Source organism: Mangrovicoccus sp. HB161399, assembly GCF_013184745.1.
In the GTDB taxonomy this organism is placed as follows: Bacteria; Pseudomonadota; Alphaproteobacteria; order Rhodobacterales; family Rhodobacteraceae; genus Mangrovicoccus.
In genome coordinates this window covers 1-54,794 of record NZ_JAATVU010000011.1, presented here as the reverse complement: position 1 = coordinate 54,794, position 54,794 = coordinate 1, and the positions used below count along the sequence as shown (strand labels likewise).

The 54,794-nt window shown below is 69.6% G+C and carries 55 protein-coding genes, 1 tRNA gene and 1 riboswitch (1 of these 57 running past the window's edge); of the genes, 38 read left to right on the top strand and 18 right to left on the bottom strand.

The window, feature by feature from the left end:
- The 17 genes from ribB to HCC78_RS08370 form a co-directional block, all read left to right on the top strand.
- Nucleotides 1-1,095 carry the 3' portion of a 3,4-dihydroxy-2-butanone-4-phosphate synthase gene (gene ribB, locus HCC78_RS08450; RefSeq protein WP_172328321.1) on the top strand. Its footprint begins 6 nt before the window's first position, so 1,095 of the gene's 1,101 nt are visible here — the last part of the coding sequence; the start codon falls outside the window, past its left edge; its stop codon occupies nt 1,093-1,095.
- Between the two features lie 3 nt (nt 1,096-1,098).
- Complete coding sequence (locus HCC78_RS08445; protein WP_172328320.1) at nt 1,099-1,608, top strand: 6,7-dimethyl-8-ribityllumazine synthase; 510 nt, start codon at nt 1,099-1,101, stop codon at nt 1,606-1,608.
- Entirely contained in the window at nt 1,605-2,075 is a 471-nt protein-coding gene (gene nusB / locus HCC78_RS08440) for a transcription antitermination factor NusB (RefSeq protein WP_172328319.1), read from the top strand. Before HCC78_RS08445 ends, nusB begins: the two co-directional genes overlap by 4 nt.
- Before the next feature lie 77 nt (nt 2,076-2,152).
- Nucleotides 2,153-2,644 (top strand): tRNA (adenosine(37)-N6)-threonylcarbamoyltransferase complex ATPase subunit type 1 TsaE, encoded by a 492-nt coding sequence (gene tsaE, locus HCC78_RS08435; RefSeq protein WP_172328318.1) that lies wholly within the window; start codon nt 2,153-2,155, stop codon nt 2,642-2,644.
- Complete coding sequence (locus HCC78_RS08430) at nt 2,634-3,650, top strand: aminoglycoside phosphotransferase family protein (RefSeq protein ID WP_172328317.1); 1,017 nt, start codon at nt 2,634-2,636, stop codon at nt 3,648-3,650. The genes tsaE and HCC78_RS08430 overlap by 11 nt, the downstream gene beginning before the upstream one ends.
- Complete coding sequence (locus HCC78_RS08425; RefSeq protein WP_172328316.1) at nt 3,626-4,315, top strand: nucleotidyltransferase family protein; 690 nt, start codon at nt 3,626-3,628, stop codon at nt 4,313-4,315. Before HCC78_RS08430 ends, HCC78_RS08425 begins: the two co-directional genes overlap by 25 nt.
- Nucleotides 4,308-7,250 carry a double-strand break repair protein AddB gene (addB, locus tag HCC78_RS08420; RefSeq protein WP_172328315.1) on the top strand — a complete coding sequence of 981 codons (2,943 nt, stop codon included), beginning with the start codon at nt 4,308-4,310 and terminating at the stop codon, nt 7,248-7,250. The genes HCC78_RS08425 and addB overlap by 8 nt, the downstream gene beginning before the upstream one ends.
- The gene (addA, locus tag HCC78_RS08415) at nt 7,247-10,636 is read left to right on the top strand and encodes a double-strand break repair helicase AddA (RefSeq protein WP_172328314.1); all 3,390 of its coding nucleotides are present in this window, start codon (nt 7,247-7,249) and stop codon (nt 10,634-10,636) included. Before addB ends, addA begins: the two co-directional genes overlap by 4 nt.
- Before the next feature lie 61 nt (nt 10,637-10,697).
- Nucleotides 10,698-11,018, top strand: a complete 321-nt coding sequence (gene trxA / locus HCC78_RS08410; protein WP_172328313.1) for a thioredoxin — start codon at nt 10,698-10,700, stop codon at nt 11,016-11,018.
- A 4-nt stretch (nt 11,019-11,022) separates the two neighbouring features.
- Nucleotides 11,023-11,577, top strand: coding sequence for an ATP-dependent protease subunit HslV (gene hslV / locus HCC78_RS08405; RefSeq protein WP_172328312.1), 555 nt, complete (start codon nt 11,023-11,025; stop codon nt 11,575-11,577).
- An 858-nt stretch (nt 11,578-12,435) separates the two neighbouring features.
- The gene (gene hslU, locus HCC78_RS08400; RefSeq protein ID WP_172328311.1) at nt 12,436-13,749 is read left to right on the top strand and encodes an ATP-dependent protease ATPase subunit HslU; all 1,314 of its coding nucleotides are present in this window, start codon (nt 12,436-12,438) and stop codon (nt 13,747-13,749) included.
- A 566-nt stretch (nt 13,750-14,315) separates the two neighbouring features.
- Entirely contained in the window at nt 14,316-15,482 is a 1,167-nt protein-coding gene (locus tag HCC78_RS08395; protein ID WP_172328310.1) for a D-alanyl-D-alanine carboxypeptidase family protein, read from the top strand.
- Entirely contained in the window at nt 15,479-16,108 is a 630-nt protein-coding gene (gene tmk / locus HCC78_RS08390; protein WP_172328309.1) for a dTMP kinase, read from the top strand. The genes HCC78_RS08395 and tmk overlap by 4 nt, the downstream gene beginning before the upstream one ends.
- On the top strand, nt 16,105-17,244 hold the full coding sequence (locus tag HCC78_RS08385) for a DNA polymerase III subunit delta' (RefSeq protein ID WP_172328308.1): 1,140 nt from the start codon (nt 16,105-16,107) through the stop codon (nt 17,242-17,244). The genes tmk and HCC78_RS08385 overlap by 4 nt, the downstream gene beginning before the upstream one ends.
- The gene (locus HCC78_RS08380) at nt 17,244-18,053 is read left to right on the top strand and encodes a TatD family hydrolase (protein WP_172328307.1); all 810 of its coding nucleotides are present in this window, start codon (nt 17,244-17,246) and stop codon (nt 18,051-18,053) included. The genes HCC78_RS08385 and HCC78_RS08380 overlap by 1 nt, the downstream gene beginning before the upstream one ends.
- Nucleotides 18,050-18,847: an MBL fold metallo-hydrolase gene (locus HCC78_RS08375; protein ID WP_172328306.1), complete on the top strand. Its 798-nt coding sequence runs from the start codon at nt 18,050-18,052 to the stop codon at nt 18,845-18,847. The genes HCC78_RS08380 and HCC78_RS08375 overlap by 4 nt, the downstream gene beginning before the upstream one ends.
- Nucleotides 18,847-19,776, top strand: a complete 930-nt coding sequence (locus HCC78_RS08370; RefSeq protein WP_172328305.1) for an AEC family transporter — start codon at nt 18,847-18,849, stop codon at nt 19,774-19,776. The genes HCC78_RS08375 and HCC78_RS08370 overlap by 1 nt, the downstream gene beginning before the upstream one ends.
- A gap of 9 nt (nt 19,777-19,785) precedes the next feature.
- Here the strand turns inward: HCC78_RS08370 and HCC78_RS08365 are convergent, their stop codons facing one another.
- On the bottom strand, nt 19,786-20,334 hold the full coding sequence (locus tag HCC78_RS08365) for a hypothetical protein (RefSeq protein WP_172328304.1): 549 nt from the start codon (nt 20,332-20,334) through the stop codon (nt 19,786-19,788).
- A gap of 119 nt (nt 20,335-20,453) precedes the next feature.
- Nucleotides 20,454-20,825, bottom strand: a complete 372-nt coding sequence (locus tag HCC78_RS08360) for a helix-turn-helix transcriptional regulator (RefSeq protein ID WP_172328303.1) — start codon at nt 20,823-20,825, stop codon at nt 20,454-20,456.
- A 158-nt stretch (nt 20,826-20,983) separates the two neighbouring features.
- Here HCC78_RS08360 and HCC78_RS08355 point away from each other — a divergent pair, with 158 nt between their 5' ends.
- Genes HCC78_RS08355 through HCC78_RS08345 form a run of 3 tightly spaced genes read left to right on the top strand, consistent with a single transcriptional unit; the run spans nt 20,984 to nt 22,943 of the window.
- On the top strand, nt 20,984-21,766 hold the full coding sequence (locus tag HCC78_RS08355) for an ABC transporter permease (protein WP_172328302.1): 783 nt from the start codon (nt 20,984-20,986) through the stop codon (nt 21,764-21,766).
- A complete protein-coding gene (locus HCC78_RS08350) occupies nt 21,763-22,509 on the top strand; it encodes an ABC transporter ATP-binding protein (protein ID WP_172328301.1) in 747 nt (248 codons plus the stop codon). Before HCC78_RS08355 ends, HCC78_RS08350 begins: the two co-directional genes overlap by 4 nt.
- A 5-nt stretch (nt 22,510-22,514) precedes the next feature.
- Nucleotides 22,515-22,943 carry a paraquat-inducible protein A gene (locus HCC78_RS08345; RefSeq protein WP_172328300.1) on the top strand — a complete coding sequence of 143 codons (429 nt, stop codon included), beginning with the start codon at nt 22,515-22,517 and terminating at the stop codon, nt 22,941-22,943.
- Nucleotides 22,944-23,212: 269 nt separating this feature from the next.
- Here the strand turns inward: HCC78_RS08345 and HCC78_RS08340 are convergent, their stop codons facing one another.
- Entirely contained in the window at nt 23,213-23,413 is a 201-nt protein-coding gene (locus tag HCC78_RS08340) for a hypothetical protein (protein WP_172328299.1), read from the bottom strand.
- Nucleotides 23,414-23,599: 186 nt separating this feature from the next.
- Between HCC78_RS08340 and radA the strand changes: the two genes are divergently transcribed.
- From radA to purF, 3 genes are all read left to right on the top strand, one after another.
- The gene (radA, locus tag HCC78_RS08335) at nt 23,600-24,964 is read left to right on the top strand and encodes a DNA repair protein RadA (protein WP_172328298.1); all 1,365 of its coding nucleotides are present in this window, start codon (nt 23,600-23,602) and stop codon (nt 24,962-24,964) included.
- An 18-nt stretch (nt 24,965-24,982) separates the two neighbouring features.
- Nucleotides 24,983-25,537 carry a CvpA family protein gene (locus HCC78_RS08330; RefSeq protein ID WP_172328297.1) on the top strand — a complete coding sequence of 185 codons (555 nt, stop codon included), beginning with the start codon at nt 24,983-24,985 and terminating at the stop codon, nt 25,535-25,537.
- A 145-nt stretch (nt 25,538-25,682) separates the two neighbouring features.
- The gene (gene purF / locus HCC78_RS08325) at nt 25,683-27,209 is read left to right on the top strand and encodes an amidophosphoribosyltransferase (RefSeq protein WP_172328296.1); all 1,527 of its coding nucleotides are present in this window, start codon (nt 25,683-25,685) and stop codon (nt 27,207-27,209) included.
- A gap of 811 nt (nt 27,210-28,020) precedes the next feature.
- Here purF and HCC78_RS08320 read toward each other — a convergent pair.
- From HCC78_RS08320 to HCC78_RS08305, 4 genes are all read right to left on the bottom strand, one after another.
- Nucleotides 28,021-28,698: a Crp/Fnr family transcriptional regulator gene (locus HCC78_RS08320; protein WP_172328295.1), complete on the bottom strand. Its 678-nt coding sequence runs from the start codon at nt 28,696-28,698 to the stop codon at nt 28,021-28,023.
- A 161-nt stretch (nt 28,699-28,859) separates the two neighbouring features.
- A complete protein-coding gene (locus HCC78_RS08315) occupies nt 28,860-29,726 on the bottom strand; it encodes a hypothetical protein (protein WP_172328294.1) in 867 nt (288 codons plus the stop codon).
- Between the two features lie 332 nt (nt 29,727-30,058).
- Entirely contained in the window at nt 30,059-31,123 is a 1,065-nt protein-coding gene (locus HCC78_RS08310) for a hypothetical protein (protein ID WP_172328293.1), read from the bottom strand.
- A 320-nt stretch (nt 31,124-31,443) separates the two neighbouring features.
- Entirely contained in the window at nt 31,444-31,833 is a 390-nt protein-coding gene (locus HCC78_RS08305; RefSeq protein ID WP_172328292.1) for an H-NS family nucleoid-associated regulatory protein, read from the bottom strand.
- A gap of 423 nt (nt 31,834-32,256) precedes the next feature.
- Between HCC78_RS08305 and HCC78_RS08300 the strand changes: the two genes are divergently transcribed.
- On the top strand, nt 32,257-32,946 hold the full coding sequence (locus HCC78_RS08300) for a hypothetical protein (protein ID WP_172328291.1): 690 nt from the start codon (nt 32,257-32,259) through the stop codon (nt 32,944-32,946).
- Between the two features lie 60 nt (nt 32,947-33,006).
- On the opposite strand, the gene HCC78_RS08295 is transcribed toward HCC78_RS08300, so the two are convergent.
- Nucleotides 33,007-34,209, bottom strand: a complete 1,203-nt coding sequence (locus tag HCC78_RS08295) for a glycosyltransferase (protein WP_172328290.1) — start codon at nt 34,207-34,209, stop codon at nt 33,007-33,009.
- Between the two features lie 58 nt (nt 34,210-34,267).
- A complete protein-coding gene (locus HCC78_RS08290) occupies nt 34,268-34,912 on the bottom strand; it encodes a GntR family transcriptional regulator (RefSeq protein ID WP_172328289.1) in 645 nt (214 codons plus the stop codon).
- 174 nt (nt 34,913-35,086) lie between these two features.
- Between HCC78_RS08290 and HCC78_RS08285 the strand changes: the two genes are divergently transcribed.
- Both HCC78_RS08285 and HCC78_RS08280 read left to right on the top strand, forming a co-directional pair.
- Nucleotides 35,087-35,338, top strand: coding sequence for a hypothetical protein (locus tag HCC78_RS08285; protein WP_172328288.1), 252 nt, complete (start codon nt 35,087-35,089; stop codon nt 35,336-35,338).
- A 90-nt stretch (nt 35,339-35,428) separates the two neighbouring features.
- Entirely contained in the window at nt 35,429-36,640 is a 1,212-nt protein-coding gene (locus HCC78_RS08280) for a UbiH/UbiF family hydroxylase (RefSeq protein ID WP_172328287.1), read from the top strand.
- A gap of 30 nt (nt 36,641-36,670) precedes the next feature.
- On the opposite strand, the gene HCC78_RS08275 is transcribed toward HCC78_RS08280, so the two are convergent.
- The 4 genes from HCC78_RS08275 to HCC78_RS08260 all read right to left on the bottom strand — a co-directional run bounded on the left by HCC78_RS08275 (nt 36,671) and on the right by HCC78_RS08260 (nt 38,403).
- Nucleotides 36,671-37,015 carry a hypothetical protein gene (locus tag HCC78_RS08275; protein WP_172328286.1) on the bottom strand — a complete coding sequence of 115 codons (345 nt, stop codon included), beginning with the start codon at nt 37,013-37,015 and terminating at the stop codon, nt 36,671-36,673.
- Nucleotides 37,012-37,416, bottom strand: coding sequence for a hypothetical protein (locus HCC78_RS08270; RefSeq protein ID WP_172328285.1), 405 nt, complete (start codon nt 37,414-37,416; stop codon nt 37,012-37,014). Before HCC78_RS08270 ends, HCC78_RS08275 begins: the two co-directional genes overlap by 4 nt.
- 76 nt (nt 37,417-37,492) lie before the next feature.
- Entirely contained in the window at nt 37,493-37,948 is a 456-nt protein-coding gene (locus HCC78_RS08265) for an Lrp/AsnC ligand binding domain-containing protein (RefSeq protein WP_172328284.1), read from the bottom strand.
- Nucleotides 37,945-38,403: an Lrp/AsnC family transcriptional regulator gene (locus HCC78_RS08260; RefSeq protein WP_172328283.1), complete on the bottom strand. Its 459-nt coding sequence runs from the start codon at nt 38,401-38,403 to the stop codon at nt 37,945-37,947. The genes HCC78_RS08265 and HCC78_RS08260 overlap by 4 nt, the downstream gene beginning before the upstream one ends.
- A gap of 136 nt (nt 38,404-38,539) precedes the next feature.
- Between HCC78_RS08260 and ilvC the strand changes: the two genes are divergently transcribed.
- Complete coding sequence (gene ilvC / locus HCC78_RS08255; RefSeq protein ID WP_172328282.1) at nt 38,540-39,562, top strand: ketol-acid reductoisomerase; 1,023 nt, start codon at nt 38,540-38,542, stop codon at nt 39,560-39,562.
- A gap of 782 nt (nt 39,563-40,344) precedes the next feature.
- On the opposite strand, the gene HCC78_RS08250 is transcribed toward ilvC, so the two are convergent.
- From HCC78_RS08250 to xylF, 4 genes are all read right to left on the bottom strand, one after another.
- Nucleotides 40,345-40,803, bottom strand: coding sequence for a YaiI/YqxD family protein (locus HCC78_RS08250; RefSeq protein ID WP_172328281.1), 459 nt, complete (start codon nt 40,801-40,803; stop codon nt 40,345-40,347).
- Between the two features lie 110 nt (nt 40,804-40,913).
- Nucleotides 40,914-41,684 (bottom strand): ATP-binding cassette domain-containing protein, encoded by a 771-nt coding sequence (locus tag HCC78_RS08245; RefSeq protein ID WP_172328280.1) that lies wholly within the window; start codon nt 41,682-41,684, stop codon nt 40,914-40,916.
- Nucleotides 41,684-42,976: a sugar ABC transporter permease gene (locus tag HCC78_RS08240; RefSeq protein ID WP_172328279.1), complete on the bottom strand. Its 1,293-nt coding sequence runs from the start codon at nt 42,974-42,976 to the stop codon at nt 41,684-41,686. Before HCC78_RS08240 ends, HCC78_RS08245 begins: the two co-directional genes overlap by 1 nt.
- A gap of 102 nt (nt 42,977-43,078) precedes the next feature.
- On the bottom strand, nt 43,079-44,107 hold the full coding sequence (gene xylF, locus HCC78_RS08235; RefSeq protein WP_172328278.1) for a D-xylose ABC transporter substrate-binding protein: 1,029 nt from the start codon (nt 44,105-44,107) through the stop codon (nt 43,079-43,081).
- Nucleotides 44,108-44,250: 143 nt separating this feature from the next.
- On the opposite strand from xylF, the gene HCC78_RS08230 reads away from it, so the two are divergent.
- The 9 genes from HCC78_RS08230 to HCC78_RS08190 all read left to right on the top strand — a co-directional run bounded on the left by HCC78_RS08230 (nt 44,251) and on the right by HCC78_RS08190 (nt 52,456).
- Complete coding sequence (locus HCC78_RS08230) at nt 44,251-45,453, top strand: ROK family transcriptional regulator (protein ID WP_172328277.1); 1,203 nt, start codon at nt 44,251-44,253, stop codon at nt 45,451-45,453.
- Entirely contained in the window at nt 45,443-46,990 is a 1,548-nt protein-coding gene (locus tag HCC78_RS08225; protein WP_172328276.1) for a CRTAC1 family protein, read from the top strand. Before HCC78_RS08230 ends, HCC78_RS08225 begins: the two co-directional genes overlap by 11 nt.
- A gap of 5 nt (nt 46,991-46,995) precedes the next feature.
- A riboswitch (TPP riboswitch) is annotated at nt 46,996-47,091 on the top strand.
- Between the two features lie 52 nt (nt 47,092-47,143).
- Entirely contained in the window at nt 47,144-47,953 is an 810-nt protein-coding gene (gene thiM, locus HCC78_RS08220) for a hydroxyethylthiazole kinase (protein ID WP_172328275.1), read from the top strand.
- Nucleotides 47,954-47,958: 5 nt separating this feature from the next.
- Nucleotides 47,959-48,588, top strand: coding sequence for a thiamine phosphate synthase (thiE, locus tag HCC78_RS08215; RefSeq protein WP_371743798.1), 630 nt, complete (start codon nt 47,959-47,961; stop codon nt 48,586-48,588).
- Nucleotides 48,585-49,403, top strand: a complete 819-nt coding sequence (thiD, locus tag HCC78_RS08210; RefSeq protein ID WP_172328273.1) for a bifunctional hydroxymethylpyrimidine kinase/phosphomethylpyrimidine kinase — start codon at nt 48,585-48,587, stop codon at nt 49,401-49,403. The genes thiE and thiD overlap by 4 nt, the downstream gene beginning before the upstream one ends.
- Nucleotides 49,400-50,335, top strand: a complete 936-nt coding sequence (locus HCC78_RS08205; RefSeq protein ID WP_172328272.1) for an ABC transporter substrate-binding protein — start codon at nt 49,400-49,402, stop codon at nt 50,333-50,335. The genes thiD and HCC78_RS08205 overlap by 4 nt, the downstream gene beginning before the upstream one ends.
- Nucleotides 50,332-51,015 (top strand): thiaminase II, encoded by a 684-nt coding sequence (tenA, locus tag HCC78_RS08200; RefSeq protein WP_172328271.1) that lies wholly within the window; start codon nt 50,332-50,334, stop codon nt 51,013-51,015. Before HCC78_RS08205 ends, tenA begins: the two co-directional genes overlap by 4 nt.
- Nucleotides 51,012-51,734: an ABC transporter ATP-binding protein gene (locus HCC78_RS08195; RefSeq protein ID WP_172328270.1), complete on the top strand. Its 723-nt coding sequence runs from the start codon at nt 51,012-51,014 to the stop codon at nt 51,732-51,734. Before tenA ends, HCC78_RS08195 begins: the two co-directional genes overlap by 4 nt.
- Nucleotides 51,731-52,456, top strand: coding sequence for an ABC transporter permease (locus tag HCC78_RS08190; RefSeq protein WP_172328269.1), 726 nt, complete (start codon nt 51,731-51,733; stop codon nt 52,454-52,456). The genes HCC78_RS08195 and HCC78_RS08190 overlap by 4 nt, the downstream gene beginning before the upstream one ends.
- A 9-nt stretch (nt 52,457-52,465) precedes the next feature.
- Here the strand turns inward: HCC78_RS08190 and HCC78_RS08185 are convergent, their stop codons facing one another.
- Nucleotides 52,466-53,614, bottom strand: coding sequence for an alpha-D-ribose 1-methylphosphonate 5-triphosphate diphosphatase (locus HCC78_RS08185; RefSeq protein ID WP_172328268.1), 1,149 nt, complete (start codon nt 53,612-53,614; stop codon nt 52,466-52,468).
- A gap of 198 nt (nt 53,615-53,812) precedes the next feature.
- Between HCC78_RS08185 and HCC78_RS08180 the strand changes: the two genes are divergently transcribed.
- Both HCC78_RS08180 and HCC78_RS08175 read left to right on the top strand, forming a co-directional pair.
- Nucleotides 53,813-54,571: a GntR family transcriptional regulator gene (locus HCC78_RS08180; RefSeq protein ID WP_172328267.1), complete on the top strand. Its 759-nt coding sequence runs from the start codon at nt 53,813-53,815 to the stop codon at nt 54,569-54,571.
- A gap of 71 nt (nt 54,572-54,642) precedes the next feature.
- Nucleotides 54,643-54,719: transfer RNA gene (locus HCC78_RS08175), tRNA-Arg, on the top strand.
- The last annotated feature ends 75 nt before the right edge of the window (nt 54,720-54,794 follow it).

Below are 54,794 nucleotides of genomic sequence, written 5' to 3'. Positions count from 1 at the left end.
GAACCGGACGGGTACGAGAGCGCCATCTCTCCGATCGAGGAAATCATCGATGACGCGCGCAACGGGCGGATGTTCATCCTGGTCGACCACGAGGACCGCGAAAACGAGGGCGACCTCGTCATTCCCGCGCAGATGGCCACGCCCGAAGCGATCAACTTCATGGCCACCCATGGCCGCGGCCTGATCTGCCTGAGCCTGCCGGGCCACCGCATCGACTCGCTCGGCCTGCCGCTGATGGCCTCGCAGAACTCCTCGCGCCACGAGACCGCCTTCACCGTCTCGATCGAGGCCCGCGAAGGCGTCACCACCGGCATCTCGGCCTATGACCGCGCCCGCACCGTGGCCGTCGCCATCGACCCGTCGAAGACCGGCGCCGACATCGCCACCCCCGGCCACATCTTCCCGCTGCGCGCCCGCGACGGCGGCGTGCTGGTCCGCGCCGGCCATACCGAGGCCGCAGTGGACGTTTCGCGCCTGGCCGGACTCAACGCCTCCGGCGTGATCTGCGAGATCATGAAGGAAGACGGCTCGATGGCCCGCCTGCCCGACCTCGTCTCCTTCGCGCAGCTCCACAACCTCAAGATCGGCACCATCGCCGACCTGATCGCCTACCGCCGCCGCCACGACAACCTGGTGAAATGCACCGAGGAACGCGTGATCACGTCGGAATTCGGCGGCGACTGGGCGCTGAAGATCTACACCGACCAGTCGCATGGCGACGAGCATATCGCGCTGGTCAAGGGCGACGTGACCGACGGCGCCCCGGTGCTGACGCGGATGCACACGCTCGACCCGATGCTCGACATCGTCGGCATCGGCGAAGCGGGCCGCGCCTCCGAGTTCCAGCGCGCCATGTCCCAGATCGCCGAGGAAGGCCGCGGCGTCGTCGTGCTGATCCGCGACACCACGCTGAAGCTCGCCACCGAGGATGCCGCAAGCCCGGCCACGCTGCGCCGCTACGGCCTCGGCGCGCAGATCCTCAGCTCGCTGGGCCTGCACGAGCTGGTGCTGCTGACCAATTCCCCCAAGCCGAAGATCGTCGGCCTCGACGCCTACGGCCTGTCCATCGTCGACACGCGCAAGATCGAGGACTGATCCATGGCGTCGATTTCGCATTACATCATGCCGCGCCCGGAATTCTCCGAGCCGGTCAAGGTGCTGATCGTGGTCTCCCCCTACTACAAGGAGATCTCCGAGGACCAGCTGGCCGGCGCCCGTGCCGAGCTTGACGCGGCAGGCGCGGAGCACGAGACCGTGGAGGTCCCCGGCGCGCTTGAGATCCCGACCGCGATCGGCTTCGCCTACCGCCAGGCCGATTTCGACGGCTTCGTGGCGCTCGGCTGCGTGATCCGCGGCGAGACCACCCATTACGACACCGTCTGCAACGACAGCTCGCGCGCGATCCAGCTTCTGGGTCTGGACGGCGCCTGCATCGGCAACGGCATCCTGACGGTCGAGAACACCGAGCAGGCCGTCGTGCGCGCCGATCCCGCGGGCCAGAACAAGGGCGGCGGCGCCGCCGCGGCCGCGCTGCACCTGATCGCGCTGAAGCGCCAGTTCAAGCCCGCGCCGAAAGGCATCGGCTTCAAGACCGGGGCGGACGCATGAGCGGGCTTTCCGGCAACCAGAAGCGCGCCCTGCGCTCGGCCGCGCGGTTCTTCGCCGTGCAGGCTCTGTTCCAGATGGAGCAGTCCGACGCGCCGATCGGCCAGATCATCACGGAATTCGCGGATCACCGCTTCGGCGAGGAATTCGAGGACTATTCCATGCAGGAGGCCGATCTGAAGGTCTTCCGCACGCTGGTCAACGGCGCCGTCGACAACCAGGGCTCGGTCGACAAGATGACCGACCGCGCGCTGGTGGCGAAATGGCCGATCGACCGGATCGACCCGACCCTGCGCGCGCTGTTCCGCGTCGCGGGCGCCGAACTGATCGTCGCCGACACCCCGCCGCGCGTGGTGATCGTCGAATACGTGCAGATCGCCCAGGCCTTCTTCCCAGACGGGAAGGAATCGCGCTTCGTCAATGCCGTGCTCGACCACATGGCGCGCGAGGCCAAGCCCGAGGCGTTCTGAGCCCGCCCGCTCCGGCGCGCCCCGCGCGCGCCGATCTGGCCCTTGAGCCCGGTCCCTCCGCCGCCCATAGTCGCGCCATGCCGAGCCTCCGCCTCCGACTTTCCACGCCGGGCGATACCGAAGCCCTCGCCCGCCGCCTTGCGCCCCTCTTGGGCGCGGGCGACGTGCTGGCGCTGTCCGGGCCGATCGGCGCCGGCAAGAGCGTCTTCGCCCGGGCGCTGGTCAAGCACCTGCTGGCCGCCGAAGGGCTGGACGAGGACGTGCCGTCGCCGACCTTCACCCTGGTGCAGAGCTACCAGGCGGGCGCGCTGGAAATCTGGCATTGCGACCTCTACCGGCTGACCCATGCCGACGAGGTGCTGGAGCTCGGCCTCGACGCCGCCTTCGACGAGGCGCTGTGCCTCGTGGAATGGCCCGACCGGCTGGGCGACGACCTGCCCGCTTCGGCCCTGTCGCTGGAGCTGGCGCCCGACGCCTCGGGCGACGCCCGCAGCCTGACCCTGGCCTGGAGCGACCCGCGATGGGACGCCAGGTTGAGTTTCCTTTCCGGGAGCCCCGATGCTGACTGATCCCTTCCGCGATTTCCTCGGCGCCGCCGGCTGGGGCGATGCCGCCTGCCGCAGCCTGGCCGGTGATGCCTCGAACCGGCGCTATTCGCGCGTCACGGCCCCGGACGGCACCACCGCCGTGCTGATGGACGCCCCGCCCGAGCGCGGCGAGGACGTGCGGCCCTTCCTGGCCATCGCGCGCCACCTGACCGGCCTGGGCCTCTCGGCTCCCGCGATCCTGGCAGAGGACGAGGCGCGCGGGCTCCTGCTGATCGAGGATCTGGGCGACGACCTTTTCGCGCGGCTGGCCAAGGCCGATCCGGCCTGCGAGGAACCGCTCTATCTCGCCGCCATCGAGGTTCTGGCCGAGCTGTCCCGCCACGAGGCGCCAGAGGGGCTGATGCCCTATGACAGCACGACCATGCCGAACCTGGGCGCGCTGGCGCTCGACTGGTACGCGCATCTGGGCGACAAGGCGGCGGAACCCGCGGCCCGCGCGGCGCTGTCGGAGGCGCTGCGCGCCGCGCTCGCCCCGCATGACGGTCCCCGCGTGCTGGTGCAGCGCGACTACCATGCGGAAAACCTGCTCTGGCTGCCTGAGCGGGAAGGCGCGGCCCGGGTCGGCCTGCTGGATTTCCAGGACGCGGCGGCGGGCCATCCGGCCTATGACCTCGTCTCGCTGCTGGAGGATGCGCGGCGCGACGTGACGCCTGCCACCGTGGCGGCGGCGAAGGCGCATTACCTCGCGCTCACCGGCGTCGACCCGGCGGAATTCGACCTCGCCTATGCCGCGATGGGGGCGCAGCGCAACCTGCGCATCCTCGGCGTCTTCGCCCGGCTGTCGCTGCATTTCGGCAAGCCCGGCTATGTCGACCTGATCCCGCGGGTCTGGGACCATCTTCTGTCCGACCTCGCCCATCCCTCTCTGGCGGGCCTCCGGGACATCGCGCTGGCCGCGCTGCCCGCCCCCACCCCGGCCAAGCTGCAGGAGCTGAAGGACCGATGCGGAACCGTCCCGACTCTGTGATGCTCTTCGCGGCCGGCTTCGGCACGCGGATGCGCCCGCTGACCGACACGCGGCCGAAACCGCTGATCGAGGTGGCGGGCCGGAGCCTGCTCGACCATGCGCTGGCGCAATGCGCGATCCCTCAGATCGTCCGGCGCGCGGTCAACGCGCATTACCTGGGCGACCAGATCGAGGCAGCCGCAGCGGTCCGCAGGCTGCTGCTGTCGCGGGAGCGGGACAGGATCCTCGATACCGGCGGCGGGCTGAAGGCCGCGCTGCCGCTGCTGGGCGATCCTGAGGCAGTTTTTGCCATGAACACGGACGCGGTCTGGACCGGCCCGCTGGCCATGGCGACGCTGGCTGCCGCCTGGGACCCGGAGCGGATGGACGGCCTGCTGCTGCTCTGCCCGCCGGAGCGCGCGGTGGGCCATGCGCTGAAATCGGGCTTCGCCATGGGGGAGGACGGACAGCTGAGCTGGGCGCCGGAGCTGGCCTATACCGGCGCGCAGGTCCTCGCGACGCGCGCGGTGGCCGATTGCGCCGAGACGGTGTTCTCGGTGAAGACGGCCTGGGATGCCGCGATGGCCGCAGGGCGGCTTTTCGGCGTGATGCATCCCGGGCACTGGTGCGATGTCGGCCATCCCGGCGGCATCGCCGAAGCCGAGGCGATGCTGGCCGATGTTTGAGCCCTCCGCCGCCCCCCGCGTCTTCTCGCTGGCGCCCGGACAGGACTTCCCGGCCGCGCTGGCAGCGGGTCTGCGCCACCGTCTCGCCGGACAGCCGCCCGAGGCCATCGCCCGCGTCACCGTCTACGTGAACACGCAGCGGATGAAGCGCCGGATCGAGGACCTGTTCCACGAGACCGGCCCCGGCTTCCTGCCGAGATTGAAGCTCGTCACCGAGGCCGGACAGGGCCTCATGACGCATGACGCGCCGCCGCAATCGCCGCTGGCGCGCCAGCTGCAGCTGACCCAGCTGACCGCCGCGCTGATCGCCGCGCAGCCCGACCTGGCCCCGCCCTCCGCCGCCTTCGACCTGGCCGGCGGGCTGGCCAACCTGATGGACGAGGCGCAGGTCGAGGGCGTGCCGATCGGGGACATCCTGAACCTCGACGTCACCGACGCCTCCGGCCACTGGCAGCGGGCCATGGCCTTCCTGAAGATCGTGCTGGATCTGGGCCTGTCGGACCCGCTGGCCGATCCCGCCGCCCGCTCGCGCGCCGAGATCGAGGCGCTGGTGCGGCTGTGGGAAACCGCGCCGCCCGCGGATCCGGTGCTGGTCGCGGGTTCGACCGGCTCGCGCGGCACGACGCATCTGCTGATGCAGGCGGTGGCGCGCCTGCCGCAGGGCGGGCTGATCCTGCCGGGCTTCGACCATGACATGCCGGACGGCATCTGGCGGACCCTTACCTCGCCCGAGCGGCAGGAGGACCATCCGCAATACCGCTTCGCCCATATCCTGCGCGACCTGGAGCTGGCCCCCGCGGAGGTCGCGCCCTGGCTGCCGGGGCAAGGGGCGCCCGATCCGGCGCGCAACCGGCTGATTTCGATGGCCCTGCGCCCCGCCCCGGTCACCGATGGCTGGATGCGCGATGGGCCGTCGCTCGGCGACCTGCACGCGGCCACGCAGCACCTGACCCTGCTGGAGGCGGCCGATCCGCGCGCCGAGGCCGAGGCGATCGCGGTGGTGCTGCGCAAGGCGGCCGAGGACGGCACGCCCGCCGCGCTGATCTCGCCCGACCGGATGCTGACCCGCCGCGTCGCCGCTGCGCTCGACCGCTGGGGGATCGAGCCGGACGACAGCGCGGGCGAGCCGCTGGGCCAGACCGCTACGGGCCGCCTGATCCGCACCGTTGCCGGGCTTATGGGGCAGAAGCTGACCGCCGAGGACCTGGTAGTGATCCTCAAGAACCCGCATGTCGGCATCGGCTCGCGCCGCGGTCCGCATCTGCGCATGACCCGCGAGCTGGAGCTGCGCCTGCGCCGGAGCGGCCCGGCCTTCCCCGACCGCGCGTCGCTGGCCGATTGGGCGGCACGGTTCGAGAGCGAGGAGGCCACCGCCTGGGCTGCCTGGGTCGCCGACAGCCTCGACGGGCTGGAGCCGGTGGGCACCCGGCCGCTGGGCGAGCACCTGGCCGACCTGCGCGCCCGTGTGGAGCTTCTGGCGCGCGGCGCCTGGGCCGACAGCGGCGTGCCGATCTGGGACGGGCGCGACGGCGAGGCGGCCGAGAAGGCGCTGAACGCGCTCGCGGAGGATGCCGGCCATGGCGGCGAGCTGGACGTGGTGACCTTCAACGCGGTGCTGCGCGGGTCGATGTCCGAAGAGGTCCGCGACCCCGCCCTGCCGCATCCCGGCGTGATGATCTGGGGCACGCTGGAGGCGCGCGTGCAGGGCGCGGAACTGGTGATCCTTGCCGGGCTGAATGACGGCGTCTGGCCGGAACAGCCCGAGCCCGATCCCTGGCTGAACCGGATGATGAGGAAGGCCGCAGGCCTCCTGCTGCCGGAACGGCGGATCGGACTGGCCGCGCATGACTTCCAGCAGGCGGCCGGCGCGCCGCAGGTGGTGCTGGCCCGCGCGGTCCGCTCGGCCGAGGCCGATGCCGTGCCGTCGCGCTGGCTGAACCGGCTGACGAACCTGCTGGACGGTCTTCCCGGCCAGGGCGGGCCGCAGGCACTGGCGGCGATGCGCGCGCGCGGGGATCACTGGTGCGATCTGGCCGCGGCCCTGGACGTGCCGGAGATCACCGAACCGCCAGCCCCGCGCCCCTCGCCCGCGCCGCCGCGTGCCGCGCGGCCGCGCAGGCTCAGCGTGACGGAGGTGGAGACGCTGCTGCGCGATCCCTACCAGATCTACGCCAAGCACGTGCTGCGGCTGCGCGCCCTCGATCCGCTGCGCCACCGTCCCGAGGCAAGCCTGCGCGGCACCGTCCTGCACGAGGTGCTGGAACAGGTGGTGCCGCAGTTCCCCGGGCTCGACCGCGCCGGGCAGAAGGCGCTGCTGCTGTCCACCGGCGCCGAGGTGCTGGAGCGGATCGTGCCCTGGCCCACCGCGCGCCGCTTCTGGCTGGCGCGGCTCATGCGCATCGCCGACCATTTCATCGCCGAGGAGGAAATCCGCCGGACCCGCGGCGCGCTGATGGCGACCGAACAGGGCGGCGGACATACCCTGCCGACGACCGGGGTGGAGCTGGTGGTCAAGACCGACAGGATCGACCGCACGCCAGAGGGGGCCGTCTGGCTCTATGACTACAAGACCGGCAAGCCGCCGACCGAGAAGCAGCAGGCGCGCTACAACAAGCAGCTGCACATCACCGCCTACCTCGCCGAGGCCGGCGCCTTCGGCGAGCTCGGCCCGATGCATGTGGTCGGCGCCGAGTATATCGGCCTGGCCGCGCGTCCCGAGACCGTGCCCGCCGACCTGGAGAAGATCCCGGTGGAGCTGGTGCCGGAAAGCCTGCACCGGCTCTTCACCCGCTTCCTCGACCCGGCCACCGGCTTCACCGCGCAGGTCGCGCGCGAAAGCCAGGGCGAGTGGTCGGACTACGACCATCTCAGCCGCGGCGGCGAATGGGACCTGACCCAGCATGCCGAGACGCTGAAAGTGGGGGACCACGAATGACCGCCCCGACCGCTGCCCCCGTGAACCTGGCGACGCAGCGCCAGATCGAGGCCGCGCGACCGCATGAATCGACCTGGCTCGCCGCCAATGCCGGATCGGGCAAGACCCGCGTCCTGACCAACCGGGTGGCGCGGCTGCTGCTTTCCGGCGTCGCGCCGCAGAACATCCTCTGCCTGACCTATACCAAGGCGGCGGCGAGCGAGATGCAGAACCGGCTGTTCCAGACCTTGGGCGAATGGGCGATGCGCCCCGACGCCGAGCTGCGCGCCGATCTGGAGCGGCTGGGCGAGACCGGGCTCGACGAGGACCGCCTGCTGCGCGCCCGCCGCCTGTTTGCCCGGGCAATCGAGACGCCGGGCGGGCTGAAGATCCAGACGATCCACTCGTTCTGCGCCGCGCTGCTGCGCCGCTTCCCGCTGGAGGCCGGGGTCAGCCCGCAATTCACCGAAATCGACGAGCGCACCCAGGCGGCGATGATCGAGCGCGTGGTCGAGGAGATGGCCGACGGGCCGGAGGCGCCTCTGATCGACGCGCTGGCCTTCCAGATGGGCGGCGAGGACATTGCCGGGCTCTCGGCGCAGATCCTGCATGCCCGCGCCGATTTCGCGGATCTGCCGGACGAGGAGGCGCTGTGGGAGACCATGGGCCTGCTGCCCGGACAGACCGAGGCCGACCTCGTCGATTGCGCCTTTGCCCCGGGCGACCGGCGCCTGCTGGAAACGCTGGTGCCGGTGCTGCAGTCGAAGGGCGGCAATGACGGCAAGGCAGGGGCCGCGCTGGCCCGCCTGGCGCCGTTCGAGCCGTCGATGGGGCTGCTGAAGGCGCTGGAGGGCCCGTTCCTCTTCGGCGCCTCGGCCAAGACGCCCTTCGGGCCGAAGGTGGACAGCTTCCCGACCAAGCCGACGCGCCAGGCGCTCGGCCCGGACGTGGTGGAGGCGCTGAACGGGCTGATGTCCCGCGTCGCCGATGCCCGCACCGTGCGGCTGGCGCTGACCGCGGCGAAGCGGACGCGCGTGCTGCACCGCTATGCCGCCGCGCTGCTGCCGCGGATCGAGGCGGCGAAACAGGCGCGCGGCTGGCTAGATTTCGACGACCTGATCCTGCGGACGCGGGCGCTGCTGATGGACCCGGCGGTGGCGCAATGGGTGCTCTACAAGCTCGACGGCGGCATCGACCACATCCTCGTCGACGAGGCGCAGGACACCAGCCCCGAGCAATGGGACGTGGTGCGGCTGCTGGCGCAGGAATTCACCGCCGGCGAAGGCACGCGGGGCGAGGTGCCGCGCACGATCTTCGTGGTCGGCGACAAGAAGCAGTCGATCTATTCCTTCCAGGGCGCCGATCCGCGCGAATTCGACCGGATGCGCGGGCATTTCGGCAAGGGGCTGGAGGCGATCGGCGCCACGCTGCATTCGCGCGAGCTGGCGCATTCCTTCCGCTCCGCCAAAGCCGTTCTGGAAGCCGTCGACCGCACCTTTCCCGAAGTTTCCGGCCTCGGCGATCCGCCCGAGCATGTCGCCTTCCGCACGACCTATCCCGGCCGGGTCGATCTCTGGCCCGCGATCCTGCCCGACAAGGACAGCGGCGACGAGGAAAATGCCGATGGCTGGGACCCGGTCGACCGGCTCGATCCCGAAAGCCCGGTCGCCCAGCTGGCGCAGGCCGTGGCCAAGGAGGTCCGGCTGCTCGTCGACACGGCGCATCTGCCGGACGGAGACGGCAGCGGGCGGCGCATCCATGAAGGCGACATCCTGATCCTGTTCCGCCGCCGCGGCGACCTGTTCTTCGAGACCATGCGCGCGCTGAAGGCCGAGGGACTGGAAGTCGCGGGCGCCGACCGGATCAAGCTGGGCGAGGAACTGGCGGTGCGCGACCTGCTGGCGCTGCTGGCCTTCCTGGCGCTGCCCGAAGACGACCTGTCGCTGGCCGCCGCCTTGCGCTCGCCGATCTTCGGCTGGACCGAGGACGACCTCTTCCGCCTTGCCCATCCGCGCCCCGCAGGCAGCTATCTCTGGACCGCGCTGCGCCAGGCAGAGGCCCATCCCGACAGCTACGCGATCCTCGACGACCTGCGCCGCTTGGCGGATCTGCGCCGCCCCTATGACCTTCTCGACCGCATCCTGACACGGCATCGCGGCCGCTGCCGGCTGATCGCGCGGCTGGGCCCGGAATGCGAGGAGGCGATCGACGGGCTGCTGCAGCAGGCGCTCGACTACGAGCAGGCCGAGATCCCGTCGCTGACCGGCTTCCTCGAATGGATGGCCGCCGAGGATGTCGAGATCAAGCGCCAGGCCGAGGGCGCGGGCCGCGCGGTTCGGCTGATGACGGTGCACGGCTCGAAGGGCCTGGAGGCGCCGGTGGTGATCCTGCCCGACTGCGCCGCCTTCCACAATTCCGGGCAGGACGTGCTGCTGCCGCGCGAAGGCTCCTGGCCCGCCTGGCGGTTCTCGCGCGACGAGCTGCCGCCCGCTCTGGCCGATGCCGCGGAGGCCGTCGCCCATGCCGAGGCAGAGGAGCGCGACCGGCTGCTCTATGTCGCCATGACCCGCGCCGAGCAGTGGCTGATCGTGGCCGCGGCCGGCAAGCTCGGCAACCAGACGACCTGGCACGGCCAGGTCAGCGAGGGGCTGAAGCTGTCGGGCGCGCGCGCGCTCGACACGCCCTGCGGACAGGGGCTGCGGCTGGAAAGCGGCGCTTGGGACGTGGCCGAGCCGCGCGCCGCGGAGACGGAGGACGAGGCAAGACGCGCCGCCCTGCCGGGCTGGCTGCGCCGCAATGCGAGCGTGCCGGAAAACGCGCTGCCCACGCTGGCGCCCTCCGGACTGGGCGGGGCCAAGGCGCTGCCGGGCGAAGGCGCGGACGAGGAAACCGCCCTGCGCGTCGGGAGGCAGATCCACCTGCTGCTGGAACATCTGGCGGGACATCCGCCCGCCGGGCGGGCGGAGCTGGCGTCGCGGCTGCTGTCGCAAGGGCCGGACGCGGCGGAGGCGGCCGCGCTGGCGCCGCTGATCGACGAGGCGGCAGCCGTGCTCGATCACCCGGCACTGGCCCCGTTCTTCGCGGCCGAGACCCTGGCCGAGGTGTCGCTGTCGGCACATGTCCCGGCGCTCGGCCGCGTGCTCTACGGCACGATCGACCGGCTGCAGGTGACCGGCGATGCCGTGCTGGCGGTCGATTTCAAGACCAACCGCACCGTGCCCGCCGCCCCGGAAGAGGTGCCCGAGGGACTCCTGCGCCAGATGGGCGCCTACCAGGCGATGCTGGAGGCGGTTTACCCCGGAAAGCAGGTTTCGACCGCCCTGCTCTGGACCCGGAGCGCAAGCCTCATGCCAATGCCGCACGATCTCGTGATGGCGGCGCTGATGCGCGCGACCCCAACATCTTGATTGATGCTCTGGCCTCGCCTAGGTAGGGGGCCAGCCTGAGTTACACGCCAAGGAGGCACCCATGGCAACCGTTGCAGTCACCGACAACACTTTCGATTCCGAAGTCGTCAAGGCCGACGTCCCCGTCGTCGTCGATTTCTGGGCGGAATGGTGCGGCCCCTGCCGCCAGATCGGCCCGGCCCTCGAAGAGCTGGCCAAGGAATACGGCGACAAGGTCAAGATCGTGAAGGTCAATGTCGACGAGAACCCGGTCTCCCCGGCCAAGCTCGGCGTCCGCGGCATCCCGGCCCTGTTCCTGTTCAAGGACGGACAGGTCGTGTCGAACAAGACCGGCGCGGCCCCGAAAGCCACGCTGCAGAGCTGGATCGACAGCGCGCTCTGATCCGATGAGCGAGGACTTCCCCGGCTGGCACGGCACGACGATCATCGGCGTGCGCAAGGGGAACCAGGTCGTCGTCGCAGGCGATGGCCAGGTTTCGCTCGGCAACACGGTGATCAAAGGCACGGCCCGCAAGGTGCGCCGCCTGTCGCCCGGAGGCCATGACGTGGTCGCGGGGTTCGCGGGCTCCACGGCCGATGCCTTCACGCTGCTCGAGCGGCTGGAGGCGAAGCTCGAAGCCACGCCCGGGCAGCTCGCCCGCGCGGCTGTGGAGCTGGCCAAGGACTGGCGCACGGACAAGTACCTGCAGAAGCTGGAGGCGATGCTGATCGTCACCGACGGCAGGGATCTCTACGTAATCACCGGCGCGGGCGACGTGCTGGAGCCGGAACACGACATCGCGGCGATCGGTTCGGGCGGCATGTACGCCCTGGCCGCCGCCCGCGGCCTGATGGAGACCGATCACGATGCCGAGACGGTGGCCCGCAAGGCCATGGCGATCGCATCCGACATCTGCGTCTTCACCAACGGCAATCTCACGGTCGAGGCGATCTCCGCCTGACCTGCGGGGAGAGGGATGCCCTCTCCCCGGCCCCTCTCCCGTGAAGACTTCCAGCCGCAGCGCCCGGCAGGCGCGCCAGGCTTGCAGCGCCATCCCCCGCAGGATGCGCGTGGCCGTGCTGCCGAAGCCGTGGAGCTTGGATCCGGCGGATGCGTTCGCCGCCCCGGCCTGCCGGTCCGGGCCCGATCCGGGCCCCCGCGGCCGGAGCGCCGCGGAACTCGCCGCAATGGCTCAGACCTGATGGCCGCCCGGCATGGCAGCGGGCCTTTCCCCGTGCCTGCCTGCCGCGCACTGCTCCGGACCGCGGAATTCGGGACCGGCAGTGCCGTGCACGGTCGCGCCGCGACGGCACGGCACCATCGCACTGGCGCCGTACCTGCGCTCCGCCGGGGACAATGACCGCAGCGCTGCCGGCGTCCTCTGCACCCCTTGTCCGCAACGCTCCGGCCAATCGGGTCCGGCGTCTTGCACCTGCGCAAGCTCCACGGCCTGCCGCCGCGCCGCGCGGCACGGCGGATCACGCTCCGTGACGGCAGCCGGACCTTGTCGGCGCTCTCCTTCGATGCCGGTCCGGGCAGAACCGCCCATGGCGGGATGCTGCCGCTGGAGCAAGGTGCCCGCACCACCGAGCGCGCCGCAGGACGCTTGGGCTCCTGAGCGATCTGCCCGCGGCGCAACGTGTCCGATCCCATGCGGCACGGCATCCGCGGTCCCACCCCTTGGCGCCTGCCGGTGTCGGCCGCGCGGGAAATCCCGGCGCCGCGCTGAACCGGCGGCGCCGTGCCGGAAGCGGCCCCCGCCCCTTGGCACCGGCCGCCCTGCGGCATACATGGCCCTCCAACAGAGGAAAGAGGCCCCATGACCACGCTCACGCCCCGCGAAATCGTTTCCGAACTCGACCGCTTCATCATCGGCCAGAAAGAGGCCAAGCGGGCCGTGGCCGTGGCGCTGCGCAACCGCTGGCGGCGCAAGCAGCTCGACCCGGCAATGCGCGAGGAGGTCTATCCGAAGAACATCCTGATGATCGGCCCGACCGGCGTGGGCAAGACCGAGATCAGCCGCCGCCTGGCCAAGCTGGCGAAAGCGCCGTTCCTGAAGGTCGAAGCGACGAAGTTCACCGAGGTCGGCTATGTCGGCCGCGACGTGGAGCAGATCATCCGCGACCTCGTGGAAAGCTCCATCTCGATGACCCGCGAGCAGATGCGCGAGGACGTCAAGGCGCGGGCCCAGCAGGCGGCCGAGGACCGCGTGATCGAGGCGATCGCCGGCAAGGACGCGCGCGAGGGCACGCGCGAGCGGTTCCGCGAGAAGCTGCGCTCGGGCGAGCTGGACGGGCACGAGATCGAGCTGGAGATCTCGGACACCTCCTCGCCGTTCCCGATGATGGACATCCCCGGCCAGCCCGGCGGCATGGGGGGAATGGGCGGCATGAACCTGGGCGACATCTTCGGCAAGGCCTTCGGCGGCCGCAAGGTGACCCGCAAGATGACCGTGGCCGACAGCCACGACGTCCTGCTGAGCGAGGAAGCGGACAAGCTGCTGGACGACGAGACGGTGAACCGCGCCGCCGTCCACGCGGTGGAACAGAACGGCATCGTCTTCCTCGACGAGATCGACAAGGTCTGCGCCCGCCAGGAAGCGCGCGGCGCCGATGTCAGCCGCGAGGGCGTGCAGCGCGACCTGCTGCCGCTGATCGAGGGCACGGTGGTCAACACCAAGTACGGCGCGGTGAAGACCGACCACATCCTGTTCATCGCCTCGGGCGCCTTCCACATCGCCAAGCCCTCGGACCTGCTGCCGGAGCTCCAGGGCCGCCTGCCGATCCGGGTCGAGCTGCGCGCGCTGACCGAAGGCGACTTCACCCGCATCCTGACCGAGACCGACAACGCGCTGACCCGGCAGTATGCCGCGCTGATGGCGACCGAGGAGGTCGACGTGACCTTCACCGAAGACGGGATCGCCGCGCTGGCGCGGATCGCGGCCGAGGTGAACCGGTCAGTGGAGAATATCGGCGCGCGGCGCCTGCATACCGTGCTGGAGCGGGTCTTCGAGGAACTGAGCTTCACCGCGCCCGACCAGCCCGGTTCCGCCGTGACCGTGGACGGCGCCTTCGTCGAGGACCGCCTGGGCGAGTTGGCGGGCTCGGCCGATCTCAGCCGCTACGTGCTCTGACGCCGGTTCCGGGCGCGGCCGCTTCCCGGCGGCGGCGCCCCATTTTGGCCGCGAAATGATCCCGGAGCCGCCGCAGCGGCTCCCCGGTGCCGCCATGCAGCGGGGCTAGAACAGCCCCATCGCAAGCAAGCGACCAGGTCCCGGGGCCGAGCCTCATTGCCCCCACGCCGCGGAGCCCCGGGACCTCAAGCCTCTCCCCCGAAACTGCAGTCACCGGTTCCTGCTCCCCGCAAGGGACAGCGCCAGTGGCGCAGCCGGCCTTCCGCCGGTCTTCCGGTGCGCATCCGCGGGCTGCCCCATTTCCGCCGCGAAATGACCCGCGGCCCGCCCCTCCGCCTCCCCGGGGCCGCCACGCTGCGGGACTAGAACGTCCCCATCGCAAGCAAGCGACCAGGTCCCGGGGCCGAGCCTCATTGCCCCCACACCGCGGAGCCCCGGGACCTCAAGCCTCTCCCCCGAAAATCCGCTCCGCGGCCCGCCGCAATGTCAGCGAAATGCCGCGCGCGGGTTTGAAGCTGCGCCGCAGCGCGCTATAGAGGGGCAGCACGACCCATAAGGGAGTTCCCATGATCCGTCTGCTGCTCACCCTGGTCTTCCTTCTCCCCGCCTGCACCGCTGCGGTTCCGGCGCGCGCCGAATTCGAGACCCAGGCGACATCCGCCTATGTCGTCGACCTGACGACAGGCACCGTTCTGCTGAACAAGAACGCCGACATTCCGCTGCCGCCCGCATCGATGTCGAAGCTGATGACGGTCTACATGCTGTTCGAAGCGCTGCGCGACAATCCGAACGTCTCCCTCGACACCCGCTTCGGCGTCTCGACCAAGGCGCGCGAGATGGGCGGCTCCACCATGTTCCTCAACGAGCGCGACCGCCCCACCGTGGACGAGCTGCTGCACGGGATCATCGTCCAGTCCGGCAATGACGCGACCGTGGTCGTGGCCGAGGGGCTGGCCGGAACCGAGGACGCCTTTGCGCGGCTGATGAACCAGCGGGCGCAGGATCTGGGCATGACCCAGTCGACCTTCGCAAATGCCAGCGGCTGGCCGAACCCGATCCACCGGATGAGCACGCATGACCTGGCGGTCCTCGCCACGCACATCATCGAGGACTTCCCGGAATACTACGGCTATTTCTCCATCCCCGAATGGGATTTCGACGGCCGCGCGCCGCAGAACCGGTTCAACCGCAACCCGCTGCTCGGGCTCGGCATCGGCGCCGACGGGCTGAAGACCGGCCACACCTCCGAGGCGGGCTACGGCCTGGTCGGCTCCGCCATGCAGGGCGACCGCCGCATCGTCTTCGTGATGTCCGGCCTGCCCTCCGCCGAATCCCGTGCCGAGGAAGGCGAGCGGATCGTCAGCTGGGCCTTCCGCCAGTTCGTCAAGACCGACCTGCTGGAGAAGGGCCAGAAGGTCGCCGCCGCGCCGGTCTGGATGGGCGACGTGCAGGAAATCGGCCTGGTCGCGCCCGAGGATGCCTCGGTCCTGGTGCCGGCGATCAATCTCGGCGAGATGACCGCGACGGTCGAGTTCACCGGCCCGCTCGAGGCGCCGATTGCCGCCGGCGAGCCGGTCGCCGACCTGGTGGTGCGCCGCGAGGGGCTGCCGGATGCGCATATCCCGCTGGTCTCCGACCGCGACGTGATCCGCGGCGGCTTCGTGCCGCGCGTGCGCACCGCGACCAACGTGCTGGCGCAGAAGCTGATCGGCCAGGTGCAGGGGCTGTTTTGAGCCGCGGCCGCTTCATCAGCTTCGAAGGCATCGACGGCTCGGGCAAGTCCACCCAGGCCGGGCGGCTGGCTGCGACCCTGCGGGAGCGCGGCCTGCCGGTGGTGCTGACGCGGGAACCGGGCGGTTCGCCCGGCGCCGAGGAGATCCGCCAGCTGGTGCTGACCGGGGAGCCCGGCCGCTGGTCGGCGGAGACCGAGCTCCTGCTGTTCACCGCCGCGCGGCGCGACCACCTCGAGCGGCTGATCGACCCGGCGCTGGACCGCGGCGAGACGGTGATCACCGACCGTTTCGCCGACTCGACACGGGTCTACCAGGGCAGCACGCGGGGCGACCTGCGCGCTCTGGTCGACCGGCTGCATGAGATGATGATCGGGCGCGAACCCGACGTCACGCTGATCTTCGACATGGACCCGGCCACCGCGCTGGCGCGCACCCGCAGCCCCGGGCGCGCGGGCAGCGAGGACCGGTTCGAGGGCTTCGGGCTGGAATTCCAGGAAAAGCTGCGCGCGGGCTTCCTCGGCATCGCCGCAGCCGCGCCCGGCCGCTGCCGGGTGATCGACGCCGCGGGCGACCCGGACGAGGTTGCCGCGCGGGTGCTCGACGCGCTGGGATGGGCCCCTGCATGAACGACCGCCCCGAGCCGGACCGGCTCCCCGACACGCCCCATCCGCGCGAGACGGCGCGGATCTTCGGCCATGACGCGGTGCTGGCAGAGGTCGCGCAGGCGATCGGCAGCGAGCGGATGCACCATGGCTGGCTGATCACCGGGCCGAAGGGCACCGGCAAGGCTACGCTGGCCTGGGCCATGGCGCGCGCGATCCTGGCCCGCGAGCCCGGCGGCGGCATGTTCGGCCCCGAGCCGGTGCCCGCCGACCTTCATGCCGATCCGGATCACCCGGTCGTCCGCCGCGTCATGGCGCTGTCCGAGCCGCGGCTGAGCCTCGTGCGCCGCCCCTTCGACGAGAAGACCGGAAGGCTGAAGGCCGAGATCCCCGTCGATGCGATCCGTGCGCTGAAGCGGTTCTTCTCGATGTCCGCGACCGACGGCGGAGCCCGCGTGGTGATCGTCGATGCTGCCGACGACATGAACCCGTCCGCGGCCAACGCGCTGCTGAAGCTGCTGGAGGAACCGCCGAGGGACACCGTGCTGATCCTCGTCAGCCATCAGCCCGGGCGGCTCCTGCCGACGATCCGCTCGCGCTGCCGCGTGCTGCGGCTGCAGCCGCTGGCCCCGGCCGCGCTGGCCGACGCGCTGGCGCGCACCGGCGCCGACATTCCCGGCGAACAGGTCGCGGTCGAACGCCTTGCCCGGCTGGCGGGCGGCTCGGTCGGCACCGCGGTCGGGCTCTCCCAGCTCGACGGGCTGGCGCTCTACGACACGATGCTGCGGCTGGCGGCGGGCATGCCCGACCATGACCGCGGGCTGGCGCTGGCGCTGGCCGAGATGCTGGCCCCGCGAGAGGCGGAACCGCAACGGCTGCTGATGCAGGAACTGCTGGGCACGATCCTGGCCGACCTGGCGCGCGCGGGCGTGACCGGACGCGCGCCGGAGGATCTGCCGCCCGAAACGCAGGCCGCGCTGTGCCGCCTGTCGCCGGACCATGCTGCCGCGCAGGCCTGGGCCGGGGCGCAGGCGCGCATCGCCGGGCGGCTGGCCCATGGGACCGCGGTGAACCTTGACCCCGGTAGCCTCATCCTCGATATGATACACACGCTCGACGCCACGGCGTCCCAGGCGCTCTTCCAGACCGGACACGTGTAATGATTGCCCCCTCCAGCCCCCATCTTGTCGACAGCCACTGCCATCTCGATTTCCCGGATTTCGACGGCGAACTGGACGAGGTGATCGCCCGCGCGGGCGAGGCCGGGATCGGACGGATGGTGTCGATCTGCACAAAGCCCGCCGGACTGGAGAAGGTGCGCGGCATCGCGGGGCGCTACGACCAGGTATTCTTCGCCTACGGCATCCATCCGATGAGCGTGGCCGAGCTGCCGATGATCACCGTCGAGGAACTGGTCGAGGTCGCGCAGCACCCGAAATGCGTCGGCATCGGCGAGACCGGGCTCGACTATCACTACACGGCCGAAAGCGCCGCGAAGCAGCAGGACAGCCTGCGGCTTCATATCGAGGCCTGCCGCCGCACCGGGCTGCCGCTGATCATCCATGCCCGCGACGCCGACGACGACATGGCGCGGATCCTGGCCGAGGAATACCGCGCGGGCCGGTACTCCTGCGTGATGCACTGCTTCTCCTCCTCCGAGGCATTGGCAGACGCGGCGCTGGACCTGGGCTTCTACCTCTCCATGTCCGGGATCGCCGCCTTCCCGCGCTCCAAGGAGCTGCGCGCGATCTTCGCCAAGGCGCCGCTGGAACGGATCCTCGTGGAAACCGACAGCCCCTACCTTGCGCCGCCCCCCCATCGCGGCAAGCGCAACGAACCGGCCTATGTCGCCAAGACCGCCGCGGTCGGTGCGGAGGTCTTCGGCCTGTCCCCCGAAGAATTCGCGGCCGCCACCACCGCCAATTTCGACCGGCTCTTCGCCCGCGCCGCGGCCTGGGAAGCCGCATGAGCACGCTCAATGTCACGATCCTCGGCTGCGGCTCCTCCGGCGGCGTGCCGCGGCTGGGGGGCATCTGGGGCGAGTGCAACCCGGACAATCCGAAGAACACCCGCCGCCGCTGCTCGCTGCTGATCGAGAAGGAAGGCTCCGAAGGCACCACACGCGTGCTGATCGACACCGGCCCCGACATGCGCCAGCAGCTCTGGGATGCGGGCGTCGGCGCGCTTGACGGCGTGGTCTACACCCATGCCCATGCCGACCATGTCCACGGGCTCGACGACCTGCGCCAGATCGTCTTCAACACCCGCGCGCGGCTGAATGTCTGGGCCGATCCCGAGACGCAGACGGATCTGCTGGTGCGCTTCGCCTATGCGTTCCAGGCGCCCGAGGGCTCGCCCTACCCGCCGATCCTCAACATGCACACGATCCGGGGGCCGCTCTCCGTCGTGGGCGCGGGCGGCACCGTCACGCTCGTGCCCTTCGACGTGGAGCATGGCAGCATCCATGCCAAGGGCTTCCGCTTCGAGGATGTCGCCTACCTGCCCGACGTCTCGGACATTCCCGAGGACAGCTGGCCGGTGCTGGAAGGCCTCAGGTGCTGGATCGTCGACGCGCTGCGCCGGACGCCGCATCCGAGCCATTCGCATCTGGCGAAGACCCTGGGCTGGATCGAAAGGGCGAAGCCGGTGCAGGCCGTTCTGACCAACATGCATCATGACCTCGACTATGACGACGTCGCGGCCGAGACGCCCGAGCACGTGATCCCCGCCCATGACGGGCTGCGCCTGAGCTTCGCGCTCTGATGGGCGCGCTGATCGAGGTCGTCCTCCCCGTCTTCTTCGTCATCGGCTTCGGCTACCTGGCCGCCTACCGGAAATGGATCAGCACGCCCTCGATCGACGGGCTGATGGTGTTCAGCCAGAAATTCGCGATCCCCTGCCTGCTGTTCCTGGCGATCTCGCAGCTGGACCTGACACAGTCCTTCGACATCCGCCTGCTGGCCAGCTTCTACATCGGCGCGGTCTCGGGCTTTGCCGTCGGCATCCTCGGCGCGCGCTTCCTGTTCGCGCGCCCCTGGGAGGACTGCATCGCCATCGGCTTCTGCTGCCTGTTTTCCAACTCGCTGCTGCTCGGCCTGCCGATCAGCGAGCGCGCCTATGGCGAGGCCTCTCTGGCGGCGAACTTCTCGATCATCTCGATCCACTCGCCCTTTTGCTATCTCGTCGGCATCACCGCGATGGAACTGGTGCGCAATGCCGGGCGGACCCGAGCCGAGACCGCGCGCTCGGTCCTCAAGGCGATGTTCTCCAACTCCTTGATCATCGGCATCGTGCTGGGGCTGATCTTCAACCTCTCCGGCCTGCCGATGCCGGATGTCATGAGCTCGGCTCTGGAGCTGATGCGCCGCGCCGCGCTGCCGGCCGCGCTGTTCGGGCTGGGCGGCGTGCTGGTGCGCTACCGCCCCGAGGGCGACCTGGCCACGGCGCTCTTCGTCGTCGCCGTGTCGCTGATCCTGCATCCCGCGATCACGCTGGGGCTCGGCAACACGCTCGGCGTGCCGCATGACACGCTGAGAAACGGCGTCGTCACCGCGGCCATGGCGCCGGGGGTGAACGCCTATCTCTTCGCCGACATGTACGGCAAGGCACGCCGGGTCGCGGCAACCGCGCTGCTGCTGGGCACCGCCTTCTGCGTCGTCACGGCCTGGGTCTGGCTGCAGCTTCTGGGCTGACGCCCGCGCTCAATGCGCGGTCGGCGCCAGCGGGGCCATCGGCTCCGGCGTCTCGCGCACGGTCACCGGCGCGCCGCCGCCGGGCGCGGGCGCATCGACTGCGGGCATCGCGCGGCCGGCATCGCCGTCCGAAGGCAGCTCCGCCGGGGCGGAGGGCTGGACCGGGCCGCCCGCCGCCGAAGGCAGCTCCGCAGGCGGCACCACGGGCGCGATGCTGTCCCGTCCGGTCGGCGGCATCGGCTGGTCGAGCGGGGTGGTGGCGCCCTGCCCGCCCGAAAGCACGGGCGCCGGATTGGCGGGCGCGGTCTCGGTCGCGCGCAGGCATTCCACCACGATCAGGCTGAACCGGTCGGCGATTTCCTTCGGGATGGCGGCCCAGTCATCGGCCAGCAGCTGCTCCAGCGCGGGGCCGTCGATCCCGGATTCCTGCGCGGTCACGATGGCGCAGTCGCAATAGCCCGGCGTCGCGGCATCCGCCGCTGCGCAGATCTCGTAGGGATCCGCATGCGCGCCACCGGCAGCCCAGAGTGCCGCCGCGATTGCAAATGCCTGCCTCATCGTCCTGTCCGTTCCGGATGCTTTCTGGGGCGCAATATTAACACATGCGGTTCCGGGGAACCACAGGAGCGCCGATGGGCCCTGCCGGGCGGTGCAGCAATGCTACGCGCCGCAGCGGGCTAGCAGGTGCCCGCGCTGCCGCCGCAGCAGGACGCCGCCGCGCAATCGGCGAAGATGTCGTCGAGCGCCGGCCGACAGGCGCCGGGATTGCCGCCGCAGCAATCCTCCATCAGGAAGCCCAGCAGCCCGCGCATCCCTTCCATGTCGGCGAAATAGCGGATCGACCTGCCTTCGCGGCGCGAGAAGATCATGCCCGCCTGGGACAGCACCCAGAGATTGGCCGAGAGCGTGTTCGCCCGCACGCCGAGCCGCGTTCCGATCTCGCCGGCCGCCAGGCCCGCCTCGCCGGTCTGCACCAGAAGCCGGAAGACATCGAGCCGGGTTTCGTGCCCGAGGGCGGAAAGTGCGGCGAGGGTGCGATTCTTGTCCATATTTCCGGGATACCCGAAATGGCCGCTGCCGTCCCGCGCTTTGCCGCGGTCGCAAGCCTGTGTCCCCGCGGCCCCTTGCGGCACACGGCATTTTGCGGCAGGTCTCTGGTCGGGCGGCCTGCAGGGCCAGAGTGCCCGTGACAACGTTAAGGGGTGCCATGGGACTGCTCTCGCCGATCGCCGCTCTGGGACGCAACGTCCTCTCCGCGCTTGCCTGGGTCGGCCGGCTGTCGATCTTCGCCGCCGGAACGGTGCGCCACATCTTCACGCCGCCATGGTATCCGCGCGAGATCTGGCATGCGCTGCTGACCATCGGCTGGCTCAGCCTGCCGGTCGTGGGCATGACCGCGATCTTTACCGGCGCGGCGCTGGCGCTGCAGATCTATGACGGCTCGGCGCGGTTCTCGGCCGAGGCGGTGGTGCCGCAGATCGTCGCCATCGGCATGGTGCGCGAACTCGGTCCGGTGCTCGGCGGGCTGATGGTCGCGGCGCGCGTCGCCTCCTCGGTGGCCGCGGAGATCGGCACGATGAAGGTGACCGAGCAGATCGATGCGCTGGTCACGCTGTCCACCAACCCGATGAAATACCTGACCGCGCCGCGCGTTCTGGCCGCGACCCTGTCGATGCCCGCCCTCGTCGCGGTCGGCGACGTGATCGGCATCATGGGCGGCTATCTGGTTGCCACCCAGCGGCTGGGCTTCAACGCCGCGACCTACATCACCAACACCGTCAACATCCTCAGCTTCGACGACGTGTTCTCGGGGCTGGTGAAGGGCGCGGTGTTCGGCTTCCTGATCGCGCTGATGGGCTGCTACCAGGGGATGCAGTCGGGCCGCGGCGCGCAAGGCGTCGGCAAGGCCACGAAAACCGCCGTGGTCGCCGCATCGGTGCTGATCCTGGCGTCCAACTATCTGCTGACCGAGGTGTTCTTCTCCGCATGATCGAGATCCAGGACATCCACAAGGCCTTCGGGCCGAAAGAAATCCTCCGAGGCGTCAACCTGTCGATCCCGAAGGGCGAGAGCATGGTGATCATCGGCGGCTCGGGCACGGGCAAGTCGGTGACGCTGAAATGCATCCTCGGGCTGGTGCATCCGGACAAGGGCAAGATCCTGGTCGACGGCAAGGACGTCGAGAAGCAGGACCGCGAGGAATTCCTGTCCCGCTTCGGCATGCTGTTCCAGGGCGGCGCGCTGTTCGACAGCCTGCATGTCTGGGAAAACGTCGCCTTCCGGCTGCTGCGCGGCAAGCTCAAGCGCCCGAAGAAGGAGGCGCGAGAGATCGCCATCGAGAAGCTGCGCCGCGTCGGCCTGACCCCGGATGTCGCCGACCAGTACCCGGCCGAGCTGTCGGGCGGCATGCAGAAGCGCGTCGGGCTGGCCCGCGCCATCGCCGCCGAGCCCGAGATCATCTTCTTCGACGAGCCCACCACCGGCCTGGACCCGATCATGTCCGGGGTGATCAACGACCTGATCCGCGAGATCGTGGTGGAAATGGGCGCGACGGCCATGACCATCACCCATGACATGACCTCGGTGCGCGCGATCGCCGACAAGGTGGCGATGCTCCATGGCGGCAAGATCCGCTGGACCGGCCCGGTCTCCGAGCTGGATACCTGCGGCGACCCCTATGTCCACCAGTTCGTCTCCGGCTCCGCCGAAGGCCCGATCGAGGCGGTGCGCTGAGGCAGATGTCCCGCCTCGCGCGCTGGCTGAACCTCGCCCTGCTGATCGCCTTTCCGGTCGCCTGGGCGGCGCCGCTCCTGCGCGCCGGGCTGCTGCCCTTCTTCGGGCTGGGCGAGATCAGCATCCTGTCCGGCATCGCCAGCCTCTGGCAGACCGACCGGGCGCTGGCCGCCCTCGTCGCGCTTTTCGCGCTGGTGGCGCCCTACGCGAAGATCCTCGCCTCCGAGGCGATGGCGCGCGGCTGGCTGACCCGCCGGGCAAAGCCGGTGGTGGCGGTCATGGCCCGGCTGGCAATGGCCGACATCTTCCTGATCGCGCTCTATGTGGTCGTCGCCAAGGGCACGGGCATCGGCCATGTCGAGACCGCCTGGGGCCTCTGGCTCTTCGCCGCCTGCGTGCTGACCTCCCTGGCCCTCAGCTGGCGCAGGGCCTGAGCGGCGCCGGCACCCGGTCCGGTTTCCCCGCCTTGCCGCTTGCCGCCCCAGGACCGACCCTGCGCAGGAAAGCATCCGCGAGGCACGAGGCGCAGCATGACGACATCCGCCCTCAGGGTCGAACTCCTGATCATCGGCTTCCAGTTCGCGATGGTGATCGCCTTCTGGCAGCAGGACGCGCTCCTGCGGCTCTGGCAGGAACATCCCGGCGAAACCGCGCGGATCGAAGCGTTTGCCGCCCCCTTGACGGTTCTGCTGATCGGCGCGTGCTATTCGGCCGGCGCCGCCATCGACGGGATCACCGCCACGCTGCAGACGCCGCTCGACTGGGTGTTCAACGGGTTTCCGGGCAAGGATGACAGTGCATTGCGGCTCCGCCACGGCGAGGCCTTCGCGGCGGTCATGGGCTCGGATTTCGACCAGCGGCTGCTGCGCTCCACCGCGCTGAATCTGGGGCTGGCCTGCATCATTGCCGGCTCGCGGGATCTCGGCTGGGCGGCCGCGGCCCTCGGCTTCGCCGCCCTCCTCGTCGTGGCCGCCTGGCTGCGGCGCCTCATCCGGATCAGCAGAGGCTCGACCGGCTGCGCCGCGCGGCGGAATGCGGCTAGCGCCGCAGCCCCCTTGCCCCCGGCCCCGGCTTCGGGCAACCAGCGGACATGGCTCCGAAACCCCGCCCCTTCGTCTGTTCGTCCTGCGGTGCCGCCCATGCCAAGTGGCAGGGCCGCTGCGATGCCTGCGGCGCCTGGGACACCGTCATCGAGGAACGCCCCCTCGCCGCCGGCCCCGGCAAGTCGCTGGGCGCGCTGCGCGGCAAGACCGTGCCGCTTCTCGACCTCGCCACCGAAGAGGCCCCGCCGCCGCGCAGCGAGACCCGCGTCGACGAGCTTGACCGCGTGCTCGGCGGCGGGCTGGTCCCGGCCTCGGCCATCCTCGTCGGCGGCGATCCGGGCATCGGCAAGTCCACCCTGCTCCTGCAGGCGGCGGCAGCCTTCGCCCATTCCGGGCTGAAGGTCGTCTATGTCTCGGGCGAGGAAGCCTCCGCCCAGGTGCGCATGCGCGCCCAGCGGCTCGGCCTCGGCAAGGCCGATGTCCGGCTCGCCGCCGAGACCAACCTGCGCGACATCCTCACCACGCTGGAAGAGGCCAGGCCCGACCTCGCCGTCATCGACTCGATCCAGACCATGTGGCTCGACACGGTGGATTCCGCGCCCGGCTCCGTCTCCCAGGTGCGCGCCGCGGCGCATGAGCTGACCACCTTCGCGAAATCCCGCGGCACCTCCGTCATCCTCGTCGGCCATGTCACCAAGGAGGGCCAGATCGCCGGCCCCCGCGTGGTCGAGCACATGGTCGACACGGTGCTCTATTTCGAGGGCGAGCGCGGCCACCAGTTCCGCATCCTGCGCGCGGTCAAGAACCGCTTCGGCCCGGCCGACGAGATCGGCGTCTTCGAGATGACCGGGCGCGGGCTGGCCGAGGTCAGGAACCCTTCGGCGCTGTTTCTCGACGGCCGCGGCAAGCCCTCGCCGGGCTCGGTCGTCTTCGCCGGCATCGAGGGCACGCGGCCGGTGCTGTGCGAGCTGCAGGCGCTCGTTGCCCCCGCCCCCGCGGGACAGGCGCGCCGTTCCACCGTCGGACTCGATTCGGGGCGGCTGGCGATGATCCTCGCCGTCCTGGAGGCGCGCTGCGGCCTCTCCTTCGCGGGTCTCGACGTCTATCTCAACGTCGCGGGCGGGCTGAAGATCAGCGAACCGGCCGCCGACCTGGCCGTCGCGGCGGCGCTGCTCTCCGCGCGCGAGGACCAGGCGCTGCCCGAAGGCACCGTCGTCTTCGGCGAGATCAGCCTCTCCGGGGCGCTGCGTCCTGTCACGCAGATGGAAAACCGGTTGAAAGAAGCGGCGAAACTTGGTTTCAGGAACGCGCTGGCCCCTGCGGGCGGCCGGCTCAGCGAAACCTCGGGTCTGAGCGTCTCTCAGGTGTCGGACCTCCCCGCCTTCGTCGGAGAGCAGTTCGGCGCGGGCTGACATCGAAGGAGTGAGTGCATGGACGGGTTTACGCTGTTGGATGCGGGGGTGGCCATCGTCATCCTGCTCTCTGCGCTCCTCGCCTATTCGCGCGGCATCGTCCATGAATCGCTGGCGATCCTCGGCTGGGTCGCGGCGGCCGTCGTCGCCTATCTCTTCGCCCACCAGGTGGAACCGCTGGTCCGCGAAATCCCCTATGTCGGCCAGTTCCTGCAGGACAGCTGCGAATTGTCGATCATCGCCGCCTTCTGCGTCGTGTTCGGCCTCTGCCTGATCGTGGTGTCGATCTTCAGCCCGCTCTTCGCCTCGCTGGTGAAGAATTCGGCGCTCGGCGGCGTCGACCAGGGGCTGGGCTTCCTGTTCGGCGCGCTGCGCGGCATCCTGCTCGTGGCGGTGGCGCTGCTGGTCTATGACCGCGTCGTGGTCTCCTCGACCTTCCCGATCATCGACGACAGCCGCACCGCGCGGGTCTTCGCCGCGGTCGAGCAGGATCTGGAATCGAGCATCCCCACCGACGTTCCGGGCTGGATCCTCGCCCGCTACGAGGCACTGGTGGGCACCTGCGGCCTCTGACTTGGGCCCGCGGCAAGGCGGCGCGCGGCAGCGATCACGTTTGTTAGCGCGCGACACCTTGTTTATGATCCTTTCGTGACACCCGGAACGTTTCGGGTTAATGGGAGCCCGACCTCCCAAAATCCGGATTCGGAGCCCCTAGCCCATGCGCGATGCGACCGAGACCCACGGCAGCGACTGCGGTTTCCCCAGCGAAGAAACCCAATCTGAGCCCGTCTTCTTCAGCAACCCCTTCGACGATGACAAGCTGCGCGAGGAATGCGGCGTCTTCGGCGTGATCGGCACCGCGGATGCCTCCAGCTTCGTCGCCCTCGGCCTGCACGCGCTGCAGCACCGCGGCCAGGAAGCCGGCGGCATCGTCACCCATGCCCCCGGCATCGGCTTCAACTCCGACCGCCGCTTCGGCTACATCCGCGACAACTTCACCTCGCAGGACGTGATCAAGCGCCTGCCCGGGCCGCTCGCCATCGGCCATGTGCGCTATTCCACCGCCGGATCGAAGGGCAACACCCAGATCCGCGACGTGCAGCCCTTCTTCGGAGAATTCTCCATGGGCGGCGCGGCGATAGCCCATAACGGCAACATCACCAATGCCGAGGAACTGCGCCGCGAACTGATCGAGCGCGGCTCGATCTTCCAGTCCTCCTCGGACAGCGAATGCATCATCCACCTGATGGCGCGCTCGCTGCAGAAGGACATCCCGGAACGCATGAAGGACGCGCTGCGCCGCGTCGAAGGCGCCTTCTCGGTCGTCGCGATGACCCGCACCAAGCTGATCGGCGTGCGCGATCCGCTGGGTGTGCGCCCGCTGGTCCTCGGCCGCCTCGGCGAAGGCTGGGTGCTGTCCTCCGAGACCTGCGCGCTCGACATCATCGGCGCCGAGTTCATCCGCGAGATCGAGCCCGGCGAGATGGTCGTCATCTCCGAGAAGGACGGGGTGCAGAGCTACTTCCCCTTCAACCGCGTGCCCGGCCGGTTCTGCATCTTCGAGCATGTCTACTTCTCCCGGCCCGATTCGATTCTCGGCGGCCGCTCGGTCTACGAGACCCGCCGCCAGATCGGCGTGGAACTGGCGCGCGAAGCCCCGGTCGAGGCCGACCTGGTCTGCCCCGTCCCCGACAGCGGCACCCCCGCAGCGGTTGGCTTCTCGGCGGAGTCGGGCATTCCCTTCGCGCTCGGCATCACCCGCAACCAGTACATGGGCCGGACCTTCATCGAGCCGACCGAGCAGATCCGCAACATGGGCGTCCGGCTGAAGCTGAACGTCAACCGCGCGCTGGTGCGCGGCAAGCGGATCATCCTGGTCGACGACTCCGTTGTCCGCGGCACGACCTCGCGCAAGATCAAGGAGATGATCCTCGATGCCGGCGCGGCCGAGGTGCATTTCCGCATCGCCTCCCCGCCCACGGCCTGGCCCTGCTTCTACGGCGTCGACACGCCAGACCGCGACAAGCTGCTGGCCGCGCGCATGTCCGAGGACGAGATGTGCGACTACCTGGGCGTCGATTCGCTGAAATTCATCTCGCTCGACGGGCTCTACCGTGCTGTGGGCGAGTCCCAGGGCCGCGATCCAGCGGCGCCGCGCTACTGCGATGCCTGCTTCTCCGGCGAATACCCGGTCAAGCCGGTCGACATGATCAACCGCGGATTCGAACTCAAGGCCGCCGAGTAAGGCCCTCCGGTCCGCACGCCCTGCCGAACCGGCTCCGGCCGGTTCGCGCGATTGCGCCGGGAGTTCCGGCTGGCGGCCACAGACCCGACCGCCCTGCAACTGAAATTCGAACCTCCGCCACGACTGCCACCGCATTCCGCGGGCCAGGTAGCCGTGGCGAGTTCCGAGTTTTCGGTCCCAACGAAGGACGACTTTGCCGTCATCCCGGAGATTGCTGTGCCCATCTGCGGCTTCGCGGTCCGGGAAACCCTCCATCGCTCCGACGCGGGCGCCCCTGCGGAGCCGCAGCTTGCGCCTCAGACCGAACCGGCAATGCGCACTGAACGCCCCGCGGGGGCCCGCACCCGCGGAAACGGGAAGTCCTCGTCAGCGTCCGTACCGCCCCCGTGACCAAAGAAAATTTTGGACGAGCGGAAACGCTGCGTCGGATGATGCGCGGCGGGAGCGGCCTCCTGCCCGCCGCCGCGCCGCGGTTCCGGCACGGCATCCCCGCCACGATGATGCCGTTGGACATCCGGCGCGCCCGGAGCAAGGGCCGGAAGCGCTCCCCGCATGCTGCGCACGAGATCGCGCTAGCGCCCGGCAAACGTGACCGCGGCGCACAGCGGACTGCCGCGATTTTCCAAGTGAGCAATGCAGCGGTGCCACTGCTTCGAAGGCAAGGTCATGCGCGGGCAGCGCCAATCCGGGAGTTCGTGCCGACCGGCGGGCCCGGCGAGCCGCCCCCGGGGACCGGACCAGCGGCAGCATGGCCAGCCGGCATCCCGAGCGCAGACCGGAAGCCAGCCGGACAGCAGCGGCGATGTCCGGCTCAGAGCACGTCAGACAGCATGTCGGGGTCGAGGATCTCGATCTTCCGGCGCGCAGTCCGGATTGCGCCGCGCTTTGCCAGCCGGCTCATCGAGCGGGAGACCATCTCGCGGTTCGCGCCGATCGAGCCCGCGATCTCCAGATGCGTCGGCGCATCGGAAATCACCGCGCCCGGCTGCAGGCTGCCGGCCTGCAGAGACAGGCGCATGAGATAGGCACAGAGCCTTTGCTCGATCGAATAGGTCGAAAGCTCGTGCGCCTTCTGGGTCAGGTCGCGGATCCGCGCCACCAGGTCGCGCATCACCCGGCTGCGGATCTCGGGCACTTCGTCGATCAGCAGCCGGAAGGAGGCCTCGGAAAGCTGCAGAAGGCGCGACGGAGCCCGCGCGAAGATCGCCAGCGACCGCGCGCCGCCGTCGATGGCCGACAGCTCGCCGATCAGCGCTCCAGTCCCGATGCGGGTATAGACCACCTCGCGGCCATCCTCGGTCCAGTAGACGGCGAGCAGCGCACCGGACAGGAGGAAATAGACATCGCGGCCCGGATCCTCGCGGTCGAAGACCATCTGCCCCGGCGCGAAGCCGGCTTCCGTCCAGCGGAGGTTCAGCCGCTCGAGCTGCTCCGGGACAATGCCCTCGAAAAGCGGCAGACCGGCCCAGACCGGCGCGGACCGGCTCATGCCCGTCCTCCGGCCGCGCCGCCGCTGTGCACGCCCCAACTGCCGCCGATACCTGGCAGCCCTGTCCGACTCTCGAAAACCTTCCGCATCGCCGAGAAATACCTCCCGGCAACGGCGGCGGCAATTCCCCCGAACGGCCGGGGGCCGCGGCAATCCGGCCGCTATTGCACGCGGCGCAGCCGACGCACCGTGCCCGATCCGGGCTCGGACCGCCGCAATTCGTGGAGCAGTTCGCAGCTCCAGCTGTGCCGCCCGTCGCCCGCCCCGCGCAGCGCCAGCGGTTCCTCCGCCGCCAGATCCGCCTGCACCCAGTCCAGCTGGCGCAGCCCGGCCGCCATGTGGCCAAGTCCGCCCACCCCGAGACGCTCCGCGCGTTCCAGCGCGCGCAGCAATTCGACTGGCTCGGGATGCCAGGGCGACAGCCGCTGCATGCGCTCCTTGGAGCTGCCCGCCCAGTCGAGCGCCCGCGCCAGCATCAGCCGGATCGCCGGGATTTCCGGCATGGGCTGGCCGAGAAGTTCCAGCAGCACCAAGGCGTTGACATTGGCCGCCACGTCCACCGGATTGTCCAGCATGTCCGGAACCAGCCAGGTACCGAAGACGTCGTAGTCGTGCCACGGCTCCGAAGCCGCGGTCAGCTGCTCCAGCCGCACCGGCACAAGCGCCTCGCGGTAGATCGCCTGCAGGTCGCCCAGGCTGCGGCGGCCGTAGCGGTGCAGCGTGACCGCGATCAGCGCGGTCGCATCCAGTTCCGGCGGCAGGGCTTCGGCCATCCAGGTCGGCCGCGCTGCGCCGGGATAGAGGCAGAAATGGCCGGGACGGTCCGGGGTTTCGCAGCTTTCCAGGTAATCGAGCGCCGCGGCGATCCCGGCATCGAGCTGGACATCCTCGCGCTGCGGCCAGATTGCATCCAGGCAGAGCGCGGTGACGGCGCCGTTGCTTTCGGCGGAACGGCCGCTGTCTGGCAGAAGCTCCGAGAGGAATGCGCCGTCGGCGCGCTGATGGGCACGGATGAAGCCGGGGGTCATGGGAAGTTCCTTCGCGGGAGCGTGTCGGGACATGCCCGGGCGGGCAAGGCGGGACGGGCGGCTGCGGACGGCTCCCCGGCCGCGGGCCAGTCGGGAAAGAGGCCGCAAGGCCAGGTTTCGGGGGCCATCTCGGGCTGCGGACCCGCGGCGGGGAGGGCCGCGCTCCGCTCCGGCTCCGGGGGCCGGACGGGCACGGATTGCGGCGGATAGGGGATCACTTCCGCAGCGGCCGACGCTCTGCGCCGGGTCAGCCGGACGTCGCCAAGGGCATCCGGGCATTCCCGGAAAGCGGGGGGCTCTGTCATGTCCTTCATTCTTCCCTCTTCGCCGGTTCAGGCCGTCATCGCTGCAACAGGGGCATGGGCGGCAAGCGCGACCGGCCTGCCCTGCCGCGCGCGGACGGCAGGAAACAGGGCGCAGCTGCGGGCCAGCGCGGCCAGCGCCTGCCAGTCCGCCGCGGCCACCCGGAGACCGCCGAGCGCGGGCATCGCCGACGGCTCCGCCCCGGCGCGCAGCGCAGTGCCGAGGGCGGCGAGCGTGTCTGTCTCGGTCCGCCACATCCGCAGGATTTCGGGAAAGCGGTCCGCACGGCCCGAAACCGCCCGGTCGGCACTGTCGACCGTCCGGGTCACGGACGTCGCGAGCGCCGCGGCCTGGGCTGCCGGGCTCAGCCGGGCGCGCAGCCGCGCGATATCATCGAGGAACCGCATCGCGGCATCGCGACCGGGACCGCGGCCAATTTCTCCGGCAGACCCGAGCTCTGACACCAGGGACAGGAACGGGGTCTCGCGCCCCTCCGGTCCGGAGAGCGGCAGGGAAATCGTCACCATGGTCTGGACATGGCCCTGCCGCGGATCGAGCAGCGCCTCCTCCACCGGAGACTGCCAGGAGTCGACATGGGCCTGAAGCGCGGCAACCTTGGCCGCCAGCGCGGCCATTCCCGCCTCCTGCGCCGCGAGCCCGTGCCAGGCACCGCGGAGCGGCTCCTCCAGCCCGGCTTGGGCGCGGCGCATCGCGGCGAGATGTTCCGAGAAGGCGCCTTGCGCCCGCGCCATCCGCGCGGCGCCCGCCGCCGCCAGTCCCTGCAGCATTTCGATCCGTTCGAGCACCGCAATGCGGCTGCCGGACTGCTGGAGGAGCGGCGCGAGCGCGCCGGCATAGGCGGCGAAAGGCGCGAGCAGATCCGACTGGATGGCCGGAACGTCGCCCTGCCAGCGCTGCGCCGCCTGGGAGAGGTCCGCCAGGCGCACCCGCAGCGGCTGCAGCCAGCACGGTTCCGGCGAAAGCTGCCCGATGCGGATCAGCGGCACAGCGCCCGCAAAGGACGTCACGGCCAAGGTCTGCGAGACGGCGCCCGCGAGGGCGCTGCCTGCCTCGCTGTTGCCGGGGCTGAGCATGTGCCTGTTTCTCCTTGCAGCCCCGTCGCGGGGCAGCTTCAAGGAGACGCTAGCAATCGGCCGCGCAGGGTGCTGTGACAAATGACACAGTAAGCCATTCCATCAGACACAAGGCTGAACCGATCCGGCGCGTTGCATCAAGTCGGCGAAACCCGCCCTTCCGGCGGTCGGCCCGGACCGGGCGCGCATTGCGGCTGGAGAAGCAAGGACCGGATTTGCGGCGGGAGGCAAACAGGCGCCCCGGCCGGACCGCACGCCGCATGCGGCGGGTCCGGCTCCGGGGCGGTGCACGGCGCGGCGGCGCGCCGTGAGGAGCGATCTCAGATCGCGAAGTCTTCCAGCGAAGCACCGGCTTCCAGCGCTTCGACCAGCCATTTCGGCTTCCGGCCGCGGCCGGTCCAGGTGTGCTTGGCGTTTTCCGGATGCCGGTATTTCGGCAGCTGGCCCGTCGGAGATGCGTTGGAAGAGGCCATCTGGATCATCTCTTCGAGCGAAACGCCATGCCGCTTGGCAATTTCCCTCATTTCTGCAAGAGCCGCGACTTTTTGCTCTTTTTCCAGTTCGACCATGCGCTTGTCGATCTCGACCTTCAGCTCCTCGAGCTCCTCGCGGGAGAGATTTGAGATATCAACCATTTTATGTCTGCCCTTTCTTATGGGTAATTTTGGGAGGCTCATCGACAAACTACGCCAGCCATCCGCAAATACCATCCTGAATTCCGTGCTAGAAAGAAATGCGGGGCAGCGCAAGAAGAATTGACAATTCGCCGTAATAATACCGGGAACCTTTTTGCGTCTTCCGAAGCAGCCAAATTTTACTTTATCTTAATAAACTACTCATTTCGCGGCGAGTCGCGCCAAGTTATTCGTGCACGCCGGAAATTCCCGCGCTGCGTGCATGCGGCAGCACCTGCCAAAGCCCCGGCCGGTGCAGCTGGCCCCTGCCAGCAAGAGACTGCCGCCGGAACGCCCGGCTGCATGCATTCACCTTTTGCAAGTCGATGTGCGGGCCGATGCCGATTGCGTCCGGCAAGCTCCTCGAAACAGAGCCGGGAACAAATCGGCCGCCCCCCTGTTGACTGGCCGTGACGCGGTTGAAGCCGCGAAAGACGAGACCAGAATTGGAGACCGAAAATGAAAAAGCTGCTGCTTGCCACCACCGTCATTATGTCCATGTCCGGTGCCGCCTTCGCGCAATCGTCCTCCGGCATGGATCGCTCGCAGCTTGAAACCGTGGCCCAGGAGGCTTTCACGGAAGCGCAGATTTCCTATGACGTCGACATGCTCTCCGACGAGCAGCTGGCGCAGATCAAGAATACCGTCGAGGAAAAGGACGGCAGCGACCTGCGCAGCGAGCTTTACGTGATCATCGGCCCGGAAAACGAGCCGAATTATGATCCGGCAGTCGACAATGCCCTTGCCGGGACCGGCGAACCGAACCAGCTTCAGGCGCTTGCTGCGGAAACTCTGGCCAAGGCGAATATCGACTACCCGGTCAGCGACCTCGATCCTTCGCAGCTCGCCGCGATCAAGAACCTGAGCGACGAGGGCACCGCAGGGAACATCGACAACGAGCTCTGGGCGATCATCGGCTACGAGCATCAGCCCGACATCCCCGATCCGATCGGCGACTCGGTCAAGCTGACCCAGGTCGAGCGCGGCCAGCTCGAAATCCTTGCAGAAAACATGCTGGCCAAGACCGGCGTGCCCTATGACGTCGACAAGATTTCGAACTCGCAGCTGGTTCAAATCAAGAACCTGTCCGAGGAAGACGGCGCCTCGCAGGATCTGAAGCTGAAGTCGATCCTCGAAATCGACAGCTGATCGCGGGCACCGTCCGGAAATTCGGGGCCGGGAAAACACTCCCGGCCCCTCTTCGCGTGGCTAGCCGGCGATTTCGGTCGCGAGCTCGGCCAGTTCCTGCGCCCTTGCGGGCCAGATCCAGCGCCGGTCATAGGCGGCAAGCACCCGCCGCCGCGCCATTTCGCCCTTGCGCCGGGCCATGTCGGGATCGTCGAGCAGCCGCGCAATCGCCCGGGCCACCGCATCGGCATCGCGCAGGCCGACGATTTCGGCCATCGAGCCGTCGGTCACCACCTCCCGCACCGGAGGCGTGTCGGACACCACCATCGGACAGCCCACGGCCATCGACTCGATCATCGACCAGCTCAGGACGAAGGGCACGGTCAAGTAGACATGCGCCATCGAGGCCTGCAGCAATTCGCGGTACTTCGCGTAGGGCAGCAGCCCGACGAAATGGATGCGGTCCAGATCGAGATCGAGCTCTTCCAGCATCCGCGCCTTCCAGCTTTCGCCTTCCGGCAGCTTTTCGCCATAGGCGACGCGGTCCTGCCCGGCGATGACCGCATGCATCTTGGGCCGCTGCTTCTGGAGCATCGCCAAGGCGCGCATGAATTCCGGAAATCCGCGATGCGGCTCCATTCCGCGGGTCGCGTAGGTGACCAGTTCCGCATCCTCGGGAACGCCTTCGACCCAGGCCTTCGCGGGCGAGAAAGTTTCGCAGTCGACGCCGTCATGGCGGACGGTCATGCGCTGGCGGTAGGCTTCCGGGAATTGCGCCGCCTGGAATCCGGTCGGGCACCAGATCCGGTCGGCCTGGTCGAAATCCAGGAGCATCGGCAGGTTGCGCGACATGGTATAGGCGCGCCCGTCCTCGGGCCCCTGCGAGGGCTTTTCGCTGCCCAGGTCGCGCGGCGGCCAGCGGTAGTACCATTCGGCGTAGCTGACGAATTTCGTCTCCGGCCAGACCGCCTTCGCGAAACTGCCCGATCCCCAGCCGGAATGCGCCACGACGACATCGGGTTCGGGAATCTTGGCGCGCGCGCGCATCGCGGCATTGGCAAATCCCTGCGCGTTCAGCACCGCCGATTCCAGGCCGCGCAGATAGCGGTGGGTCTGATCGCCCGGCTCGCGATGGGCCCCCATCTTCACCATCCGGCAGCCTTCCGGCGGCTTCGCCGCCTCGGCGGCGGTGAAGAATGTCACGTCCCAGCCGGTCCGGGCCAGATAGGCGCCGAAATGGCCGAATTGCGCGGGGAAATTCTGGTGAGAGAAAATGATCTTCATGACGTGGTTCTGCCATGGCGGAGGCCCTCCGCCTAGAGCCTCCCGCGCGCCGCGCCGCTCAGACCGGCGCTTTTTCCGAATCGAGCCGCAGCCGGGTTTCGAAGGCCTTGGAGATATGGATCTTCAGGGCCTCGTAGGCGCCGTCGCCGTCATGCGCCTCCAGGCAGGCGACGATCTCGTCATGCTCGGCCAGCGCGCGGTCGCCGCGCCCCTCCGCGGCCAGCGAGGTCGAGGCCAGCAGCGCCATGGAGCGGTGCACGAGGTCGAGCTGCTGCACCAGGTAGCGGTTGTGCGAGGCCAGGTGGATCTGCTTGTGGAACCGCCGGTTGGCGCGGGCCAGCGCCTGCGGATCGCCCAGCAGCGCGCGGTCCTCCTCGACCATCTCGCGCAGCACGCGGATTTCCTCGGGCGTGGCATGCTGTGCGGCCAGCCGCGCGGCCAGTCCCTCCAGCTCGGTGCGCACGACATAGAGCTCGGCCATCTGGTTGTGGTCGAGCGAGGCGACGATCAGGCTGCGCCCGTCGCGGGTCAGGAGCGACTGGGTTTCCAGCCGCTGGAGCGCCTCGCGGATCGGCGTCCGCGACACGCCGAAGCGTTCGGCCAGCTCGCTTTCGACCAGGCGGTCGCCGGGACTGTAGAGTCCGGCATCGATCGCCTCGAGGATCAGCGAATAGGCATCCTTGTTCGTTTGCTGTGCACACATGCGGCGGAGCCTGCATCGGTATGCAGCGGGATGCAACGGGGAAAAGGGGGACAGGCACCGGGAAACCGTGTCGCGGGATTGTCAGCGCCCGGGACGAAAATCGGTATGGGATTCGCGGCCATTTTCTGAGATACACGCTTCCTGATGTGATACAGCGATCCCGAGGAAACGCGCATGACCGCCACGGCAACCGACACCCCCAAGGTCTCCAAGTTCGAGAAGATGCTGCACCCGATCCCCTGCATCGGCTGGATGGTGCGCCACGACACCGAGGCGACCTCGACCAATGCTGCCTGGTTCGTCGGGGCGTGGGTCGCGTTCTGGGGCTGCTGCGTGATGCTGTTCGGCCTGCCGGGCCTGATCTTTCCGGCGCTGTTCATGACCTTCGCGATGTTCGCGATCATGATCCTGATTTCGCGCGGGTGACGAACTGACCTCTGGTCCCTGCCCGCGAAGCGTCTAGAAAACCGGCCGACCGGAGGGCGCATCAAGGGCCCCGCAACCGGAGGGCGCATCATGGGCACGGCCAGACAGGAATTCGACATCGTGATCGCAGGGGGCGGCCTGGCCGGGCTTTCGGCCGCGGCCGCCTTCGGCGCGCGGGGCATGCACGTGCTCTGCGTCGATCCGGCGCCGCCCGTCATTGCGGGCGAAGCCGCCGGCGCCGACTGGCGCACCACCGCGATCCTGCAGCCCGGACAGGACCTTCTGTCCGAGGCCGGGCTCTGGACCCGGCTCGCCCCCCATGCATCCGCGCTGAAGGTGATGCGCATTGTCGATGCCGGCGGGCGCGAGATCGTGCCGCGGCTGTCGCGGGACTTCGACTCGGCAGATCTGGGCGAGGCGCCCTTTGCCTGGAACCTGCCCAACTGGCTCATCCGCCGCGAGCTGGCCGCCCGGCTGGACGAGCTGGCCACGGTCGATTTCCGGCCCGGGACCGGCCTTGCCGATCTGGCCACCCGCGAAACCGAGGTCCTGGCGCGGCTGGGGGACGGCAGCTCCGTGGCCGCGCGCATGGCGATCGGCGCGGACGGACGGAACAGCCGGGTGCGCGAGGCGCTGGGACTCGGCGCCCGGCGCATCCGCTACAACCAGAAGGCCCTGGCCTTCGCCGTGCGGCATTCGGTGCCGCACGGCAATGTCTCAACAGAGATCCACCGCTCCGGCGGTCCCTTCACCCTGGTCCCCCTGCCCGACCGGGACGGCAGCCCCTGCTCCGCCGTGGTCTGGATGGAGAGCAATGCCGAGGCCGAGCGGCTGGCCGCGCTGCCGCCCGAAAGCTTCGATGCCGAGGCCACCGCGCGCAGCTGCGGGTTGTTCGGCCCGCTGGAACTGGTGACGGAGCGCAGCCTCTGGCCGATGATGGCGATGATGGCCGACCGCTTCTGCGGCCAGCGCACGGCGCTGATGGCCGAGGCCGCGCATGTCGTGCCGCCGATCGGGGCGCAGGGGCTGAACATGAGCCTCGCCGATCTTGGCCTTCTGCTGGAGCTCTTCGGCACCGATCCCGAGACGCTGGGCGATGCCGCCCTGCTGGCGCGCTACGACCGCACGCGGCGGCCGGAAGTGGCCGCCAGGGTCTTCGGCGTGGACCTGCTGAACCGCATGTCGATGATGGAGCCGCAGCCGCTGCGCGACCTGCGCAAGGCGGGGCTCGGCCTGATCTACGGCATCTCGCCGGTGCGGCGCATCATGATGAAGGCCGGCCTCGGCGCGCGCGGGAAATAGGCGGCCGACCTACACCAGGCGGGCCGACGGCTATTTCACGACGAACTCTTCCAGCAGCGCATTCACCTCTGCCGGATCGGCCCGCTTGAGGGCTGCCCGGATCGCCGCCGCCACATCCCCTGCATATCCGTCCTCCAGGGTCTCCGGGACATTTCCGGCCTGCTGGCGCACCGCAATCTCGGCCCAGGCGAAGGCCGGCAGATCTAGGACGTCTGCAAGAGCCTCCGTCGGCACATTGCCCAGCAGGGAGGGAACGCAAATTTCCACACAGGGCGGGTCGGGTTCATAGGGAAACGGATAGCAGGGACAGGAGTCCTGCGCCTGTGCTGCCATAGGAAACGCGTAGAGCGCCCCACATGCAAGAAACCGGATCATGACTCATCCTTTTTCCTTTTCAGACTGCCGCAGGAAGACCCACCAAAGCAGATAGAAGAACAGCTAGACACCAGGCAGCCACCCGCCCAGGTCAGCATGTCCATCTGTGCCCCGAAATCCCGATTGATCTCAGTGAAGATCTTTCCCGTTGTGACATCATTGCCCGAGGCTTTCGCGATCTGCCACGCAATCGCATTCCGCAGCACCCGGTCGCCGAAATAGATCGACGCCCCGAGAAGTACCCAAGCGGGGAGCAAAAGCAGATAGCCGAGCCGCATGGCCACCGATCCCGGGCTGAGATGGGACGTCCCCACGACCGTCAAGAGCGTGCCGCCCAGCACTGTCAGCGCCCAAGTGACATGTAGCGAAGCGTTGTCCGTTATCGCGGCGATTGCCTGCATGTCCGAAATTCCGTGACCGACACGGGAACGCTATCCGATTTCCGGGACGGCGCAAGACATTGCCCCCTTGCAGGGGCTAGAGCGGCCCGGGCCGCCGCTCCTGGCTGAGGAGCACATTGGCCTCCACCTCGCCGACCGAGGGCAGCACCATGATCCGCCGCCTGAGCACCCGCTCGAAATCCGGCAGGTCGCGGGCGGTGACGATCAGACGGTAGTCGAAACGGCCAAGCACATGATGCACCGCCTGAACTTCGGGGATGGCGGAAATCGCCCGCTCGAAATCCTCCAGCCCGTGGCGGCCCTTCGCGGCAAGCTTGATGCCGAGGAACACCGTGACTCCGAAGCCCAGCTTCTCGCGGTCGAGATCGATCGCCCGGCCGGAGATTGCGCCCGCGTCCTCCAGCCGCCTGATCCGCCGCCAGGCCGCGGGCTGGCTGAGTCCCAGCCGCCGTCCCAGCGCCCCCGCCCCTTCGGTCGCATCCTCGGCCAGCGCCCGCAGCAGCGCCCGGTCGGTGTCGTCCAGCTCGATCACAAGGGCAGGCTTTCGCGTTCGAAGATGGTGGCGACGCGCACCAGCGCCTCGATATCCGCCATGTGCGGCAGGGAAAGGATGCGGTCGCGGTAGAGCCGCTGGTAATCCGCCATGTCCCGCGCCCGGACCGAGAGCCGCAGGTCGACCCGGCCGAGGAATGTCTGGATCTCGGTCACCTCGGGGATCTTGCGCGCCTCCTCCAGAAAGACGTCGAAGGCCCCCGGCACGGTCTTGTCGATGGCGATGCGCAGCGACACCTCCACCCGGTAGCCGAGGGCGTCCCAGTCGATCACCGCCCGCGGCCCGCGGAACAGCCCCGCCTCCCGCATCCGGTCGAGCCGCCGCCGCGCCGTCGCGGCGGAGACATTGGCGCGCTCCGCCAGATCGGCAATGGCGGCCTCCGGCGCGGCCTGGAGCTGGCGCAGCAGGCGCCGGTCGGTGTCATCTGTTTGCATGAATGCGTCGTAGCATTGACCGCGAGCGAATGACAGCGTCAAAATTTCCGCAATACTTGCGAATATTGCAGAGCTCATGCCGCCCGAATGACTATTCTGCCCGGACACGTGACAGCGACAAACCGGAGGAATACCGATGCGCGTCTACTACGATCGCGACTGCGATGTGAACCTGATCAAGGACCTGAACGTGGCCATCCTGGGCTACGGCTCCCAGGGCCACGCCCACGCGCTGAACCTGCGCGACTCCGGTGCCAAGAACGTCGTCGTCGCCCTGCGCGAAGGCTCCCCGTCGGCGAAGAAGGCCGAAGCCGAAGGCCTGAAGGTCATGGGCATCGCCGAAGCCGCAGCATGGTGCGACGTCATCATGTTCACCATGCCCGACGAGCTGCAGGCCGAGACCTACAAGAAATACGTCCATGACAACCTGAAGGAAGGCGCCGCCATCGCCTTCGCGCACGGCCTGAACGTGCATTTCGGCCTGATCGAGCCGAAGCCGGGCGTCGACGTGATCATGATGGCGCCGAAGGGCCCGGGCCACACCGTGCGCGGCGAATACGTCAAGGGCGGCGGCGTGCCCTGCCTCGTGGCGGTCCACCAGAACGCCACCGGCCGCGCGCTGGAAATCGGCCTGTCCTACTGCTCCGCCATCGGCGGCGGCCGCTCGGGCATCATCGAGACCAACTTCCGCGAGGAATGCGAGACCGACCTGTTCGGCGAGCAGGCCGTGCTCTGCGGCGGTCTGGTCGAGCTGATCCGCTGCGGCTTCGAGACCCTGGTCGAGGCGGGCTATGCCCCCGAGATGGCCTATTTCGAGTGCCTGCACGAAGTGAAGCTGATCGTCGACCTGATCTATGAAGGCGGCATCGCCAACATGGACTACTCGATCTCCAACACCGCCGAATACGGCCAGTACGTCACCGGCCCGCGGATCCTGCCCTACGAGCAGACCAAGAAGGCGATGAAAGAGGTCCTGACCGACATCCAGCAGGGCAAGTTCGTCCGCGATTTCATGCTCGAAAACCAGGTCGGCCAGCCGTTCCTGAAAGCCTCGCGCCGTGCCAATGACGAGCACCTGATCGAGGAAACCGGCGCCAAGCTGCGCGGCATGATGCCGTGGATCTCGGCCGGCAAGATGGTCGACAAGACCAAGAACTGAGCCGGCACATCCCGCGCAAGCGGGACCAGCCTGCCGGATCCGCCCGCTCCTGCCGTTGCAGGGGCGGGCTTTTCTTTTCGCCCTGACATTCGCGACATTGCGCACATTTCCCTTTGCAACACCCGGACTTTGAAAAAATGCGCGTTTTTCTTTCCCGCCGCGGCCTTGCTGCTCTCGGCCGGCCTCGCATCCGCGACTGCCGCCGGAGGCGCCATCACCGGCGGCAGCAGCTTCGGCACCGGCAGCTTCGCGATCCTCGACCCGTCCTTCGGTTTCAGCGTCGGGAGCGTCACCTTCCGGCTGCTGCACCTCTTCGCGTCCGACAAGGACCGGAACATTGCCGTCACGTCGAAATCCCGGTCGATATCGGCGCGCCACCGGTTGCCGGCGATGTCGCCGCCGCGCATTGCATGTTCTTCGATCCGGTCAATGACATCCAGGCCGGCTACGCGGATTTCGATGCCGGCATCCACGGCATCGCGACTTCGACCGCCTTCCTGGCGGCCTCCGACTTCCTGCTGCACAACTCTGCAACCCACCTGAACCCGGACTTGCACGGCCTCGAGCCGCACCAGGACACGGCCTGGATCAATCCGGCCCTGCCGACGCGGCTCCGTGCCGAATGGCTAGCATCGACGCCGGGCGATGACGCGAGAGTGTTCGCCAAGCGGTGCGCCCTTGGCGATGCCGCCATCCCGTTGCCTGCCTCCCTGCCGCCGGCATCCCGGACTCGGACTGCCCCGCCTGCGACGCCGGACCGGTTGAGCCCCCATGCGACCGCGTCAGGCGCCTCCCCGCACCGCCTTCGCCATCACCCGGTCGAGTCCCTGCAGGAAGCGCGCCCGCTCGGCCTTGCCGAAGCCCTTGCCGCTGCCCTGGCGGAACGGATCAGCCGCGCGCAGATCGGCCATCAGGTCGCGCGTGGCCAGCCGCCCGCCGATATTGGCCGCGCTCAGCACCTCGCCGTCATGCTGGATCACCTGCGCCCCGGCCTTGATGCAGCGGTCGGCCAGCACCAGGTCGGCGGTCACCACCACATCGCCGGGACCGCAGCGCTCCGCGATCCACTGGTCGGCGACATCGGGACCGTCCGGCACCACGACAAGCTCCACCAGCGGGTTCTGCGACGGCCGCAGCCCGCCATTGCACACCAGCAGCATCGGCACCTTCAGCCGCGTTGCCACCCGCTCGGCCTCGGCCTTCACCGGGCAGGCATCGGCATCGATATAGAGCTTGGTCATGGGCATCCTCCGTCCGGGCTCGTCCCGCCCTAAACGACCGCGACCCGAAGGTCGACACCGGGCGGCAGAAGGGGGGTCAGGGGGGAAACCTCGGTTCCCCCCTGCCTCGGTCACGCCGCGGCGTGCTGGCCCGGGTGCTTGCCGAGGATGATCATCCCCAGCAGGTCGTCATCGGTGACCTTGGCGACGTCCACCGTGCCCACCAGCTGGCCGTTCTTCATCACGCTCGCCCGGTCGCAGAGCTTCATCACGTCATGGATGTCGTGGCTGATCAGGAAGATGCCGATCCCCTGGCGCTTCAGCTCCTCGATCAGCTCCGAGACCATCTGCGTCTCGTGCGGCCCCAGCGCGGCGGTGGGCTCGTCCATGATCAGGATGCGCGCGTTGAAATACACCGCCCGCGCGATCGCCACCGATTGCCGCTGCCCGCCCGAGAGCGCGCTCACCGGGTCGCGGAACTTGCGGAAATTCGGGTTCAGCCGCGCCATGATCCGCGCGGTCTCCGCTTCCATCCGCGCATCGTCCACCAGCCCCGTCGCCGTCACCAGCTCGCGCCCGAGAAACAGGTTGGCCGAGGCGTTCAGGTTGTCGGCCAGCGCCAGCGTCTGGTAGATCGTCTCGATGTTGTAGCGCCTCGCGTCGCGGGGATTGTGGATATGCGCCTCCTCGCCGTTGATGCGGATCGTGCCGCGGTCGGCGTGATAGGCGCCCGAAAGCATCTTGATCAGCGTCGACTTGCCCGCGCCGTTGTGCCCGAGCAGCCCGACCACCTCGCCGGGCCAGAGATTGACGCTGACATCGTCGACGGCGCGGATGCCGCCGAAGCTGATGCACATGTTCTCCATCTCCACCAGCGGAGTTCCAGTCCGGTCGATGGCCATCAGCTTGCTCCCGTGCGCTTGCGGTAGATGATGTCGATCAGAACAGCCAGGACCAGCACGGCGCCGACCACGATGTTCTGGAACGGCGCGTCAACGCCGACCATCGCCATGCCGGACTGCAGCGACTGCATGATCAGCGCGCCGAGGATGGCGCCGTAGATCGTGCCGATCCCGCCCGACAGTGCCGTGCCGCCGATCACCGCTGCCGCGATCACCCGCAACTCGTCCAGCGTGCCGATGTCGTTGGAGTGGTTCGCCAGACGCGCCGAGGCGACCATGCCCGCCAGCGCGCAGAGCACGCCCATGATGGCGAAGATCTTGACCGTCAGCAGCCGCGTGTTGATCCCCGACAGCTCCGCCGCGTCCGGGTTGCCGCCGGTGGCGAAGATGTAGCGGCCCAGCCGCGTGCGCTGCGCCGTAACCGTCATCACGATGGCGATGAAGATCAAGAGCAGCACCGAATAGGGAATGCCGTAGCCTTCGGTGTAGCCTTCCGGCATGGTCTCGCCGCGGGCCTCGAAGATCCGCGCCAGCCGTGCTGAGGGAATGTCATAGGCATTTAGGATGGCGACGAAGCCGAGGATCGCCGCGGCGATCAGCGCGGCCAGCACCACCTCGGCCCAGAGCGGCTTGACCGGCTGGCCGTGCCCCACCTTGGCGCGGCGCGCGGAGACCAGTGCGAAGACCCCCACCGCGGTCGCCGCCAGCCCGACGACCCAGCTGGCCGCCGGGCCGAGCGTGCCGTTGATCCCGCCGAAGGCCACATAGGTCGGATCGAGCGGACCGATGGTCTGGCCGCTGGTCATGTACCAGGCGACGTTGCGCCAGACCAGCAGCCCGCCCAGCGTCACGATGAAGGCCGGAATGGTCAGGTAGCCGACCAGCCAGCCGTTGAAGGCGCCGATCGCGCCGCCGACGGCAAGCCCCGACAGGATCGACAGCCAGGGCAGCAGCGGATGGCCGATCTCCAGCCCCAGCATGTCCGGCAGCCAGCGCGTCTGCATCATCGCCATCACCGCCGAGCAGGTCGCCAGCAGCGAGCCCACCGACAGGTCGATATGCCTCGTGACGATCACGAAGACCATGCCTGTGGCCATGATCGCCACGCTGACCGTCTGGATCGTCAGGTTGAAGATGTTGCGCGCCGTCAGGAAGCGGCCGTCGGTCATCAGGTTGAAGACCAGGCAGACGGCGATGAAGGCGCCGATCATGCCAAGCAGCCGCGTATCGATCTCCAGCGCTTTCAGGAAACCCCGTTTCGGCGCCGCTCCGGCACCCGTCGTTTCGGCCATGACCCGTCCTCCCGGTTCCGCCAGCCTGTGCAGCGCCGGACGGCGGACCGCCCGGCGCGCGGGCAAGGGCCCTCCCCGGCCCCGCCCTATCCGTGGTTCAGCTCAGTTGCAGGGAGCCGGGCCCGCGGTCACGCCCTGGCAGAGCGCATCCTTGGTGATCCAGCCCGCGTCGACCACGACGGTCAGGCTCTCGGCGGTGACAGGCACCGGCTTGAGGAACTTCGCGGTCAGCTCCTTGCCCGAGGGCGAGGTCCACATCTCGGCGCCGTCGATATCGGCCATGGCCGTGCCCCCGGCCATGGCGACGGCGATCTCCGCGGCCTCGCGGCCCAGGTCGCGCGCATCCTTCCAGACGCTGACCGTCTGGGTGCCCAGCGCGATGCGGTTCAGCGCGGCATGGTCGCCGTCCTGCCCCGAGACCGGGATGCCGTCCATCCCCTGCGCCGTCAGCGCCGCCACAGCGCCGCCCGCAGTGCCGTCATTGGAGGCCACGACCGCGTCGACCTTGTTGTCGTTGGCGGTCAGGATCTGCTCCATGTTGCGCTGCGCGTTGGCGGGCAGCCAGCCGTCGGTATAGGCCTCGCCGACAATGGTGATCTTGCCTGCGTCGATCGCCTCCTGCAGCACTTCCTGCTGGCCGCCGCGCAGGAAATCCGCGTTCGGGTCGGTGGGCGAGCCCTTGATCATCACGTAGTTGCCCTCGGGCGCCTCGGCCAGCACCGCGCGGGCCTGCATCCGCCCCACTTCGACATTGTCGAAGGTCAGGTAGAAGGCGCGCGGATCGTCGATCAGCCGGTCATAGCCCACGACCGGGATGCCCTCGTCGGTCGCCGCCTGCACCGCCGGGCCGATCGCCTGGCTGTCCTGGGCCAGGATGATCAGCGCATCCACGCCCTGGGCAATCAGGCTCTCCACGTCGGAAAGCTGCTTGGCCGAGGATGACTGCGCGTCCGCCGAGACATACTCCGCGCCCGCCGCTTCCAGCGCCGCCTTGATCGCGCCCTCGTCGGTCTTCCAGCGCTCCTCCTGGAAGTTCGACCAGCTGACGCCCACGGTGATGTCGGCGGCCAGAGCTGCCGTCGAGACAGTCGCGGCCAGCACCGCCAGAGCGGTGGTCCTGAATGTGTTCATGATGTCCTCCCGTTGCGGCGCCGCCCGGACTCCCCTCCGGTTGAACGCCTGCCCCATCGCTAGCAGAGTTAAATTCGGGACGCAAAATAAATTCTGGCTCCCGCCGCGGAATCCCGCCATCCTGCATCCAGGGAGGACGGCAGATGATCCGAGACCAGCGCAGCCAGGGGCGCCACGCCATCCTGGGCGAAATCCGCCGCGCCGGGTCTATCGCCCGGGTCGATCTCGCGCGCCGCACCGGGCTCAGCCAGGCGACGGTGACGGCGATCACCGCCGAGCTGATGGCCGCCGGGCTGATCGAGGAAAGCGCCGCGCTGGTGGCCACCGGCGATGCCCGCCGCGGCCGTCCGCGGGTAGGGCTGCAGATCCGCGGCGCCGCGCATCTGGTGGCAGGCGCCAAGGTCGCCGACCGGACGATCTCGGCGGCGGTCGCGGATTTCACCGGCCAAGTGCTCGGCGAGGCGGCGCTGCCCCTCACGGCGCAGGTGCAGGCGCCCGCGGACCTGGCGCGCGATGTCGCCGCCGCGGTGGAGGCCGCCGCCCGCGCCGCCGGGCACGGCATGGCCGAGGTCTCGGGGATCGGCGCGGCGCTGGCCGGGATCGTCGATGCCGAGGCGGGCGTGGCACGCTGGTCGCCTGCGCTCGACGCCCGCAACGCGCCCTTCCGCGCCGCGCTGGAGGAGGCCTCCGGCCTGCCTTCGTTCATCGACAACGATGCCAACCTGGTGGCCATGGCCGAGCTCTATTTCGGCGAGGGCAAGGGGATCGACGACTTCCTTGTGGTAACCGTGGAATCGGGCGTCGGCCTCGGCATCGTGCTGGGCGGCCGCATCTACCGCGGCACGCGCGGCTGCGGCGCGGAATTCGGCCATACCAAGGTGCAGATCGACGGCGCGCTGTGCCGCTGCGGCCAGCGCGGCTGCCTCGAGGCCTATATCGCCGACTACGCGCTGCTGCGCGAGGCGGCGCTGCGTCCCGGCCAGCGCGCGGGCGAGCCGCAGGCGGACATGGAGGCGCTGCTGGCGCAGGCCCGCGCGGGCGAGCCGATGGCGGCCAGCATCGTCGCCCGGGCCGAGCGGATCTTCGCCATGGGGCTGGCCAACCTGGTCAACATCTTCGACCCGCAGCTGATCATCCTCTCGGGCGAGCTGGCGCAGCACGACTACCTCTATGACGAGAAGGTCATTGCAATGGTTGCGGGCCAGACCGTGCAGGTCGGCGGTCCCCCGCCCGAGATCCGGGTGCACCGCTGGGACGACCTGATGTGGGCGCGCGGCGCAGCGGCCTATGCGATCGAGGGACTGGCGGCGCGGGCGCTGGCGGGGCTGGGCGAAGATGCGGCCTGAACTGCTCCTCTGCCTGCTCGCCCTGCCCGCGGCGGCCGATCCCCGGTTCCAGCCCGTCGCGGTGCCGGAGCATGTCTATGGCGGCGGCTGGGAATTCTTCACCGGCGGCGGCGTGGCGGTGTTCGACTGCGACGGCGACGCCCTGCCCGAGATCGCCGCGGCCGGAGGCGAGACCCCGGCCATGCTGCTGCGGAACCGCGGCGGGATGCGCTTCGAGGCGGAGACGCCGGAGGCGCTGGCGGTCACCCGGGCGACCGGGCTCTATCCGCTCGACATCGACGGCGACGGCCGGACCGACCTTGCCGTCCTGCGCGCCGGGCCGGACCAGCTGCTGAAGGGCGGGCCGGACTGCAGCTTCGTCCCCTTCGATGACTTGGGATTCGGCAGCGGCGACCATTGGAGCACCGCCTTCTCCGCCACTTGGGAGCCGGGTCGGAGCCTGCCGACGCTGGCCTTCGGCTCCTATGTCGACCGCGCCGATCCGGACGGACCCTTCGAGGCCTGCGACGCCAATTTCCTCTACCGTCCCGAAGGTGGCCGCTACGGCCCGCCCCTGCCGTTGGAGCCCGGCTTCTGCGCGCTCTCGATGCTGTTCTCCGACTGGGGCGGCGGGCGCGCCGACCTGCGGGTGTCCAACGACCGGCATTACTATGTCCGCGGCGGGCAGGAGCAGATGTGGGCGATGGAGGAGACCCCGCGGCTCTACGGACCGGAGGATGGCTGGGTGCCGTTCCAGCTGTGGGGCATGGGCATAGCCTCGCGCGACCTGTCCGGCGACGGACGGCCCGAGGTGATGATGACCTCGATGGGCGACCAGCGGCTGCAGGAACCGGTGCCCGGCGCCACCGGCCCCGCCTATGTGGACGTGCCCTTCGCGCGCGGCACCACCGCACACCGCCCGCATGCCGGGGCCGACGGGCGGCCCTCCACCGGCTGGCATGTCGAGTTCGGCGACATCGACAATGATGGGCGGGACGACCTGTTCATCGCCAAGGGCAATGTCGACCAGATGCCCGACATGGCGATGGAGGACCCGAATTCTCTGCTCCGCCAGCAGCCGGACGGGACCTTCCGCGAAGTGTCGGTCGCCGCGGGCGTGGCCAGCCCGGCGCGCAGCCGCGGCGCCGCGCTGGCCGATCTGGACCTGGACGGACGGCTCGATCTCGTGGTTTCGAACCGCCGCGCGCCGCTGGAGGTCTGGCGGAACGTGACGGAGGAAAGCGGCCATTGGCTGGCCGTCACGCTGCGCCAGCCCGCCCCGAACGCCGCTGCCGTCGGCGCGAAGATCGAGCTGCGCCTCGCAGACCGCACCGTCACCCGCGAGGTCACCGTCGGCGGCGGCCATGGCGGCGGGCAGCTGGGCCCGCAGCATTTCGGGCTGGGCGATGCCGCGCAGGTGCAGCTGCGCGTGCTCTGGCCCGACGGCACGGCCTCGCCCTGGCAGGCCGCCGCCGCCGATGCCGCCGTCACGGTGACTCATCCCGGCCATGCCCCACAGGCGATTTCCGGGGGTGACATTCCCGCGCCGAGGCCTTAGCGTCGCCAAATCGACAGGGGCGTCCCGCAATGCGGGGCTGAGAAGCACCCTTTGAACCTGAACCGGATCATGCCGGCGGAGGGAGTCGCTTCGACGCTGCCGGGGACTGCCCCGCGCATCGTGAGCCTCCCCGAAGCCGGTTGGGAGGCGCCTATGACCGCTCTGGACGAAACCCTGGCCACCACCCCGGCCGAAGCGCTGTCGCGCCTGCGCGCGGCCACGCCGCTGGTGCAGTGCATCACCAATTTCGTCGCGATGAACTATGCCGCCAATGTCATGCTGGCGGCGGGCGCCTCGCCCGCCATGGTGCATGCGGCCGAGGAAGCCGGCGAATTCGCCGCCATCTCGGGCGCGCTGACCGTCAATATCGGCACGCTCAGCCCCGATTGGGTGGCAGGCATGACGGCGGCCGTCGACGGCGCAAATGCCGCCGGGGTGCCCTGGGTGCTCGACCCGGTCGCCTGCTTCGCCACCCGCTACCGCGGCGCGGTCAGCCGCGACCTCGCCGCGCGGAAGCCCGCGATCATCCGCGGCAACGCCTCCGAGATCCTGTTCCTCGGCGGCGGATCGGGCAGCGGCAAGGGCGCGGATGCCGGCGACCCGGTGGCGGCAGCCTCGGGCGCGGCCCGCGCGCTGGCCGGGCAGGTCGGCTGCGTCGCGGCGGTGACCGGGCCCGAGGACTTCCTCACCGACGGCACCCGCGCGCTCTGGATCATGGGCGGCGCCCCCGTCATGCCGCTGGTTACCGCGACGGGCTGCGCGCTCACCGCGCTGATGGGCGGCTATGCCGCCGTCGCCCAGCCGTTCGAGGCGGCGCTTTCGGCGCTGATGCATTTCGCCGTCGCGGGCGAGCGCGCCGCCACGCGCGCCGCCGGGCCGGGCAGCTTCGTCCCGGCCTTCCTCGACGCGCTGTCGGCCGTGCAGCCCGGCGACATGGGGCTCGACCGGGTGCGCATGGCATGAGGGCGATCGACCTGTCAGTCTACCTGGTGCTCGATCCCGAGCTCTGCGCGCAGATCGGCATGATCGAGACCGCCGTCCGTGCAGTGGCCGGCGGGGTCACGGCGGTGCAGCTGCGGGACAAGACGGCGCCGCACGCGGAATTCGTCGCCACGGGGCGCGCGCTCAAGGCTGCCCTGGCCGGGACCGGCGTGCCGCTGATCGTCAACGACAATGTCGCCGCCGCCATCGAGATCGGCGCCGCGGGGCTGCATGTCGGCCAGGGCGACATGCCCGCGCACGAGGCGCGGATGCGCATCGGCCCGGACATGATCCTCGGCATCTCGGTGGAGACGCCGGACCATGCCGCCGCCATCGATCCCCGGCTGGTGGACTATGTCGGCGCCGGGCCGGTCTTCGCCACCGCGACCAAGCCCGGCCATGCCGCGCCGACGGGCTTCGCCGGACTGGCGGAGATCATCGCCGCCTCCCCCGTCCCGGCCGTCGCCATCGGCGGGGTGAAGCACGGACATGCGGCCGAGGCCGTCGCCGCGGGCGCGCAGGGCCTGGCCGTGGTCTCGGCCATCTGCGGCCGCCCCGACCCGGCCCGCGCCGCCCGCGTGCTGGCCCATGCCATGAAGAAAGCGAGGGACGCATGATCGCGAATGTCCTGTCCATTGCCGGGTCCGATCCTTCGGGCGGCGCCGGCATCCAGGCCGACCTGAAGGCCTTCGCCGCGCGCGGCTGCTACGGCATGGCCGCGCTGACCGCGCTGACCGCGCAGAACACCCGGGGCGTCGCCGGCGTGCATCTGGTCCCGGCCGATTTCGTCGCCGCCCAGATCGCCGCCGTCTTCGCCGATGTGCGGGTCGATGCGGTGAAGATCGGCATGATCGCCACCGCCGAGATCGCCGTCGCCGTGGCCGATGCGCTGGAGCCCCATGCCGGCATCCCGGTCGTGCTAGACCCGGTGATGGTGGCCAAGGGCGGCGCGTCGCTTCTGGCCGACGAGGCCGTCGCGGCGCTGCGCGCGCATCTCCTGCCGGTCGCCACCCATGTCACGCCGAACCTGCCGGAGGCGGCGGTTCTGCTCGACGCGGCGGAGGCCGCCACGCGGGAGGAGATGCTGGCCCAGGGCCAGGCGCTGGCCCGGCTCGGCCCGGCCTGCGCCATCGTCAAGGGCGGCCACCTGCCCGGCGGCGAGAGCCCCGACCTGATGGTCTCGGGCGGCTCTGCCCGCTGGTTCGAGGGCAAGCGGACGCCAACGAAGAACACCCATGGCACCGGCTGCACGCTCTCGGCCGCCCTGGCGGCCGAGCTGGCCAAGGGCGCGGAAGATGCCGCCGCCTTCGCCGCCGCGAAAATCTATGTCGCCGGGGCCATTGCCGCGGCGGACCAGCTGTCCGTCGGCCACGGCCACGGACCGACCCACCATTTCCACGCGCTCTGGCGCACCCCGGAGGAGACCGCATGAAACACCTTCTGATGACCGCCGCGCTGCTGGCAGGCAGCCCGGCCCTCGCCGCCGACCGCATGACGCTGATGCTCGACTGGTTCGTGAACCCGGACCACGGCCCGATCATCGTCGCCGAGGAGCTGGGCTATTTCGAAGAGGCCGGCCTGGATGTAGAGATCATCGCCCCGGCCGATCCCTCCGACCCGCCGAAGATGGTCGCTGCGGGCAAGGCCGACCTCGCCGTCAGCTACCAGCCGCAGCTGCACCTGCAGGTCGCCGAGGGCATGCCGCTGAAGCGCGTCGGAACGCTGATCGCCACGCCGCTGAACTGCCTGCTGGTGCTGCAGGACGGGCCGATCGGAAAGATCGCCGACCTCAAGGGCAGGAAGATCGGATTTTCCGTCGCGGGCGTCGAAGAGGCGGTGCTGGGCCAGATCCTCGGGGCGGCCGGGCTGACGCTGGACGATGTCGAGCTGGTCAATGTCAACTGGTCGCTGTCGCCTGCGCTGATGGCCGGCCAGGTCGATGCGGTGATCGGCGCCTACCGCAATTTCGAGCTGAACCAGATGGAGATCGAGGGCGAGCCCGGCCGCTGCTTCTATGTCGAGGAGGAAGGCCTGCCGACCTATGACGAGCTGATCTACGTGGCGAATCCCGAGACGATGGACGCGGACATGATCCAGCGCTTCCTCGGGGCCACGGAGAAGGCGGCGCAATACATCGTCAACCACCCAGGGGAAGGCTGGGAACTGTTCTCGGGCACGGCGAAGGAACTGCAGGACGAGCTGAACGAGAAGGCCTGGGCGGATACCTGGCCGCGCTTCTCGGTGACGCCGGCCGGGCTCGATTCCGGGCGCTACAAGCGGTTCGAGTCCTTTCTGCACGACGCGGGCCTGATCGACGAAGTGCGCCCCGTGAGCGATCTGGCGATCGACCTGGGCGCCCAATGAGCGCGCCGGATTACGGGCGCGCCTTCGCCGCCTGGCGCGAGGCCTGCGGCGGCGACTGGACGGCCTATGTGCGCCATCCCTTCGTCGAGGGGCTGAAGGACGGGACGCTTCCGCAGGCGGCGTTCCACCACTACCTGGTGCAGGACTACGTGTTCCTGATGCATTTCGCCCGGGCCTGGGCGCTGGCGGTGGTGAAATCCGAAACGCTGGAGGAAATGACCACCGCCGCCGCCACCGTGAACGCGCTGGTCGGGATGGAGGCGCAGCTGCATGTCCGCACCTGCGCGCAGCTGGGCATCACCGAGGAGCGTCTGTTCTCCACGCCGGAGAGCCCGGCGAACCTGGCCTATACCCGCTATGTCATGGATGCCGGGATATCGGGGGACCTCTGCGACCTGCTGGCGGCGCTGGCACCCTGCGTGCTGGGCTATGGCGAGATCGGCCTCAGGCTCGGCGAGGAGGCCGGCGATACGCCCTATGCCGAGTGGATCGCGACCTATGCCGGCGACGGCTACCAGCAGGTCTGCCGGGAGGTGGGAGCGACGGTCGACGCGGCGCTGGAACGGCGTCTGGGCACGCCCTTCGCGGCAGCACCGCGCTGGGAGCGGGTGACGGAGCGGTTCCGGATGGCGACGAAGCTGGAGGCCGGGTTCTGGCAGATGGGGCTGGACCTCGCATGAGCGCGCCGGGGCTGCAGGTGACAGGCTCGGCCTGGCTGGGCGAGGCGCCGCTGTTCGAGGGTCTCGATTTCCGCGCCGTGTCCGCGGGCTGGACCTGCGTCCTCGGGCCTTCGGGCGTCGGCAAGTCGACGCTGATACGGCTGGTCGCGGGGCTGGACACCGGGGCGCGCTTCGAGGGCAGGGTCGCGGCCTCGGATGGCGCGCCGCTGGCCGACCGCGTGGCCTGGATGGCGCAGCAGGACGACCTGCTGCCCTGGCTGACGGCCGCGCAGAATGCCGGGCTGGGCGCCAGGATGCGCGGAGGACGGGCGGACCCGGCCGCCGTCGGCGCCCTCCTGGCCCGCGTCGGGCTGTCCGCCCAGTCTGCAAGGCGGCCGGCGCAGCTTTCGGGGGGGCAGCGGCAGCGCGTGGCGCTGGCGCGCACGCTGATGGAGGACCGCCCCGTCGTGCTGCTCGACGAGCCCTTCTCGGCGCTCGACGCCAGGACCCGCGCCGAGATGCAGGACCTGGCTTTCGAGATGCTCGCCGGACGCACCGTGGTGCTGGTGACCCATGATCCCGGCGAGGCGGCACGGCTGGGCGCGCATATCTGGCTGATGGGTCCCGACGGTCTGTCGGAGGTGGAAGTGCCGGAGGCCCCTGCGATCCGGGCGGTGGACGATCCCGGCTGCCTGAAGGTGCAGGGCGAGCTCTTGAAGCGGATGAGGGCGGCGGCATGAAATACCTGGTGCCCACGCTCGCATTGCTGGCGCTCTGGCAGGGGATCGTCTGGCTCGGTGACATGCCGGCCTTCATCCTGCCCTCGCCGCTGCGCGTGGCCACGGCGCTGTGGTCGAATGCCGGGCTCATCCTGCAGCATGCGGGCGTCACCCTGGCCGAGGTCCTGGCCGGGCTGGTGCTGGGCGCGCTCCTCGGCGCGGCGACCGCGCTGGCCATGGCGGTGTCGCCCTTTGCCCGCAGCCTGATCCGTCCCGCCCTGGTGCTGACCCAGGCGCTGCCGGTCTTTGCCCTCGCCCCGATCCTGACGCTGTGGCTGGGCTACGGGCTCTGGTCCAAGGTGCTGATGGCGGTGCTGATCATCTACTTTCCCGTGGCCTCGGCCTTCTTCGACGGGCTGATGCGCACGCCCGCAGGCTGGCTCGACCTTGCCCGCGTCATGGGCGCGCCGAAGCGCAGCGTGCTGTGGCACATGCGCGTGCCCGCAGCGATCCCGTCGCTGGCCTCGGGGCTGCGGCTGGCGGCGGTCTATGCGCCGATCGGCGCGATCATCGGCGAATGGGTCGGCGCCAGCCAGGGTCTGGGCTACCTGATGCTGCTGGCCAATGGCCGCGCCAAGATCGACCTGATGTTCGCCGCGCTGATCGTTCTGGCCGCGATGACGCTGCTCCTTCACCGGGCCGTCGGCTGGGCCTGCGACCGGGCGGTGGCGCGGATGGGCTGAGGCGGCCGATCAGGCTACCTGCCGCCCGCCGCACCAGACGCCGCGGATCACCGGCACGCCTTCGTCGGTGACGCGGAACCGCAGCAGGTCGGCGCGCAGCCCCGGCGCCAGCCGCCCGCGGTCCTCGAGCCCGAGCGCCCGGGCCGGCGCCTCGGTCACGGTCGCAAGCCCGCGCGCCATGTCGTCCCAGTGCCGCCCCAGCATCACCGCCCCCATGAGCAGCGCCGCCGGCACGTAGTCCGAGCTGAGGATGTCCAGGAGCCCCGCCTCCGCCAGGTCGATCGCCGCGACATTGCCCGAATGCGAGCCGCCGCGGATCAGGTTGGGCGCCCCCATCATCACCGCGATGCCGTGCCCGCGGCAGGCGGCCGCCGCCTCCGCCGTGGTGGGGAACTCGGCCAGCCGGACACCCTGCGCGGCGGATTCGGCGACATGCGCTCCGGTGGTGTCGTCATGGCTGGCCAGCACCGCGCCGAGCGCCCGCGCCCGTGCCACTGCACCCGCCAGGTTGCCCGGGCCGATCTCGTCGCGCAGTTCGACCAGGAAGCGGCAGTAGCGGTCGAACCCCTCGCGGTCGAGGCCCATGTATTTCTTGGTCCAGATCTCGAATTTTGCCGGATCTGCAAACTGCCTCTGCCCCGGCGTATGGTCCATCAGGCTGATCAGGCGCACGCCGTCCGCGGGACCGAAGCCGTCGAGCTCGGCCAGCAGCGTCTGGGTCGGCACCTCCGCCCGCAGATGCAGGAAATGGCCGATCTTCAGCGCGCCCATGTCGGCCATGGCCAGGATCTCGTCGCAGAGCTTGCGGGCGTATTCGCGGTAGCCGGTATCCCGCCCGGGATAGGTCAGCGTGCCCACCCGCACCGCGTCGAAGACGGTGGTGATCCCGCAGGAGGCCAGCTCCGCATCATGAGCCATGACCGCAGCCTGGTGCGGCCAGTCGACGCCCGGGCGCGGCGCGATGTGCCGCTCCAGGTTGTCGGTATGCAGCTCGATCAGGCCCGGCGCGAGGATGTCGCCCTCGCAATCCACCGCGCCCGCCACCCCGGCGGGGCCTGTTTCCACCGCATGGATGCGGCCATGGCGGACCGCCAGATGGCCCTCGGCCATCCGTCCGCCCAGCGGCAGGCGTACATTGGACAGGATGAGATCGGTCATCGGCAGGTCCTGCTGCGCAGCCGGGACGGCCCGTGTCCCCTGCCCTGACTGCCAAGCCCCGGACGGCTTGTCCAGAGCGGGACACAAGCGACGGTTGACTTGTCGCAAGGACGCGGGCCACGTAGCATGATACCCGAAAATCGGTGTGGGACCCGCGAGTTCCGCGGAGATGAGGGCAGCTTCGGGCTGTGGCGGCACATGGGCAGGACGAGCATCTGGGGCGGGATCGCCGATGACCTGAAGGCGGACATTCTCGGCGGGCGCTACCGCCCGGGAGAGAAGCTGCCGACCGAGTCCGAGCTGGCGCGGCATTTCGGCGTGAACCGCCACACGCTGCGGCGGGCGATCGCGGCGCTGGCCGAGGACGGCCTGGTGCGCAGCCAGCGCGGCTCCGGCATATTCGTGCGCCCCCGCCCGGTCACCTTGCCGATCGCGGGCGGGCTCGACCTGCCGGACCACCTGGCCCGGGCCGGGCACGAGCCGGAGCGCCGCCTCGACAGGCTGTTCCGCCGCCCGGCCAGCACCGCGGAGGCCGCCCTGCTGAAATGCGCCCCCGAGCAGGAGCTGCTCTGCTACGAGACTGTTCTGCTGATCGGCGGCAACCCGTTCTGCCTGTGCCGCGACCTGTTTCCCGACGGCCGCCTGCCCGGCATCGCCGATGCGCTGGAGGGCCGCGTCTCGATGCGCCAGGTTCTGGAGAGCTGCGGCGTGCGCGCGCCGGTGATGCGCAGCGTGCGTGTCTGCATCGATCCGCCCGATCCCGCGATGGCCATCCGCCTCGGCCAGGTCGAGCCCGGGCCGATCCTGCATACGATGGCGCTGATCGAGAACGCCTCCGGCGAGGCGGTGGATCTGAAGGAATACTGGGTCGATGCGGCGAGCGCCTGCCTGAGCTTCACCCGGGCGGAGCTCGACAGCGCGCCGGATGCGCCGCTGCTCTCGGCCTGCTGCCGCTAGGCCCGGCATCCGGGCGCGGCAAGAATCGCCTTTGCCCCTTCGCCGCGGCTGGTGTAACGAGGACGGGAACCGGCCCCTTAGCTCAACTGGATAGAGCACGGTCCTTCTAAGTCCGCGGTTTCAGGTTCGAGTCCTGAAGGGGTCGCCATTCTGCTGCTCGATGCATGTTCTGCCCTTTCTTTTCAGTGGGTTGCGGAAGCGTGTCCCAATTCTGGGAAGGTGT

Excerpts from the sequence above, each read along its gene's own strand:
- HCC78_RS08445 (WP_172328320.1), top strand. The coding sequence starts at position 1,099 with ATGGCGTCGATTTCGCATTACATCATGCCGCGCCCGGAATTCTCCGAG.
- nusB (WP_172328319.1), top strand. The coding sequence starts at position 1,605 with ATGAGCGGGCTTTCCGGCAACCAGAAGCGCGCCCTGCGCTCGGCCGCG.
- tsaE (WP_172328318.1), top strand. The coding sequence starts at position 2,153 with ATGCCGAGCCTCCGCCTCCGACTTTCCACGCCGGGCGATACCGAAGCC.
- HCC78_RS08430 (WP_172328317.1), top strand. The coding sequence starts at position 2,634 with ATGCTGACTGATCCCTTCCGCGATTTCCTCGGCGCCGCCGGCTGGGGC.
- HCC78_RS08425 (WP_172328316.1), top strand. The coding sequence starts at position 3,626 with ATGCGGAACCGTCCCGACTCTGTGATGCTCTTCGCGGCCGGCTTCGGC.
- addB (WP_172328315.1), top strand. The coding sequence starts at position 4,308 with ATGTTTGAGCCCTCCGCCGCCCCCCGCGTCTTCTCGCTGGCGCCCGGA.
- addA (WP_172328314.1), top strand. The coding sequence starts at position 7,247 with ATGACCGCCCCGACCGCTGCCCCCGTGAACCTGGCGACGCAGCGCCAG.
- trxA (WP_172328313.1), top strand. The coding sequence starts at position 10,698 with ATGGCAACCGTTGCAGTCACCGACAACACTTTCGATTCCGAAGTCGTC.
- hslV (WP_172328312.1), top strand. The coding sequence starts at position 11,023 with ATGAGCGAGGACTTCCCCGGCTGGCACGGCACGACGATCATCGGCGTG.
- hslU (WP_172328311.1), top strand. The coding sequence starts at position 12,436 with ATGACCACGCTCACGCCCCGCGAAATCGTTTCCGAACTCGACCGCTTC.
- HCC78_RS08395 (WP_172328310.1), top strand. The coding sequence starts at position 14,316 with ATGATCCGTCTGCTGCTCACCCTGGTCTTCCTTCTCCCCGCCTGCACC.
- HCC78_RS08385 (WP_172328308.1), top strand. The coding sequence starts at position 16,105 with ATGAACGACCGCCCCGAGCCGGACCGGCTCCCCGACACGCCCCATCCG.
- HCC78_RS08380 (WP_172328307.1), top strand. The coding sequence starts at position 17,244 with ATGATTGCCCCCTCCAGCCCCCATCTTGTCGACAGCCACTGCCATCTC.
- HCC78_RS08375 (WP_172328306.1), top strand. The coding sequence starts at position 18,050 with ATGAGCACGCTCAATGTCACGATCCTCGGCTGCGGCTCCTCCGGCGGC.
- HCC78_RS08370 (WP_172328305.1), top strand. The coding sequence starts at position 18,847 with ATGGGCGCGCTGATCGAGGTCGTCCTCCCCGTCTTCTTCGTCATCGGC.
- HCC78_RS08365 (WP_172328304.1), bottom strand. The coding sequence starts at position 20,334 with ATGAGGCAGGCATTTGCAATCGCGGCGGCACTCTGGGCTGCCGGTGGC.
- HCC78_RS08360 (WP_172328303.1), bottom strand. The coding sequence starts at position 20,825 with ATGGACAAGAATCGCACCCTCGCCGCACTTTCCGCCCTCGGGCACGAA.
- HCC78_RS08355 (WP_172328302.1), top strand. The coding sequence starts at position 20,984 with ATGGGACTGCTCTCGCCGATCGCCGCTCTGGGACGCAACGTCCTCTCC.
- HCC78_RS08350 (WP_172328301.1), top strand. The coding sequence starts at position 21,763 with ATGATCGAGATCCAGGACATCCACAAGGCCTTCGGGCCGAAAGAAATC.
- HCC78_RS08345 (WP_172328300.1), top strand. The coding sequence starts at position 22,515 with ATGTCCCGCCTCGCGCGCTGGCTGAACCTCGCCCTGCTGATCGCCTTT.
- HCC78_RS08340 (WP_172328299.1), bottom strand. The coding sequence starts at position 23,413 with ATGATGCAGGCCAGCCCCAGATTCAGCGCGGTGGAGCGCAGCAGCCGC.
- radA (WP_172328298.1), top strand. The coding sequence starts at position 23,600 with ATGGCTCCGAAACCCCGCCCCTTCGTCTGTTCGTCCTGCGGTGCCGCC.
- HCC78_RS08330 (WP_172328297.1), top strand. The coding sequence starts at position 24,983 with ATGGACGGGTTTACGCTGTTGGATGCGGGGGTGGCCATCGTCATCCTG.
- purF (WP_172328296.1), top strand. The coding sequence starts at position 25,683 with ATGCGCGATGCGACCGAGACCCACGGCAGCGACTGCGGTTTCCCCAGC.
- HCC78_RS08320 (WP_172328295.1), bottom strand. The coding sequence starts at position 28,698 with ATGAGCCGGTCCGCGCCGGTCTGGGCCGGTCTGCCGCTTTTCGAGGGC.
- HCC78_RS08315 (WP_172328294.1), bottom strand. The coding sequence starts at position 29,726 with ATGACCCCCGGCTTCATCCGTGCCCATCAGCGCGCCGACGGCGCATTC.
- HCC78_RS08310 (WP_172328293.1), bottom strand. The coding sequence starts at position 31,123 with ATGCTCAGCCCCGGCAACAGCGAGGCAGGCAGCGCCCTCGCGGGCGCC.
- HCC78_RS08305 (WP_172328292.1), bottom strand. The coding sequence starts at position 31,833 with ATGGTATTTGCGGATGGCTGGCGTAGTTTGTCGATGAGCCTCCCAAAA.
- HCC78_RS08300 (WP_172328291.1), top strand. The coding sequence starts at position 32,257 with ATGAAAAAGCTGCTGCTTGCCACCACCGTCATTATGTCCATGTCCGGT.
- HCC78_RS08295 (WP_172328290.1), bottom strand. The coding sequence starts at position 34,209 with ATGAAGATCATTTTCTCTCACCAGAATTTCCCCGCGCAATTCGGCCAT.
- HCC78_RS08290 (WP_172328289.1), bottom strand. The coding sequence starts at position 34,912 with ATGTGTGCACAGCAAACGAACAAGGATGCCTATTCGCTGATCCTCGAG.
- HCC78_RS08285 (WP_172328288.1), top strand. The coding sequence starts at position 35,087 with ATGACCGCCACGGCAACCGACACCCCCAAGGTCTCCAAGTTCGAGAAG.
- HCC78_RS08280 (WP_172328287.1), top strand. The coding sequence starts at position 35,429 with ATGGGCACGGCCAGACAGGAATTCGACATCGTGATCGCAGGGGGCGGC.
- HCC78_RS08275 (WP_172328286.1), bottom strand. The coding sequence starts at position 37,015 with ATGATCCGGTTTCTTGCATGTGGGGCGCTCTACGCGTTTCCTATGGCA.
- HCC78_RS08270 (WP_172328285.1), bottom strand. The coding sequence starts at position 37,416 with ATGCAGGCAATCGCCGCGATAACGGACAACGCTTCGCTACATGTCACT.
- HCC78_RS08260 (WP_172328283.1), bottom strand. The coding sequence starts at position 38,403 with ATGCAAACAGATGACACCGACCGGCGCCTGCTGCGCCAGCTCCAGGCC.
- ilvC (WP_172328282.1), top strand. The coding sequence starts at position 38,540 with ATGCGCGTCTACTACGATCGCGACTGCGATGTGAACCTGATCAAGGAC.
- HCC78_RS08250 (WP_172328281.1), bottom strand. The coding sequence starts at position 40,803 with ATGACCAAGCTCTATATCGATGCCGATGCCTGCCCGGTGAAGGCCGAG.
- HCC78_RS08245 (WP_172328280.1), bottom strand. The coding sequence starts at position 41,684 with ATGGCCATCGACCGGACTGGAACTCCGCTGGTGGAGATGGAGAACATG.
- HCC78_RS08240 (WP_172328279.1), bottom strand. The coding sequence starts at position 42,976 with ATGGCCGAAACGACGGGTGCCGGAGCGGCGCCGAAACGGGGTTTCCTG.
- xylF (WP_172328278.1), bottom strand. The coding sequence starts at position 44,107 with ATGAACACATTCAGGACCACCGCTCTGGCGGTGCTGGCCGCGACTGTC.
- HCC78_RS08230 (WP_172328277.1), top strand. The coding sequence starts at position 44,251 with ATGATCCGAGACCAGCGCAGCCAGGGGCGCCACGCCATCCTGGGCGAA.
- HCC78_RS08225 (WP_172328276.1), top strand. The coding sequence starts at position 45,443 with ATGCGGCCTGAACTGCTCCTCTGCCTGCTCGCCCTGCCCGCGGCGGCC.
- thiM (WP_172328275.1), top strand. The coding sequence starts at position 47,144 with ATGACCGCTCTGGACGAAACCCTGGCCACCACCCCGGCCGAAGCGCTG.
- thiD (WP_172328273.1), top strand. The coding sequence starts at position 48,585 with ATGATCGCGAATGTCCTGTCCATTGCCGGGTCCGATCCTTCGGGCGGC.
- HCC78_RS08205 (WP_172328272.1), top strand. The coding sequence starts at position 49,400 with ATGAAACACCTTCTGATGACCGCCGCGCTGCTGGCAGGCAGCCCGGCC.
- tenA (WP_172328271.1), top strand. The coding sequence starts at position 50,332 with ATGAGCGCGCCGGATTACGGGCGCGCCTTCGCCGCCTGGCGCGAGGCC.
- HCC78_RS08195 (WP_172328270.1), top strand. The coding sequence starts at position 51,012 with ATGAGCGCGCCGGGGCTGCAGGTGACAGGCTCGGCCTGGCTGGGCGAG.
- HCC78_RS08190 (WP_172328269.1), top strand. The coding sequence starts at position 51,731 with ATGAAATACCTGGTGCCCACGCTCGCATTGCTGGCGCTCTGGCAGGGG.
- HCC78_RS08185 (WP_172328268.1), bottom strand. The coding sequence starts at position 53,614 with ATGACCGATCTCATCCTGTCCAATGTACGCCTGCCGCTGGGCGGACGG.
- HCC78_RS08180 (WP_172328267.1), top strand. The coding sequence starts at position 53,813 with ATGGGCAGGACGAGCATCTGGGGCGGGATCGCCGATGACCTGAAGGCG.